Genomic DNA, 57,671 nt, shown 5'->3' with positions numbered 1-57,671 from the left:
TGTGTCGCGAAGCTTCGATGTTGCTCGAATAGCGGAACCATTTTTATGAAAAATTCCTTGTTATTCAGAGAAACCGCGTATTGGAGCGCGTAAATCAACTTCTCCAAACCTTCCTCAATCTCCTGTTTGCGCAGCAGATAAATCGCCAGCTGATAGTTAAGGTCCAAGAAGCGGTCTTTATTTATAGCGGAAACATAGTGATTGGGATAAAGGCTATATAAATCCGTATTCATCGGAAACTCTTTTAATACGTCGTCAATTAGAAAACCGTTGATGTTCGCGGCTTCGACAATGATCCTCAGGCTCGGCAGCACTTCATACGGATGCTCTCTGAGCATCTGGATATATTCCGGAAGAATCGCTTGGTTCCCATTTAAAATCTCCAGATTGTAGCGGTTCGCTCTGGCCCAGACTTTAAATTTCTCCACTTCTTTGAAGCCCGTTTCGTCCAAGCCCTCAAACCAGCTTAAATCCGCGTATTCAGCAACACACTGCAGCGCTTCCTCATACCTGCCCAGATGCTCCAATGCCGCGCCCTTCAGCAGATATCCTTGGCCATAGTAAACCACCAGGTGACGCTCACAACGCAGCTCCCGATCCCATTGAGCAGAGGAGGCCTTCCAGCTCGTTTCATAGATTCGGCGGGCCAGCGTTTGCAGCTCCTCGGCAAATCTCACGACATACATCCATTTTTGCAATGCGTAATAGGTGTTCCCTAATTGCAGCAGCCCATCGAGCTGAAGATCCTCAGGAAGTCGGTTGCGATAGGGCTCGAACCAGGTGGCAGTCCGCAGGTTGGATTCCGCGTCATCCCCCAGATTCATCCGGAACAGGCGGTATTGGCTGATTGCCAGTCGTTCTGAGTGCTGGTACTTCTCGTTTTCGCAGACGGAATGGTAGAAAAGCTTTGCAGCATCGCGGTATCCTTCTTCGTAAAGCTCCTCCCCCAGATCAAAAATCATCGGAAGATACGATAAGTCCTCGGTTAAGCGAGATAACACTTGATCAATGCAAGCCAATTCGCCGATCTCCGCGCAGCGATGCAGAAACGCTTTTAACCTTCGACGGTTGGGATGGTCTGAATCGATACATTCCTCCACATACAAGGGATAATACGACCCGATCGGCTGTTCCAGCGCTTGGGTGATCAGGTCCAACTGACCGATAGAGATCGGTTTAGGGGGATTTCCGTTCAAGATGGCGCTGAGCGTTCCCCGGTTAATTCCCGAACGGCGAGAGAAGCTGTGCAAGGAATAGCCCTTCCTTTCCAGCTGATCGCTGATCACGGAACGAATCGTGGGTTCTTTCATGGAATCTCCCTCCTTTGCGATCTCCTTATATTTTTACACATTATACGGAACTCCGAACAAGCGGTCAATTCAAAGAGAAGAGCCTCCCGTGATCGGGAAGCTCCCACTGTCGATGCTAGACTTCCAAGATGGAAGGCATAATATGCGGCGTCCGGCCCACTTCTTTGGCAAAATACCGCCGAAGTTGCTGCTGCGTCGCGCGCAGCCAGGCGTTATGATCGTAAGGCTCCTTCTCGCCAAGGCGGTTCAGGTTCCGCTTCAACAGCGCCTCCGCCCGCCGCAGCAACGGTCTGGCATCTTGCATATAAACGAAACCGCGCGAGACGATGTCTGGTCCAGCTAAAATTTGCCGTGTCTTACGGTCGACTGTCATGACGACGATGACAATCCCTTCCTGAGCCAGCTCCATCCGTTCGAGCAACAGGGTGTCTTCATGGGTAGGACGCATTTCCCCGTTACTGATGAGCACTTGTCCTGAAGGAATCGTGCGCCCGCGTTTGGCTCGGTTCCGGTACACCGACAACGTATCCCCGATGTTCATGATGAAGATGCGATCCTCAGGAATTCCCGTTTGCAGCGCCAAATCGCGATGGCTGAGCAGCATCCGGTACTCGCCGTGGATCGGAATGAAATATTTAGGCCGAATAAAGCTGAGCATCAGCTTCAGATCCTCTCGGCAGCCGTGCCCGGACGTATGGATATCGAAGATCGAGCCGTAAATGACGTTGGCACCTGCGCGAAGCAGCAGGTCGATGCTGCGGTTAATATTTTGCGCATTGCCAGGAATCGGCGAGGATGAGTAAATTACCGTGTCTCCCGGATAAACCTGGACATTCCGATGCGCACCCGAGGCAATTCGGCTGAGCGCCGCGTTAGGTTCACCTTGGCTGCCGGTGCAGACAATAAGGATCTGCTCCTCCGGGTAACGGTCGATGTGCTTCACATCGATCAGCATCCCTTCCGGAACGCGGATATAGCCCAAATCCTGACCGATGGCGAATACCTTTTCCATACTGCGGCCGATAACTGCAATTTTGCGGTTGACGATCGTGGCCGCTTCTACCACCTGTTGAAGCCGATGCACGTTCGAGGCGAAGGTGGCGAACAAGATCCGCCCCCGGCAGCCGCGGAATGACTCTAGGATAGCGTCACCAACCCGGCGCTCCGAAGGGGTAAAGCCTTCTTTCTCACTGTTGGTGCTGTCAGCAAGCAATGCCAACACGCCTTCTCCCCCGACGCTGGCCATCTTAAACAGATCCGCCGGACGGTCCTCCGGGGTGAAGTCGAATTTGAAATCACCGGTATGAACGATAGATCCGTAAGGAGTATCCACGACAATGCCAAAGGCATCGGGAATGCTGTGCGTCGTCCGGAAAAAATGCACGGCCAGATGCTTAAAAGCATACCGATCATTTTCGTGGAACACATGCAGCTCTGCTTGCCCAAGCAACCGATGCTCCTCCAATTTGGCTTTCACTAAGCCAATTGTTAACGGACCGCCGTAAATCGGCAGCTGCAGTTGGCGCAACACATACGGGATCGCTCCGATATGATCCTCATGACCGTGAGTCAGGAAAAGCCCTTTCATTTTATGCTTGTTCTCAATCAGATAACTGATGTCCGGAATAATGCAATCAATGCCCGTCAAACGGGAATCCGGGAACTTAAGCCCCGCGTCAATTAATATAATTTCGTCTCTGAACTCGATGCCATACATATTTTTTCCGATTTCCCCGATCCCGCCGAGGGAAAAGATCCGAACAGGTGGAGGTGACGGCTTCGAACGCCGGTTTGTCTTAACTGGTTTAGTTGCTGCTACATTCATTAGGTCGATAATCCTCTCTGAAGAGTTCGTTCAATGGGTTCATAAGAATTATACTGAATTATGAGCACAATAACTATTTAATTTTTACAATTCTCCATTTAACCAATGAATTTACTGCAAAACGTTAACAAAATAGAGAACATTGCATAAAAAATTCTAGATAACAAAAAAGAGACCGTGGATCAAACATGGCCTCTTCTGTCTTGGACTTCATCCATATGATTTATATGCTCTTCTTTAGCTTGCTGATTAAATCCTCATATGTATCGATAACTTGGGGCGATGCAAAGCTTCGGTACCGCTCGAATAACTCTACATATCGGACCATCACGGCGCGATGCGAATTGTTTAATTGATTAAACTGTTCCAAACTTTTGATTAAGCAGCTAAACCCCTCCGGGTACTTACCTCGGCAGAGATGATAGTCGGCTAACTCGAGATAAAGTTGAGATATCCGATCCAGAATAAGCTGCGGGCTATACATTCCCGTATTCAAGGGCGGATGATCTAAAGCCGCTAAATCTTCTTGAAACTGTTCAAGGATATGATCAATCGAGAAGTCATATTGGTTGGCGTTCCTCACCAGATTGAAGATCATGAGAATCTTGTCTTCTTCTCTGCTGTGGCAGTAGGTGACATACTCATCGAGTACCGTAATATCCCCGGAAGAAAGCCGGGTAAGAAGCGTGTTGGCATAGGCCCACTCACTAAATAACTTCTTCCAACGCAACGTCTCTGCATCATTCTCCTGCACCCAACTGAGATCTCGGTAGTGTTGGATATCCAACAATGCTTGGTCATATTCCCCACGTACGTTATGTACATTTCCAAGCAGCAAATAGGAATACGCCAAATAGTAAAATAAAGGTCGCGTCGTCTTCCGATGCAAGATTCTACGCTTATGCTCCGAGAAATAGTACACTTTGGCCTTTTGCTCCAATCGTTGCACAATGCTCTCCACCCGATCCCAGCGGTTTAGGGCACGATAGGTATTCGCCAGATCCCTTAACGCATCGAGTTGACTGGCTTCATCCAGACGCTCGACATACGGCTCGAATTGGATCGCCGCCTGGTAGTTTTGATCCTGATTCGTCCCTTGACCGATCAGGAAGAGGCGGTATTGACAAAGCGCTAACCGCTCGGAGTGCTGTTTCCGCTCAGTCATCGCTACATTTTCATATAAGATTCCAGCGGCTTCATATTGGCCCTTCTCGTACAGCTCTTCAGCTAAATCAAATAAAAGCTGAGCGTAAAGCGGGTTGTCCAACAATAATCCGACGATTTCCCGAATGCGATCCAGCTGGCCTAACTCCGCACAGTTATGGATTAATGGTTTGACTCTGCGCCAATCCGGGTCCTTTTCATGCAAATACTCGCTGATGTAAGTTTTATAGAAATAGCCTCTCGGATATCCCAGCACCATAGTAATCCGTTCTAATTGATCTACCGCCAGCGGACGGTTTCCGTTCAATATGGAGCTTAACGTCCCCGGGTTTAGTTCAAACTGCTTGGCCAATTGAGTGAGATTTAGATTCTGTCGCACCATATATTCTTCTATGGCAGCAACAATAGTGGCACGCGATTTCAATGGAATCCCCCTCTAATTTGCAAATAAAACTATTCATCCATGATTTTAGGGGATTATGTCTAATTCGAATAAAATGGAAATATCTGCAACCCCGATCCGTTCAACAAGACCACTCCTCACCACTCGAAATGAGATAAAATCAACCATCACAAAGGAATGGTTCAGATTTCTATCTTCAATCTAATATTCCCCTCGAAATTTGTCAATAATATGCAGTAAAGAACTTATAAATTCTTTTTGATAAAAATTTGAACTTAAGATGCTCTGCAGTTCGCCCCTCCGCTTGGACTAAACTTAATACGAGAGGTGGCCGCTATGGATGTAGCAAAGCAGGTCGGAAAAAACGTCAGATACTATCGCAAGCTCAAAGGGCTGACCCAGGAACAGCTGGCCGAGTCGACGGAAACGTACGGCTCCTATATCGGACGGTTGGAACGCGGGGAGCAGAACGTGCAGCTCGAAACGCTGCATAAAATTGCCGATGCCCTGCAGATCAGCGTATATGCTCTATTTCGCAATCCAGGGTACGACGAGCTCCAGGACCAAACTTGGATTTGGCAGATCGTGCAGCTGCTGCAGGAACAGCCAGCCGAGGAACAAGCGCGTGCGTACCGTGTGCTGAAGGAAATGTTTCGTCAAAAATAAAAGGGTTTAAAACGGAATCAATCCGCTTTAAACCCTTTATTTTTTGGTTTAGATTATTCCCACAATCCGCTTCGTTCTGCGACTTCCAACCATCGTTTGGCGATGAGATCGTGGCCCGCAGCCGTTGGATGGACGCCGTCCCAGATCCAGTACGCAGCCTCAGCTTGTTCCGTCGCCGCATCAAACGCGTCCTGCAACGGAACATGCACCGCACCAAACTCCTCAGCCAATTGGCGCACGATATCCTGGTACCTGCCTATCAGGTGCTTCCACTCGGTCCATTTTTCCGCGGTAGCTCCGGTATTCAAAATAAACGGCTCGCATAACACCAGTTTGGTGTTCGGCATTACTTCCTTCGTCTCCTCCAGCAAGTGACGATACACCCGCTCAAACCGATCCGTCGCCCCGCTAGGTTCGCCGTTCATTTGCCTCCAGGCATCATTCACGCCGATCAACAGGCTAATGACGTCCGGCTTCAGACTGATCGCATCCTCGTTCCATCTTGCGTAAACATCGGACACCCGATCTCCACTCACGCCCCGGTTTATGAACTTCGGTTGCAAATGGGCATATTCATGACCTAGCTTCGCCGCGATAATATAGGCATAACTGTGACCCAGAATATGGTTCAAATCCGTACCGCGATCCCGATTTCCGTCTGTAATGGAATCCCCCTGGAACAACAAGGTCAACTGCTTTTTCATGCGATTCCCCCTCTTCCCTTCGATGATTTCCGTTTCTCATTATAGCTTTGAGAGACAACGGGCCTCCATGAAGAAATTAGTGCAACAATACAGTTTTCTTCTCGAACTTTAGCCGATTTTTGATAAATCCCTGCAAAACTGCAGTTATTTTAGACGAAAAATGCCAAACCCGCGAATAGGGCGTATAATTCCTGTACTTTTGCAAGTATTGCACTTAGGACAACGATGGGCAGCCGCAGCTGAGCCGTCTACTTCACCGCCACAAAAAAGAGCCTAGCCGCATCTTCTACCGCCTCGACCCACTCAAAATCGGCATAGATGTGGACCTCGCGGAAGCCGCAGCGCAGCAGCTCGCTCTTCATCCATGCCGGGTCGTACGCCCGTTGGATATGCGTTTCTTCGAACCGACGGTACAGTCCCGGCCCCTGCTCCTCTTCCCGGGCGAAAATCGTCAAATGATGCTCAATTTCGTTCCGATACGCATCTCGCTCACAAGTCCAGATATACGACACACTCGGCTCATCCCAAACAAACGGCTGCTCCTCCTCATACCGGATCAACGTGTTGGGATGATGCACATCAAACAGGAATGTCCCTCCGGGCTTCAACCCTTCGTATGTACGGCGGAAGGTCCGAATGATGTCTTCCTCTTCCAATAAGTAGTTCAAGCAATCGCAAAAAGAAATGACGGCGTCGACCGGCTCCGGCACGGACCACTCCGTCATATCCTGTTGCACCCAGCGCACGCTGCCCTCGCGGAACAACCGAGCGCCTTGGGGCGTGGTTTCCATTTTACGGCGGGCTACCGCCAGCATGTCAGCAGACAAATCGATGCCGATCACCTCGAACCCGGCATTCACCAGCGGAATCGTAATGCTGCCGGTCCCGCAGCCGAGATCCACAACCGTCTTTGGCATACCGTACCGATCCCAAGCTGTACGGGCGAACCGGATCCAGTCCGGGTAAGGCATGTCCTCCATCAATTCGTCGTACACGTAAGCAAATTTCCGATATGATGCCATGGGCTCGTCACCGCCTTCTATCTAGTTGCTGCTGCTTTCTTAAGCTTCCGGCTGCCCGCGATCATTCGCACCGGCAGCTGGGGACTGCACCAAATACGTCCAGTTCTCTTTCTGGACTACCTTGCCTTCCTTCATCAGCTTGCCAAGCGCCCGCTTGAACGCAGACTTGCTGATCGCAAACCGCTGCTTGATCAGATCTGGGGGCGTTGCGTCGGAATACGGCATACCTCCGCCTGGCCGACTCTCCAGATAAGCGAGTATGCGCTCCGCATCCTGGCCCATGCCGATTTCCTTGCGCGGCGCCATCGACAGGTTCACGCGGCCGTCCTCACGGATATGGGCCACCCGTACCTGCACGCGTTCGCCCAGACGCAGCAAGCGGGTGCGTTCCGAGGCGTGGATCATGCCAATTGCTCCGAATCCCAGCACGCCGCCTTGGACAACGACAAACGTCCCCATCTGCAGCGGTTTGTAGACGATGGCATCAAGCCATTGGTTTTTCCACGAGGATGGCGCATGGAAAGCATGGGGAGCCAGATCCTGCTCACCAGCCAGCTTCGCTTTGAGCCGACCTTGTTTGTCGTGCTCCATGATGACGTACACGTGGTCGCCTACCTGCGGATGCAGCTCCTTCATCTCAGGCAGCTCACGGATCGGCAACAGCAGTTGACGGCCCAGCCCCATCTCCAGGAAGCAGCCGAGCCGTGGATGCACATCAGCCACCTCTAGCAGTGCCAGCTCGCCCAGCGTGAGATACGGCTTCTTCATCGTGGCCGCCAAGCGGTCCTCCGTATCGTAGAACAGGAATACCTCCACTGTTTCCCCCGGCTTCACCTGGCGGGTCAGCTCGGAGTAATGGAGCAGTACATCTTGCCCGCCTGCGCTTAGGAAATACCCGTACGGCGATACCTCGCGATCGATCGGTAAAGAGACGACGGTTCCCGCAACCAGACTCATACCGTCTCCACGACCTTGGCATCCGACCAAAGCCGCTCAATGTTGTAATACTCACGCTCATCGCGATGGAACACGTGCACAACAACATCGCCCAGATCCATCAGTACCCAGCGAGCAGAATCCAGGCCTTCAATGCCGCGAATTTGGGCCCCCACCTCATGCGCTCTTTTGCGAATCTCAGTGGCAATCGCCTGCACCTGCGTATCCGAGTTCCCGTGACAAATCACAAAATAGTCCGCGATTAAGGAAATCCCTTTCAAATCGAGCGCCACGATGTTCATTGCTTTTTTATCGTCTGCAGCTTGCACTGCCAAGTTCATCAATTCATTGGAACTAATCGCCATTCATTCAGCCTCCTTAGTTTTTCTTCGGTTTACGATCAAATCATTACGTGCCAATACCGTCAAAGGAAAGATCGGCTTCCCCTTCTCCAGCAAAAAAGATATCGTTGAGTCAAACCCTGCGATCAGCGCATCATCCAAACTCGTTTCCGCCAGCTCGCGAATCCGCTCCACACCCGGGAATTCGCGCCCCGGTTCGATGTAATCTGCCAGACAGACGATTTTGTCCAGCAGCGTCATGCCAACTCGGCCGGAGGTGTGATAACGAATCGCGTTCAGCACCTCTTCATCCTCGATCCCGTAATCCCGCCGGGAGATGAACGCCCCAACCTCGGCATGCAGCAGCTGTTTGTCGTGGTTTAGCAGCTCGGCATTTAGGCCGTTGTCGCGGATGATCGCTTCCTGCTCCTCGATTGGCCAAAACTTGGCCAAGTCATGCAGCAGCGCGGCTAAATCCGCCTTGACCGGGTCTGCTCCGTACCTCTTCGCCAGGATGACTGCACTCTCCATCACGCCCTCAACATGCTTCCAGCGCTTGGCGGGCATCCCTGCCGAGACGGAGGCGATCAGTTCTTCACGGCTGTAACCCATACAATCCGCTCCTTGTCATATATTCATACACGGCATCCGGAACCATATATCTGACCGAACGTCCGGCAGATAATCGGCTGCGAATCAGGCTTGAAGAAATATCAACAAGCGGCATCTCCGCGAGCTGTACCGCCTCCTGAATAAACGGAGGCAGCGCGTCCAGCTCCAGGAAGCTTCCGGGGCGCTGCAGCCCGATAAACGAGATCATCCCGGCCAAATCCTCAATCCCTTCCCACTTCGGAAGGTAATTCACCATATCGGCCCCGATAATAAAATAAAACTCCAGATCGGGGTGCAATGCGCGCAACTCCCGGATCGTATCTACCGTGTAGGACACACCGCCGCGGCGCAGCTCGATATCCAGCGGCTTAAAGGCAGGATTGCTGCCTATCGCCGCCTCGACCATCTCCAGCCGCTGCTGGCCGCTTACGCCGGCCTGATGTTTATGCGGAGGGATATGGGAGGGCATAAACCAGACCTCTTCCAGATGGTATTGTTCTCTGGCCGCCTCCGCCGCCAATAGATGGCCGAGGTGAATCGGGTCAAACGCCCCGCCCATAATTCCGACTTTCTTCATTATGCGTTGCCTCCAACAACCTTTACATGAAGCCTTTTCTAAAGGTTAGTTTTCTCATGTGCACAATCTGCTTCAGCCTCATCTTAGACTTAAGGCAGCTCGATTTGCTTATACTCCCGAGACTCCTTATATAAAACAATCGTCCGGCCGATCAGCTGCACCAGCTCAGCTCCCGCGCCTGCCGCCAGCTCCTCCGCGATTTCCTGCGGATCGTCCAAGTTATTGTTGAGCACGGAGATTTTGATGAGTTCCCGGCGCTCCAGTGCTTCCGAGATTTGTTTAATCATATGCTCGTTGGTGCCGCCTTTGCCCACTTGAAAAATCGGCTGCAGTCCGTGCGCTAAACTGCGCAAATAACGTTTTTGCTTTCCGGTTAACATGTCGTATTCAAGACCCCTTAACATTCAATTATGCGATAACTTGCGTTATTGATTCATGCTCTCCAAGACCGCTGCCCGCATCGCATCCACCGGCGCCGTCAAGCCAGTCCAATGCTCAAATGCGTAAGCCCCCTGGTAAATGAACATCCCCAGACCGCTGTGAATCGTGCAGCCTTTCGCCTCAGCTTGCACCAGCAGCTCGGTCTTTAGCGGATTGTAGATGAGATCGCTGACCACGATCCCTTCCGGGATGAGTCGCATATCCAACGGACAATCGCTCACGTGCGGATGCATGCCAACGGAGGTGGTGTTAATGATCAGGTCCACTCCCGGCAGCACCTTAGCCAGTTCCTCGATGCTGCAGCCGGTTAAGTTGCCAAGATGGGACCATTCCGCGGCCAGTTCCTGTGCTTTCGCCGCCGTGCGGTTGGCGATCGTCACCCGTCCCGGCGCCTCCTGAAGCAGCGCGTACACAATGCCTCGGGCGGCACCGCCGCAGCCCAACACCAGCACACGCTTGCCCTTTAGCTCAGGAGCGGCCTCCTCCTTCAGCGAGCGGATATACCCGATGCCGTCAGTGTTGTAACCAGTAAGTACGCCGCCGTCATTGACGATGGTGTTTACCGCCCCGATCAAGCGCGCGCCTTCGTCGATGCTGTCCAAGTAGTTCATCACTTCCACCTTATGCGGAACTGTGACATTGATACCTCGAAACCCCAATGCGCGGATGCCCCGGATGGCTTCCTCTAACCGGTTCCCTTTAACATGAAACGGCAGGTAAGCCCCTGTAAGCCCGCAGGCTTGCAAGGCGGCGGTATGCATCACCGGCGATTTGGAATGCTGGATCGGGTCACCGATGACGCCGAGCAGCAACGGTTGCTTCGCGCTTCCGTACTCACTTGCCTGTGCCTCTCCCCGTTTTTCGTGATTCGCCTGCTCTCGATCTCCCATCGGTTCTCCTCCTGCTCACCAAACTTTTCGAATCATAACAGTCCAAATGGGCCTTATGTCCTCTTAAGTCCGATTTGACTCAAAAATAGCGGTAAATTATGGCTTTATTCCACCTGAAATCACCACAATCGCCCCGACTTCAGGCCATGCATCAAAAATAACACCCATAATGTCCGCTATTTTGCTCCATCCTTACGTTTTCCATGAAATAGCGCCATTTATTACCCTTATTTGTGTTGCAAAGCAAAAAGCTAGCCCTGCCTGCCCGCAATGCCAGCGTCCGCTCTACCATGCAACCCTAAATCAACGACGGCCGAACGAGCACCTTCACGCCTTTCGGCACATGCATCGCGACGACCGCACCAGCATCGTTATTGATTTTGATCCAGCCTAGGCCGGAAATAAAGACATCGCTCCGGCTGCCCTTCGGAATCCGGAATTCATGGCGCGTCCATTCCGGCAGCGCTTCAATATGCTCCTTGCTCGGCGGTGACAACAACTCCCCGGCATGCTCTGTGAACAGCTCGTCTGCCCGCGCCAGCTTCGTGCGGTGAATGGGTACCCGGCCGCTGACGAAACAAGTGAACGATTGACGCTCCCCTTGAATGAAATCAAACCGGCCAAAGCCGCCAAAAAAGAGTGTCTGTCCCTCATTCAGCTGGTACACCGCCGGCTTCAACGGCTTGTCCGGCATGATCACCCCTAAATCAGATGGAGCCACCAACTCGCTGTAGCGAGACGGATACACAATCCCCGGGGTATCGATAATCGCCCGGCCATCATCCAACGGAATGTGCACCATATCCAGCGTCGTGCCTGGATAACGCGAAACGGTCAACTCCTGATCCAGATCGCTGTAGTCCCGAATCAACCGATTGATCAGCGTTGATTTGCCCACATTCGTTGCGCCAACGACATAGACGTCCCGATCGCCGCGGCGTGCCGCCACTGCATCTAGCAGCCGGTCGAACCCGCTGTTCTGCTTCGCGCTGCACAGCACGATATCTTCGACTTTCAGCCCCAAGTCCTTGGCTTCCTTCTGCACCCAGTTGCGAACTTTGTTCCAATTCGTTACTTTCGGCAGCAGATCGATTTTGTTTACCGCCAGCAGCACAGGATTGTTCCCCACAAACCGCTGCAATCCGGTAATCACACTGCCGTGAAAATCAAACAGATCCACGATATGGATCACCAGCGCTTCCTTGCTTCCGATCTGCGACAACAGCCGCAGGAACTCGTCCTGCTCCACCGTCACCGATGAAGATTCGTTATAGTTCTTGATCCGGAAACAGCGTTGGCAAATCACCGGTTCTTTCGATAAAGCTTGCTCCGGGACGTACCCCGGTTTACTTGAATCCTGCGTTTGCAGCACAGCGCCGCACCCGCTGCAACGAAGAGCGCCTTCTGCGCTCCGTACTTCCGTCATCTCCTCTTGTCCTCCTCGAGCCATAATCCAACCTTGCCCAGCCGCCGCTTCACGATGCGTTCCAACATGCGATTAATTTTCGTACCGAACCCTTCATCCTGGACGGCGATCGGGAGTACGAGCACGGTAAACAACCCTTGCCGGTTCCCGCCAAAGACGTCGGTCATCATTTGGTCGCCTACCACGATCGTCTCCTTCGGACCAAGCCCCATCATTTCCATCGCTCGGTGAAAAGCTGCGCCGGAAGGTTTTCGGGCTGCGTGTACAAACTCAATATTTAAGGGGTTGGCGAATACCGACACCCGATCCAAATTATTGTTTGACACAATCACGAGTTTAAACCCGCATTTCTTCACTTTCTCAAACCATTCGATCAGTTCGGGAGTGGCCAGCGGCGCTTTGGCTCCGACCAGAGTGTTGTCGAGGTCGGTGATGATGCCGCGGTAGCCTTGGGCATAGAGTCCTTCCAGATCGATATCGAATACGCTGTCCACGCGCATATTCGGTATAAACTTCTCAAACAAATACGTTCACCTCGGTTTCATACGACAAACTATACCATATTATTCCCCCGACATGCTTCTATTTTAAAAAAGAAAACGCCTCCCGCGCAAGCACGGGGGCGTTGACGTTAATCAGAGATCAATCGCTCTACGATTGGATTATTGGCCTAAGGTTCGTTTAGGACCGAGCGGCCAAGCCTGCTTCCAACCGTGCCCGCCAACCAATCGGGTTGCCTTTCGGGACAGCTCCCGCGCGGCGCGCCAATTCGCAGTAGCCGGGCTTGGACTCGAGCTGTACATCGCCTGCTCGTATAAGAGAAGCAGCGGGTCCAGCACTTCCGCCAGCTGCGGACGTTCAAGCTTCCAGCGCTCAAATGCTTCGCGCAGCGTCTCCTGGTCACCGCGGGTGAAGCCTCTCCGCCGCATCCGTCTTACGAGTCGCAGCGTTTCGTATACCGTCTTCTCCTCTGGCGCCAGCGGGCGGCCCAGCCGCAACCGGAGCCAGAGGAAATACAGTTCCGAGCGCAGTTGGTACAGGGTCCAGAGCAACAAGACGCTGACGGCCGAAACAAAAATCCGCTGCATCACCACCGGATCCAGCTTCGAGAAGAAGCTCTCTTCGGCAGCCGCAACCTCCGTATCGGTGTTCGTATCAACCGTAAGCGTATCTTCGCTCTCTTCCGGTGCCTCCATAATTGGGGAAACAAAGCCCGGCGTCGCCTCAAACGGAATCCAGCCGTAATCGCCGAAGTAGAGCTCCGCCCAAGAGTGGGCATCCGCATTGCTTACATTATATGCCCGCCCCAGCTCCGGATTGCGCATCATCATCTCGTCGCTTGGCTGACTGCCTGGAGCGTACCCTTTAACCCAACGTGCAGGGATACCCAGCGAGCGGGCCATCACAACCATCGCTGTGGAATAGTAGTCGCAGTACCCCTGCCGAATTTCAAACAGAAAGCTGTCAACGAAATCATCGCTGCGTCTGCGAGTCAAATCCGGCTTGTTTGTATATTCGTAATTTTGCCGAAGGTACTGCTGCAGCAAATCCATTTTCGCGTAGGGCGTCTCGCCTTCTGCGGTAATTTCCGCAGCCAGATCTTTGACCCGCTGCGGCAGATTGTTGGGAATCTGCAAATATTCCTCCGGCGCCCCTTCTGGATACAAGGTATCGTAACTGGCCTGCTCCAGCTCCTTAAGCGGGATCAGAGGGATATTGGCGACCACTTTATATTTCCTCGGGTAATTCGGCAAATCCCCGGGATCACGATAGCCGTTCCAGAATAGTTCCGCCTGTTTGGCAGACCAGCGCATATCTGCCTGCTGGCGTTCGTCCAGTAATTCCACGCTTTCGATAGCGTAACCGCCAAACAACACCGGGTACTCCTTGTCGGTATTCATTGTCACGATCTGTTCGACCCGCATCGTTTCCACCTTGCCAGGCTGCTCATGCTCGAGCGGCTCGGCGTCCGGTCCGCCGCGATAGCGTTCCGTATCCCGGCCTTCCTGCTCCAGGTCAGCCCATCCCTTCCCGGAGTAGATGCGCCGGGTCTCACCGCGCCAATAGGATCTCACCGGGGTTTCAATGGACATGACCGGGCTGTAACTGAATTCGAACCCGTCGCCTAGCGTTTTGTCATCGCGGCTGTAGCCGGAGACGATCTCTTCTTGAACAGCGGATGGGCTATTCCCTAACGCGCTGGTCAAGGTGGAAGGACCGCCTCCGCCCCCTCCGCTCCGCTTGATCCAAGCCGTATACGGATCGGTCAGCGTAGGTGACACCGACGGCATGCTAATCCCGATCAAAAGCACGCAGGCAAAGACGATAAAGACGTTCACCGCGATCTTGAATGGGCTTTGCCGCAATCGTTGCCAGCCCTGCGGATATTTCCGGCGATACTCGTAGAAATTGGCGCTAACCAGCCATCCGAGACCGGCGAACACAATCCAGGCTACGTTTTGCCATAAATAATAACGTGTAAAAGAGTCCAAAATCGTAAACGCAACCAGATGGGCAGCCAGAAACACCAAAATTCTCAGTCGAGTAACAACCAGCCGCAGCGCCGCTTCAAGCAGCACCCAAGCGACTAAGGAAAACCAGATATACGGCGTAAAGGTTAACGCCATACCGCGAATCTGATCGGGAAATAACGGGCCAAACGGAACATAAACCCCGTAAGTGGTGAGGATGAACCTCCAAATGAGCAGCAGCGCGATGATCTTAATCATCCATTTCCACGCTGCCTGTACCGGAAGCAGCCATTCAATCAGAGCCATCAAGATGATCGTGACCGTCACCAAAGTGGTCGTGACCGAGAACCACAGCGGTTCCGTAAAATCAATCCATTGCATCGCAATGATCACGATCCACAGCAGGGTTAAATTCTGATAAGACTTCGGAAGCTGAGTATTGGCCAATAGTTTCACAGCTTTGCACCCCCCATCGCTGCAGGAAGCTCGTGCAGAGAGGTGACGTATATCCCGCGAAGTCCCCGCTCCTGCAGGGTTGCCTGCCATGCGGAACGTTTCACGGTTTGATAGCTGTTAGACGCACCTGCGGCCACAGTCTCTTCCCCGATTTGGATATGATACGGGATCATCTGACGGGATTTGGCTAACCTAAGCATAGCCAGCACTTTATCGTCCGCCAGCGGACTTATGAGGATAAAGAATGCGCCCGGCTGAAATAAATCCGGCTTCGCTTCTAAGCGATCCTTATAGTTGCCGAACCCGTCTGCATCGATATCTACGAGATGGTGCAGCATCTGCTGTCGCTCCAGATAACTTTCCGCCGGCGGAAAGTAACGAAGGGACTTGCCCAGAGTGCACAACCCCATGCTGATCCGTTCCCTGGACCCAAATTCCAACAGCGATGCAGCCGTTGATACGGCCAATTCGAACTGCGAAGCACGGTAATATCCGCTGGTATGGGCGTCTAGCACCAGCACCATCTTAGGCAGCGATTCATGCTCGAACTCCTTGGACTTCCAGGTTCCCGTCTTCGCAGTGGCGCTCCAGTGAATCCGCGAAATCCGATCCCCGTACACATAGTCACGCACCCCGTTGATTTGAGTAGATTCCCGGCGCGACAACGCAATCGCCGTCTCCGGACCCGCTAGACGCGAATTGCGGCTGTACAGCTCCCAGTAGGGAATAAACACCGTCCGGGGAAGGATGCGAAACTCCCCGCCGGTCTGAAAGACGCTGGTATGCTCCATGAGGCCAAAAATATCCTCAGCACTGCAATTCGTACCGGCAAATGCATATTTTCCACGCTCGAGCGGCGGCGTTTTATACACCAACTCGGATCGGGATCTGAAGTAGGGCACGATGCTATCCTCAAACATCCAGCTGTCTCCGTTGTGTCGACGCAGCGTTTCCTTGACGACGATGTAAGGCAGGGGAAGGAATGCGGGAAGCTGCAGCTGCAGCTTCACCACCACCTGATCCCCGGCTTGAAGCAACACGCCCCGCTCTCCAGAGAGCGAGAGCGTCCGTGAGCCTGTGATGCGTTTGACGCCGCCAAACCCTCCAATCACCCAGTAGAAGCACAGTACCGAAACCATCATAAATAGCATCAGCGAGGTTTTCCCGCCTTGAAACAAGACATACAACAGGCAGATCAGCCAAACGGACGCCACTCTCCAGAATTTTCGGGAGGTGAGGCCCGCTTTAAAGCCTTCGACCAGCGCGCGCATCGGTTACCGTCCTATGGCGACCGGTACGTGGACCTGCCGGAGAATTTGCTGCAATACCTCACTGACGTTCCGATGCCCCAGACGGGACTCGGGACGCAGCAGAATCCGGTGCTCCAGCACGAATGGCGCCAGCGTCTTAATATCATCGGGCAGCACATAATCCCGTTCCTCTAGGTAAGCATAAGCCTTGGCTGCAGCCATAAAAGCGAGCGAAGCACGCGGCGAAGCCCCCAGCAGGACATCTTCATGCTCCCGTGTCCGACGGACGATCTCCAGCAAGTAATCGGCAAGCGGTTCGCTGATATGCACGCGCTGAACCTCGCGTTGAATCTCGGCGATCTCTTCCATCGTTGTAACCGATTTCAACTGTTCTGCCGGCTGGCCTTGACTATGAGAGCGCAGCATCGCTTTCTCTGTGTCAGCGTCGGGATACCCGATCCCAATTTTCATCATAAAACGGTCCAACTGGGCTTCCGGCAGCAAATAAGTGCCTTCAAAATCAATCGGGTTTTGCGTAGCGCAGAGCATAAAGGGGTGAGGAAGCGGGTAGGTCACGCCATCAGCGGTGACGCTTCGCTCCTCCATGACTTCCAGCAAAGCGGATTGCGTCTTCGTCGTTGCCCGGTTGATTTCATCCGCCAGCAAAATATGCGTCATAACCGGCCCCGGCCGGAATACAAAACGTTCTTCATGAGGATGGAAAACCGATACCCCCGTTATGTCGCTGGGCAATATGTCCGGATTGCATTGAATCCGCCGGTAATCTCCGCTCATCGACTTCGCCAGCGCCTTCACGAGCTGAGTCTTGCCTGTACCGGGTACGTCCTCGATTAACACATGGCCGCCGGCCAGCAGCGCCGAAAGCAGCAGCTTAATTTCAAAAGACTTTCCTAAAATACATGACTCCAGGTTGTTCTTTACGGCGTTCAAAGTTTGAATCGATTGCTCATGTACGGGCACGCATTTTCCCTCCCAAATAAGACCTGTATATATCTACCTATTTTACATGAAGATAGATAGGGAGTACACTGTTCCCGTAAAAAGCAACGCGATTCCCAAAAAATTTAGCCTTTGGGCCGAACAACCAGTGCCGCAAGGAAAGAGAAAATGATCGCCGCCGAAATCCCGGCACTTGTCACGTCGAAGATCCCGGTAATTACACCGATCCATCCGTCCCGTTGCAGCTCGGTTAATGCCCCATGTACCAACGAGTTCCCAAAGCTGGTGATCGGTACCGAGGCCCCCGCTCCGGCGAACTTCACCAGCGGATCATACCAGCCTATCGCATCCATCACTGCACCGGCGACCACCAGCGTACTCATCGTGTGCGCCGGGGTGAGTTTTAGCACGTCAAACATCAGTTGGCCGATCACACAGATCAATCCGCCAACAACAAATGCCCAGAAAAATATCATTCTTCACTAACCTCCTGTTCCAGGGCGACCGCGTGCGCGATGCAAGGAATGCTCTCGCCTTGCTGATAGGACAGCGGAGACAAGAGGGCACCCGTAGCAACGACCAGCACCCGGCCTAGTTCCCGGTTCTTTAATTTTCGTAAAATGTGGCCGTAGGTGACGACGGCGGAACAGCCGCAGCCGCTGCCTCCGGCGTTCACATACGTTTGTTTGTTGCGGTCATAAATCATCAGTCCGCAATCGTTAAATTCCGTTTTATCCATCAAGACGCCGTCTTTTTCAAGCAGATCCTTGGCGATAGCATGTCCGACCGAAGCTAAGTCTCCGGTGACGATCAAATCATAATCCTCGGGTCCCCGGCCCGTATCACGGAAGTGGGAAACCAGCGTATCCACGGCAGCCGGCGCCATGGCCGCTCCCATGTTAAACGGATCCTTGACGCCAAGATCCTGGATCCGGCCGATCGTAGCGTGGGTAATGCGCGGCCCCTTCCCTTCCTTCGATACAACCGCACAGCCCGCGCCTGTAATCGTATATTGGGCGGTGGCCGGTTTTTGTGAACCGTACTCGGTGGGATAGCGGAATTGCTTCTCCACGGTGCAGTTATGGCTGGCCGTACCGGCCATCGCATATTTTGCTCCGCCGGCGTCTGCCAGAAAAGCGGCTAAAGCGAGACTCTCCATTGAGGTGGAGCAGGCGCCGAACACCCCGAGATACGGAGCTGCAATCGACCGAGCTGCAAACGTCGCAGTGATAATTTGGTTCATCAGATCGCCGCCGATGAAGAAGGACAGGTCCTCGCGGTTGATGCCGGCATGGACCAAGGCCAGGGCAGAAGCGTGCTCCAACAGTTTGCGCTCCGCTCGTTCCCACGTCTTCTCGTCAATCTCCAAATTGTCATAAACAAAGTCAAAGGTGTGGGACAACGGCCCTTCCCCTTCTTCCGGTCCAACAACGGTCGCCGCCCCGATAATGGCCGGCTTGGAGCGAAACTCCCAGGTTTGCGCGCCGATCAGCATCGGTTAATGCACTCCTCCCAAGCCGAAGATCACATGAATCACGCCTACAATAAAAGCGGCTACAACGCCAAACACGATCACCGAACCCGCCAGCTTAAACATATTGGCCCCTACGCCGAGAACAAGCCCCTCCGCTCGGGATTCAATGGCTGAGGAGCACATGGAGTTGGCAAACCCTGTCACAGGTACAGCCGTGCCGGCTCCAGCCCATTGGGCGATTTTGTCGTACACGCCAAACGAGGTCAGTACAACGGAGATGAAAATCAGGACCGCGACCGTAGGACTCGCTGCTTCCCGCGCGGACATGTCGGCAAAAGTCATAAACAGCTGTTGGATACATTGGCCAATAAAGCAGATGAACCCGCCGACCAGAAACGCCCTTACGCAGTTGCGCAAAACGTTGGTTTTCGGCTTATGCTGGTCGGCAACCTGCTGGTACTCTTCCTCCGTCAGCAGCAGGTTGTTCAGCTTCACCCGAGCTCCCGGCTTGTTTTTCGCTTTTGCAGGCAAACGACATTCCTCCTTATTTTCCTAACTTGCACGGTATACTCATTATTTGTCATCCGGCGGCTTGTTATGTTTGGAAAATGATCCATGGATTTCGGCTCCAAACTGCTCAATTACAACACAAAGAAGCCCGCAGGAATCAAGTTCCGGCGGACTTGCATCAGGTGGGGCAAGGGAATTGCATCCTGTTATTATAAATATAGAAGGACGATCACTAACAGGATAAAGAGCAGACAGATCACCAGCCAATCCTTGGCATACCGTTCCATTCAGCCTAGCCTCCTCATTCGCCCATCGAACTGCTGCTTCTGCAGTATATGCTTTGCTTGGGAGCCGGGTGCTCATCAACGTTACAGCAATGCTGGAAATTTCGAACACAATCGCTGCATGGACAATCGAAAAAAGGTAGTTCATACTAGGAGAGGAAGATTCAACTTCGAGTGATTCTAAAATATCAAGTGCTGTAAATCGGGCCTTTGGAACCCGTATCTTTAGAAAAAGGAGAAGCGAGCAATGAATGAAAAAACGCGCGAGCTATTTAAAGAACTGACGGAATTTCCAGCGGCTCCTGGATTTGAACGAGAACTGCGGGCCCTCGTCAAACAGAAAATGTCGGCCTACACGCAGGAATTCGTGCAGGATAACCTTGGCGGGCTGTTCGGGGTCTTGCGCGGAGATGAGCAAGGACCTCGGGTGATGGTGGCCGGGCATTTCGACGAAGTGGGCTTCATGACCACCGGGATCAGCGACAACGGAATGGTGTCGTTCCAACCGCTTGGGGGCTGGTGGAGCCAGGCCGTGTTGGCCCAACGCCTGCAGATCATTACGCCGAACGGCCCCATCGTCGGCGTCGTCGGATCGATTCCGACCCACCTGCTGGATGAGTCGCAGCGCAACAAGCCGGTAGATCTCAAATCGATGTATTTGGATATCGGCGCGGACAGCCGGGAGGAAGCCGAAGCCGCAGGGGTGCAGATCGGCCAGCAAATCGTACCGATTTGCGAATTCACCCCCCTCGTAAATCCGAAGAAAATTATGGCGAAAGCCTGGGATAACCGCTATGGCGTTGGTTTGGCCATTGAGCTGCTTGAAGCGCTGCACGGAGAGAAGCTGCCGAATGTACTGTATGCCGGGGCGAATGTGCAAGAAGAAGTTGGCCTTAGAGGGGCTCGGACAGCGGCGAACCTCATTAAGCCGGACATCTTCTTCGCTTTGGATGCCAGCGCCGCCAACGATATGACCGGCGACAAAAAAGCGTTTGGCCGGCTGGGTGAAGGCACCCTGCTGCGTATCCTCGACCCGACGATGATCACCCATCGCGGCTTGGTCGAATATATCCGTGATACGGCAGATACGCACAAGATTAAGTACCAATATTTCGTGTCGCCGGGCGGCACGGATGCCGGTCAAGTGCATCTCAGCGGCACCGGCGTCCCGTCGAGCGTGATCGGCATTTGCTCCCGCTACATCCACACGTCCTCCTCGATCATCCACACGGATGATTACGCTGCAGCGAAGGAGCTGTTGATCCGCCTCGTGCGCGGACTGGATCGGACTACGCTGAACACAATTTTGGAGAACAGCTGAACCTCTCCGATTTGCAAAAACCGCAAGGCCTGACTTAAACGGCCTTGCGGTTTTTTATGGTCTTTATTTTTTCCCTTCCAAAATGACAACGCCTCGGCCAGGAACTTGAACCGTCCCCGATACTTCCGTTTGCGCCAACAGGTCCTTATAAGCTTCGGACCCAATCTCCACCTCGGCGGCCCCTTCGTTATGGTTCAGCAGGAACAAGAAAGCTTTCCCATCCTTCACGCGGCGTGCTACTTCAACGCCTTCTGGCGCATCCAGCAGCGGCTGGATCCCTTTCTCCTCGCAGAGGTTCTTCAGGAATCCTTGCAAGAAGGCGGCGTCCGGGCTGCTTGCCACATAATACGCGCGACCTTTGCCGAACGAGTTGACCGTCACAACCGGCATCCCCTGATAGAAATCGGAGCCATATTCCGCCAGCACTTCCGCGCCTTCGGCGTGAATCAAATCGCACAAGAGGCCGCATTCGTATTGCCCGGACAATGCACCCCAAGCTTCTTTCATCACGATTTGGTTCGTGCGGCCTGGCAGCAAGGCATCGATTTCCTCTGCCCAAATGCCTAGTACAGAGCGCAGCTCGCCTGGATAACCGCCAAGCGTCACCAGATCGTTCTCGTTCACGATGCCGCTGAAGAAGGTGGTGACAAACGTACCTCCGCCGGCTACGAACTCCTCCACTTTCTTCGCAAAGCCCGGCTTCACCATATACATCACCGGGGCAATCAGGATTTCGTATTTGCTGAAATCCTCCTCCACTGACACCATGTCGCTCTCTACATGCATTTGGAACAACGTATCGTAATATTTGTGCACTTCATTGACGTAATTTAAGGCTACGGATGGGCCGCTGGAAAGCTCGATCGCCCAACGGTTCTCCCAGTCATAGACGATGCCGATCTTGGCTTCCGTCCGCGCATCCAACAGCGTATCGCCCAGTTGATCCAGCTCTCGGCCCAGCTCCGCTACTTCACGGAAGACCCGGGTGTGCTCGTGGCCCACGTGCTCAATAACCGCCCCATGGTATTTCTCGCACGCCCCAATTGAGCGGCGCAGCTGGAAGAACATGACCGTGTCGGCGCCGCGAGCTACGGCCTGATAGCTCCAAAGGCGCATCACGCCAGGGCGCTTCAGCGAGTTGTACGGCTGCCAGTTTTGCTGGCTTGGCGTCTGTTCCATCAGCATAAACGGAGCGCCGCTCTTCAACCCGCGCATCAAGTCATGAGCCATGGCCGTGAAGCTAACCGGCGTATCCAAGGACGGGTAGTTATCCCAAGAAACAATGTCCATAGATTTCGCCCATTTAAAGTAATCCAGTTCCGGATAAAAGCCCATCAAGTTAGTGGTTACCGGAACGTTAGGTGTATGCTTCTTGATTTCGTCGTATTCCAGCTTGTAACACTCCAGCAGCGAATCGGACTGGAAGCGCCGGTAATCCAACGAAATCCCTTGGAAATTCGTACGGTTTCCGCCCCATTCTTCACTGAGTTCGTTAGGCACCACAATCTCTTCCCAATCATAAAACGTGTGGCCCCAGAATCGCGTATTCCATACCCGGTTGAGCTCATCCAGCGTCTTGTAACGTTCCCGCAGCCAGACGCGGAAGGCCGCTGCACAGTTGTCGCAATAGCAGTAGCCGCCGTATTCATTGGACACGTGCCAGATTAACAGCCCCGGATGATCCTTGTATCGTTCTACCAGCTTGCCGGCCAGACGGGCAGCGTATTTGCGATAGGTCGGCGAATTGGGGCAAGAGTTATGACGTCCGCCAAACCGGCGTTTCCGTCCCTGCACGTCTACGCGCAGCACGTCCGGATATTTGCGAGCCATCCATGCCGGGTGAGCCCCAGTGCTGGTCGCCAGGCAGACATACACGCCGCTTTTGTACAAGCGGTCGATCGTTTCGTCCAATTGTGCAAAGTCATACGTTTCCTCGCTCGGTTGAATCATCGCCCAGGAAAAAACGTTGACCGTCGCCACATCAATCCCAGCCAGTTTGAACATCCGCTCGTCCTCTTTCCAGACGTCTGGTCCCCACTGCTCTGGATTGTAGTCGCCGCCGTACCAAATCTTCGGCAGTTTCTCGTTGATCACCATATCCACATCCTTTTACAATATATAACTTCTAAGTCCATTGTAAGGTTGAAATTTCCCGCTTTATATATAATAATTTCGAATTGTAATATAATAATATGGATCATACCTAGGAGGCATTTCGTACGATGAGTTCACGGGCCTTTACCCGTTTTGTTTTTTCTCCGGCTGCCACGCCGGATCTTCCCTTACTCCTCGAAAGCGTCGGCTATAATCCAAATCAAGAGAAAATTGTCCGCCCGGACGGCTACCCTTATTACCATTGGCTGCATACCGCCGAGGGCGAGGGAGAGCTAACGTTGGGAAGCGGTTCGTTCCTGCTTCAGCCAGGCAGCGGGATGCTGTTGCCGCCAGGTATGCCTCACGCTTATCAGGCCAAGCGGAGCTCGACATGGGAGACCTATTACCTCACCTTTGGCGGAGCGGCTGCCGGATCGATATTGGCTGCGTTTGGCATCCGGGAGGCCGTCCTGTTCCGCTGGGAACCGGAGGCCCCCATCTCCCCGTTGCTCGGCCACTTGCTGAACCGGCTGGACAGCATTCAGGACCCGTTTGGCCTGGAGACCTCAACTGAGGTATACCGGTTCCTCGCTGTCCTGAGCCAATTCGGCCAAGTAAGCAGCAGCGCTGTCCCGCGAATCATGGAGAAGCTGGGGCCGTTGCTCGCCTGGATGGAGCGGGAATACGGCAATCCAGACGTGGGGCTGGATACGTTGGCGGAAGTAGCCGGAATGTCCGGGCGACATCTCAGCAAGCTGTTCCAGCAATCGTTTGGCATCGCCCCATACAGTTACCTCACGCAAATGCGCATCCATAAGGCGAAGGAGCATTTGGCCAGCGAACCCGGCATCACCGTCGCTGCGATCGCCGGCAAAACGGGCTTTCGCGATGCCAGCCACTTCGTCGCCACGTTCCGCAAGCACACAGGCATGACGCCCCAGCAGTTCCGCAGGCTGCATTAGGGAACGTTCAAGTCCGGGGCGGTACGGCGCATTCGTCTAACAAAGCCTAACCCAAAAGGGGAGGGCTTTTTTTCGTGGAAAACTGCACTTTTGCATTCATTTGACGCCGAGCGCCCCCCGCGAGAAATTCGGGGCTTTTCCTTCTAGCCTACGAGGTACGTCGCCCCCGGCTCCGTCAGGAAGCGTTCGCCTTCCTGCACGGTGCGGCCGTCCGGCAAGCGGATGGTCAGGCCCTGCAGCCCGCGCAGCGTACAGTGGCTGCTTGACGTTGACGTGATGCGGGCCGACGTTAAGCGGCCGTTCTCCCACGTCATGTCGACGGTGAACCCGCCGCGGGCCCTTAGGCCGCTGACCTGCCCGCTCGTCCAGGCCGCAGGCAGGGCCGGCAGCAGATCGATGCCGCCCATATGGCTTTGCAGCAGCATCTCGGCGATGCCGGCTGCCCCGCCAAAGTTACCGTCGATCTGGAACGGCGGATGATCGTCGAACAGGTTCGGATACGTGGAACGTGACAGCAGCGTGTTCACGAACCGATGAGCGGTTCCCCCGTCGCCCAGCCGGGCATACAGGTTGATCAGCCATGCGCAGCTCCAACCAGTATGGCCTCCGCCATTCTGGATGCGCGCCTCCAGCGTGCGGCGGACGGCTTCTGCCAGCTCCGGCGTCTGCCGCACCGTGATCGCATTGCCCGGGTAGAAGCCAACCAAGTGGGACACGTGCCGATGTCCTGGCTCGGCTTCTGCAAACGGCTCGCTCCACTCCTGCAGCCGGCCGTCCGGGCCGATCTGCGGTTCAGCTATACGCGCCAGCATATGGGATAGCTCTTGTCGCCACGCCTCGTCAACGCCAAGAATTTCAGCCGCCTGAATCGTATGTTCCAGCAGCTCACGGATCAAGAACAGATCCATCGTACTGCCCGCAGACACGCTGCAAGGCTCACCGCCATCCGGCGTCAGAAACTTGTTCTCCGGTGAAGTTGATGGGGCTGTAACCAGCTGTCCGTCTGGTCCGGGCACCAGCCAATCCTGGCAGAACTCGGCGGCTCCCTTCATCAGCGGATACGCCGTCTCCCGCAGAAACTGCTCGTCCAGCCCAAATTCGTAATGCTCCCATAAATGGCGGCACAGCCACACGCCGCCCATCGGCCAGAACGCCCAGCTGGCCTCGCCGTCCGACGGTGTGGATTGGCGCCATACATCCACATTGTGATGAGCGACCCAGCCCCGGGCGCCGTAATGAATCCGCGCCGTTCGCGCACCGGTAACGCTAAGATCGCGAATTAACTCAAACAACGGCTCATGGCAATCAGCCAGCCCCGCCACTTCGGCATGCCAATAATTCATCTGCGTATTGATATTGGTCGTATACCCGCAGTTCCACGGCGGCTGCACATGCGGATTCCAGATGCCCTGCAAATGAGCCGCCTCTGTCCCCGGGCGGGAGCTGGCCATCAGCAAGTATCGGCCGTAGTGAAAATACAGCGACTCCAGCCCGAGGTCCGCCTCGCCGCGGCGATAAGCCTCAAGCCGCTCGTCGGTCGGGCGAGCGGCTCGTTCTACGGCTTCCTCTGCACGGCCCAGCCGCAGCTCCACGCGGCCGAACAACCGACGGTGATCGGCCTCATGGCGTTGACGCAGCTGCTCATAGCCGAGCGCTGCCGCCGCATCCAGCGCCGCCCGGCAGCGCTCCGCCGGGTCGATGCCGCCGCTGCCCGGCGTCTGATCGAAGCCGGCGTAATCCGTGGCGGCTGCCAGCAGCAGCGTCACCGCCTTCGCGCCGCTCACCGTCAGCCGGCCTGAGGCATCCGCCTGGGCTGTGCCGCCGCCCTCCGGCAGCACCAAGAGCTGGGCCACAAAAGTAAGGCCCAGGCCATCCTCGTATAAGACTGACTGCGGATGGTCTCCGCGATAGTTATCGGCAACATGGCTGGGAGCCTGGCCGCTCATGCCGATCCGTGCCATTCCGGCCGGCCCGCCGAAGGCTTGATGCCGAAGCGGTGAGTCCAGCGAAGCGGTTATCTGTACCGGTTCATTCCCCAGCGCAGTTATGCGGACAACCATCACCTGATCTACCGCACTAATGAATATCTCACGCTGATACTCCGCCTCACCGATTCGATAAACGGTCGTTGCAACCCCGGTCGCCAGATCCAACTCCCGTCGGAATCCTCGCACCTCGGCCCCCTTGGTCTCAGCCGCCGGATTTCCCTGCTCCAGCCATAAATCCCCCAGCGGCTGGTAGGATTCCGTGCGTCGGCCCAGCATTTTTGCATCTATCAGTTTCTCGGCTTCTTTGTATTTGCCGGCGAAGATCAGCTCCCTAGCCGGTTCGAGATGACGCAGTGCATCGTAGTTTTGCGGGTCCCGGGGAAAGCCCGACCACAACGTATCTTCATTCAAGGCAATTCGTTCCCGATGAATACCGCCGAACACCATCCCGCCGATTCGTCCATTGCCAATGGGGAGAGCTTCCTCCCAGCGGGAAGCAGGGCGCTTGTACCATAGCTTCCACTCCGTTTGCTCCAAATAGTTCATTTTCCTCGCCCTCCTACCGCCTGACTGATGTATATAATGGCATACTGGCGCAAAAAGGCCCGCACTACACGGGCCCTTTTGCAATCTTATTTAGATCTTTCACGCTAACCTACTATTGCAATTTCTTACCAGTAAACAATTCGACTCTCTTCTTCACCAATTCCGTATACTCGGCTTCCATCTTCTCAGCGCCGGCTTTATCGAGCTCTGCAAGGAAAGCGTCATAAATCTTGTCGAAATCGGCTTCTTTCGCCAGAATCGCTTCCGGAATCCGTTTACGGACGATATCTTGCGTTTTTTGGTAAATCACTTGATAATCGCCGTCCGTTGGAACTGGCATGTTGTACAGAGCGCCCCAATCCTTCGCTGGGAATGCATCTTCACCTGGGAACAGGTCTTTCCAAGTTGTTGCATTGTAAGCTTTCAACGTTTCTTTTTCAGCTTCCGTGTAGCCAGCCACGATTTGTTCAGGGAAGTTCGTGGTGTAATAGTTGCCCGAAGGATCTTTCACGCCGTCACCATAGTTCGCACCGAGAATACGGTACAAGCTGATGCCGGATTCCTTGGTGAAGTTCGTGCTGTCATTTACTTTCCGTTCTTGAATGTCAGCTGGGATGACGCGTTGGCCATTTTCATCCACGGTGTAGTGTTTACCTTCTACGCCCCAGTTTCTCAGGACCTGACCTTCGTCAGAAGACAACCAGTCGATAAACTTGATCGCGCGAACCGGATCTTTACATGCTGTGGTGATACTGATCCCGTAACCGTCGACACCTGCTTGTTGGAAAGAATGATCTTCATATTCCTCCGTCAACGTGACCGGGAAGTGGGCGTACGTGTACTCGTCTTTGCCTGCGGTTTTCAATGCGTTTTCTGCATCCTGATATCCCCACTCTTGGTCGATCAGGCCAAGCACGCGGCCGCTGGCGATTTTCGCTTTGTATTGGTCTTCTTTTTGCACGAACGTATCTTTATCCAGGAGGCCTTCGTTATACATGTGATTCAGCCAGCGGAAGTATTCCTTCTCTTCCGGACGTTTGTAGTGCAGCATCGCTTCATACGTTTCCGGATTAACATAATATTCGCCGTCGTCCGGTGCCCCGGTTGTCAGGAACGCCGGGTTCGTTACGGTGATCATGATTCTCCAGTCGTCAGCGCTCAGCGTCAACGGAATCGTTGGTTGACCGTCGGTAGTTGGGTGTTTCTCCACATACTGCTTCAGTACGTTTTCAAAATCCTTCACCGTGCGAATCTTCGGATAGCCCAGCTCTTTCAAGACACGTTGCTGGATTTCGAAGCCGCCGCCAGCGTCAAAGTATTGCTGATCCACGCCGCCGTTCGTGAAGATTGAGTAAATGGCAGGATCATCGTTGCTGTATTTCAGACGGTTCATATTTTCACTGAAAATTTTCTTCAGGTTTGGTGCATGTTCTTCAATCAGCGGAGCCAAGTCGATAATGAGTCCGGCATCCACCAGCTTGCTCAATTCCCCTTTGGCAAAAATCAGATCCGGAACATCGCCGCTTGCCGCCATCAGCGCAATTTTGTTTTCGCCGCCGCCGGCCCCTACGTCAAACTCAGCTTCAAGTGTTACCCCGGTTTTCTCTGTAATCACTTTACCTACGTCGTCTTGCATGTTGTTCCAGTTCGGGCTGGCATCCGCACCAAAGAAAGTAAAGGTGATCGGGCTGTTATCCGCGGACGCTTCCGCATTGCTTCCCGCGCTGCCGGTATTGCTGCTGTTGGCCGCATTGTTACCGTTACTTCCGCAACCTGCTACCAACACCGTACTCGCAAGCAAGATCGCCGCGAATGCTTTAGGGCTTTTCCACTTCATTTCTACGTTCCCCCTCGTCATCTTGATCAAACTTGTATTGTATGAACAGGCCTTCGCCTGCTGATACCTCAGCTGCTTCCCTCATTCCCGGCACTCACCGAGAAAAGTAAGGGCTTTCATCTTTGCTTTAAGAAAGAAGCACTTTCCATCCGCCGAGTGCCGCACCGCCGCGAATTCAGCTTTGCGGCGGCGGAGCGGAGTTAGCGGCGTTACTCTATCGCGGGCTTGCTGCCGTCAGGATCTAGGGTTAAGCCTTGACGGCACCCAGCGTCATCCCGTCGACGAAGTAACGTTGCAAGAACGGATAAACGATCAAGATCGGTACTGTAACGACGATCGTAATCGCCATTTTGATCGATTCCGGTGAGACCTGAGCCATCTGATTCGCCATATCGTTGGCGTTGATCATTCTTGCGCCTTGGTTGGTGCTTTGCAAAATTTTCATCAACTCATATTGAAGCGTCGTCAAATGCGCTTTGTTCCCGTTGTACAGATAAGTGTCGAACCAAGAGTTCCATTGGCCTACCGCCAGGAACAAGGCGATCGTTGCCAGAACCGGCTTACAGAGCGGCAAAATCACTTTGTAATAAATCGTGAAATCGTTGGCTCCGTCCAGCTTGGCTGATTCCTGCAACGCATACGGCAGTCCGTCGATAAAGGAACGGATCACGAACACGTTAAACGCGCTGACCACTCCAGGCAGGATGTAAATCCAGAACGTGCCGATCAAATCGAGATGGCGCATCAGCATATAGGTTGGAACCAACCCGCCGGAGAAGTACATCGTCAACGCCAGGAAGGTGGATACGAACTTCCGGGATTTGAAATCCGGCCGGCTAAGCGTATAGGCCAGCATCGATGCGCTGATCAAGCCAAGCACGGTCCCAAGCACGGTCCGGTAAATCGTAATTTTAAAGCCGGTAATCAGGCTGGAATAATTAAAGATCGTTTTATAGTTCTCCAAAGTGAATTCCCGAGGCCAAATGTAGATGCCGCCTCGAACCGTATCGGTGGAATCATTGAAGGAGATCGCCAACACGTTCAGGAAAGGATACAACGTGATGACCAAAATAACGCTCATCAGGATGATGTTGCAAATGTTGAAAATTTTATCGCCCCGCGTATCATTAAAGCCTCTGCTTGAACTTGCCATCGCCCTTCTCCCTCCCTTACATGATGCTCTCTTTTGTCGTTTTCTTCATGATTCCGTTGGCCGTAAGCAGCAGGATGATGCTGACTACGGAAGTGAACATACTGATGGCTGTACCGTAGGAGAAACGGCTAATATTGATACCGTAGTTCAGTGCATACAAGTCCAGCACTTCGGAATAGTCCGTTACGAGCGAGTTACTTAGCTGGAACTGCTTCTCGAACCCGATGCCGATCAAATGGCCGATCGACATGATCAGCAGTACCGAAATCGTCGTCCGGATCCCCGGAAGCGTAATGTTCCAAATTTGCCGGAAGCGTCCGGCTCCATCAACCCGTGCCGCTTCATACAATTCTTTATCGATGCCGGTGATTGCCGCCAAGTAAATGATGGCGTTCCAACCGGTTTCTTTCCACACATCGGAAGCGGTTACAATTCCCCAAAACCATTTCCCTTGGGCCATGAATTGGATTGGTTCGTCAATGATATGCAAGGAAACCAAGATTTCGTTGACGATCCCGCCGTCGATCGAGAGCATTTTCGTCACGATCCCCGCAACGACAACCCAGGATACAAAGTGTGGCAGATAGGAAACTGTCTGAACCGTTCGTTTAAAATACTTGCCGCGCAGCTCGTTCAACAACACCGCAAAAGTAATCGGAATGACGAATCCCGCGACCAGCCCCATTAAACTCATCGCCAGCGTATTTCGGAGGACCAGGTAAAACCGCTCGTCCTGGAACAAGTCCACGAAGTTTTTAAATCCTACCCATTTTTGCTCCGAGAAGGATTTCGCCGGCTTATAGTTTTGGAAAGCCATCGTCCATCCCCACACCGGAAGGTAGTTAAATACAAACAACCAGATCACGAATGGCATGGACATTAAGTACAAGTACTTTTGCTGCAAAATGCTCCGCCAGATACCGTTCTTTCGCTTCTTCTGCGGCGCAGGGGTTGCGCTTACATTTCTGGTTTCAGGCTGAGTTGACAGCGTTTCCATCTCAATTTCTCCCCCCTTGTCTGCTATAGCTTAATGATAAGGGAGGAGCGGCTGACGAAATACCCGAGAGATTTCAAACAAAACCATATAAAAATTAGAGATTGCCTCCCGCTGGGATCGTAAAGCTGATCTTCGTCCCTGCGCCATATTCGCTGACGATCCGCAATCCGTGCGCTTCCCCATAGGAGAGGACAAGCCTTTGATGCACGTTACGCAGCCCGATGCGTCCCTGTTCCGGCTCCGTCGAACCGGAGATGAAGCGCATGACCTCTTCAAGCCGCTCCGGAGTCATTCCCATTCCGTTATCCTGTACCGAGACGCGAACCAATCCCTTGTCTCTCTGAATATTCACCTCAACATGGACGCCTTCTTCCTTGTCCTCCACCCCGTGCACGACCGCGTTCTCAACGAGCGGCTGAATGATCAGCGGCGGTACCCGAATGGCGCTGGCTACAGGATCAATAGTTAAGGAATAAGTTAAGCGGTCCTCATAACGAAACTTCTGAATTTCCAGATAGGAGCTGACCATTTCCAGCTCTTCCTTCAACGGTGTGCTTTCCCGCCCGACTTCCAAATTTTTGCGCATCATCTTGCCTAGCAGCCGGACCACGTTGGCGATTTCTTTGTCCCCCTTGAGATGAGCGTTCATCCGGATGGATTCCAATGCGTTAAACAAAAAATGCGGATTAATCTGACTGGCCATCATCTTTAGCTTGATCTCGCGTTGAGCCAGCTCCAGAGCGTTATTTTGTTCTGTTTTCTCAACGACCTGGTTCATGAGCCGGCGGATACTATCCACCATGTAGTTGAACTGCCGAGACAGCTGGCCAATCTCATCGTTCCCATCGATCCGCGATACGACGTTGAGGTCCCCTAAAGCCAGACGATTTAAGTGCCGGCTTAGCCGCAGCATCCGGTTGGTAGTCAAGAAAGAGACGGTGTATACGAATACCAGCGCAATCAGCAATACGAGTAGAATGATCAGCAATCCGACAAGGCTTACGGTATTGGCGTCCTTCACAATCGGCTCCGTCGCAAATACGGAAATAAACTTTAGCCCGTTCATGCTGGCTTCCGGATTCAAGGTGTCGATAACGAGATAGGATGGAACCCCCTGGATATCCACCTGAAACGTCCCCTTTTGCTGGGTTCGCAAGTCGATGCCGTAATCTAGATCTTCCAGTGTCTTGCCGACGATCGCCGGATTATTGGCGGCCACCACATAACCTAAATCATCGGTGATCAGCGTCTCAAAAGGTTCTTGCTGCAGCATCCGGTTGAGTTCCTCCTGATTCATAATGACCATAAGAACTCCGCTTTTCTTCGTTCCTTTAAAAGAGATCTGCCGAACGAGACTGAGCCGCTTCACTGGAACCTCCTGCTTGTCGTCAATGTAAAACCACCCGATGTCTTTGTTCTTCATCGCTTGTTGGTACCAATACATCCCCTTGATCTCCTCATTCACCGGGATTAATTCCAGGTTGTTGATCAAGGTCGGATTATCGTAATAGAAACGAATCCCCGACACTTCCCGATAGGTTCTGTCGTAAGCGCGAAAATCATTGTAATTGAGGTACGCTTTGGTCAGCTCCAGCACATTGGGATACGGAGTGCTGACGATTTTCTCCAGCCCTTCATCGAGCATAAAAATATCGGAGATGTCCATCGGCACCCGAAGCAACGCGGCGGTCCGGGTTTTCACCTTCTCGACGTTATTGGTAGTTTGGGCGATCGCCCGATCCATGGCTTGATTGCGAAAGTAAGCGGTTACGGCAACGCCGACAATCAGGACCGGAATCATGACCACGACGATATAGGAAATGAGCAGCTTATGCTTCAACCGCAAATTATTGGTGATGCGAATCAGTTTGCTTATCAAATCGGATCACCTCTCATCTAAATGGAAATATCCCCTTCATCCAAGGGAAAGGGGATATTTCAGTTACCCCGGGCACGTACCGTGCGCCGGGGATGTCTGTCACATATTAAATTAAGATGCGATCGAGGTCTAGGACCAATTATTTCAAGGTGATTTGCAGTTCGGTTTTGCCTGTGAAAGCCTCCACTTTTACAGCGCCATTACTGGACAACGTAGCCCCTTGCACCGATTCCGCTTCGCCCATGCCGTGCAATGTTACGTAGAACGGTTTGCCCGCGCCTTCCGCAGTCACCTTCACAAGCTTGCCTTCGCGAACGACTGTAACTTGAAGCTCAGCTTCGCCTTTAATGTTGCGTACCGTACGGGATACGGTTGCCCCGTCTTCGATCGCATACAAGCCAAGTTGGACTTCATTGGCATAGTCGTAATCTGGACGAACATCGTTAGCTCCTGTCGCCAGAATCGAGTTCGGGCGAACGAACAGCGGCAAGCTGAAGAAGTCGTATTTCTCTTTGCGCCATTTGCCGCCTTCTACCGTTTGGCCCGACAGCAGATGGGTCCACTGGCCGTCCGGCAGATAGTACGTCACGTCGCCTTGTTCGCTGAACACCGGCGCTACAAGCAGCGAGTCACCCAGCATATATTGACGGTCCAAGGTTTCGGCCGCTGGATCGTCCGGGAATTCCAGGAACATCGCCCGCATTGTTGGTACACCTTGTTGCGTCGCTTGGAACGCAATGTCGAACATATACGGCATCAAACGGCATTTTAGCTTGGTGAAGAACCGGGTTACGTCCACTGCCTCGTCATCATAAGCCCAAGGCACGCGGTAGGAGCTGCTGCCGTGCAGACGGCTGTGGCTGGACAGCAAGCCGAAGGCCAGCCAACGCTTGAACACATGCGCCGGAGCGGTGTTCTCAAAGCCGCCGATATCGTGGCTCCAGAAGCCGAAGCCGGCTAAGCCCAACGACAAGCCGCCGCGAAGGCTTTCTGCCATCGACTCATAATCCGCGTAGCAGTCGCCGCCCCAGTGGATCGGGAACTTCTGGCCGCCGACGGTTGCTGAACGTGCGAACAAAGCTGCTTCATTTTTACCCAGCTTCTCTTCCAGTACTTCAAAAACAACTTTGTTGTACAGGTACGTATAGTAGTTATGCATTTTCACTGGATCGGAGCCATCGTGATACACGACATCCGTTGGAATCCGTTCGCCGAAGTCGGTTTTGAAGCAGTCGACGCCCATGTCGATCAGCTCCCGCAAATATCCGGCAAACCATTCGCAAGCCGCCGGATTTGTGAAGTCTACCAGCGCCATACCCGGCTGCCACAGGTTCCATTGCCATACGTCACCGTTTGCTTTTTTCACGAGGTAACCGTTCTTCTTCCCTTCCTCAAACAGACGGGAGCGCTGACCGATGTACGGGTTGATCCAAACGCAAATTTTCAAGCCTTTCTCCTTCAGGCGCTTCAGCATGCCCACTGGATCCGGGAATACGCGCTCATCCCATTTGAAGTCCGTCCAATGGAATTCACGCATCCAGAAGCAGTCGAAGTGGAAGACGTGCAGCGGCAAATCACGCTCTGCCATGCCGTCCACAAAGGAGTTAACGGTCGCCTCGTCATAGTCGGTTGTAAACGAGGTCGTCAGCCACAAGCCAAAGCTCCACGCCGGAGGAAGGGACGGTTTGCCGGTCAGATCGGTGTACTTGTTCAGCACATCCTTTGGCTCCGGACCGTCGATGACGAAATATTCCAGCGATTCGCCGGGAACACTAAATTGTACTTTTTTGACTTTTTCCGATGCGACTTCAAACGAAACCGCACCCGGATCGTTTACAAACACGCCATATCCTTTATTTGTCACGTAAAAAGGAATGTTCTTATAGGACTGCTCAGAGCTTGTCCCGCCGTCCTTGTTCCAGATGTCAACCACTTGACCGTTCTTGAGGAACGAGGTGAAGCGTTCGCCCAAACCATACACCCATTCGCCGACGCGCAGGTCAAGCTCTTCGCGCATATAGGTGTTGCCGCCTCTTTCGGTGATATGCGCCATCGATTTGTAGCCGCTGCCGGTAATCCGCTCGTCGCCGCGGAAGAAGTCCACGGACCATTGCGGGCCTTTGTTAATGCGGACGCTAAGGTTGCCGCTCTTGAGCTCGGCATAATGCTCGGTTTCGGTTATCTCGGCATGGTCGCCGCCCTTTGCCAATTCAAAATGAGGACCATGGTCCACTGTCCCCGCAAAATGGATCAGCTTAACACCAATGACCCCCGGCAACGGAGAGTGGAACTGCATCGTCAGCAATGTCGTATTAATCATATCGCCCCGGCCGCGAAGCGGAGTTGTGGAGGCGGAGGCAATTAAAGTATGGTCTTTGACTTGAAAATCATAGGCCTGCACCGCGGTGGAGAGCGTAAACTCCTCGCGAATCAGCCAGTTGCCATCGGTAAACTTCATGGGTGGAATACCGCCTTTCGTCACATTGTTTTTCTTATGAAAACGCTCTATACTTGCATTATACTGATATCACTCAAATAAAACTAACATTATCAAGCCAAAATATAACACTATTTTGATGGGGTGACCGTATATGGATCAGGCGCTTCGCCGCTCTCTGAAAGAGAGCAAGAGTCACGGCAACGAGCGGCAGCCGTTTGGAACCTATTGGTACCGCTATGGCCCTGGTGAACATGTCATCGACTGCCATTGGCATGATGAAGCCGAGTTCTTCTATTGCCTGGAAGGCGAGACGCTGTTTCAGGTCGATACCGATTACTTCCCGGTTCGTGCCGGGGAAGCGGTGTTTATCGACGGCGGCGACATTCACGCCGCCCATGCGCATGGTGAGCAGGGCTGCGCATTCTTCTCTCTCGTATTCGATACGCAGCTGCTAGCCAGCGCACATTATGATGCGGTCCAGGAGAACCTGGTGCTGCCCTTGCAGGAACGGAAGGCGACGTTTCCTCGCCATATCCGGCGCGAGACCGCGGCAGACTTATCACTTCTGGAGCATATCGTGACGTTGATGCGCAGCTGCAGCACCGAGGCGCCCGGCTATGAAGGCGCCGTCAAAGGGCATCTCTACTTGATGCTGTCGGAGATCGCGGCTACCGGCCGGGCCGTCAACCGCTCCTATAGCAGCACCCGCAGCGAATCGTCCAAAATCGACCGGCTCAAAACGGTCATTCAGCATATTCAGCAGAACTACAGCCATCCCATCCGGCTGGCGGAGCTGGCGGCGCTGATTCCGATGAGCGAAGGACAGTTTTGCCGCTTCTTTAAGTCGATGACCCGACAGACGCCGATGGATTATATCAATTCGTACCGGATCCGCCAGGCCGCCGAGCTGCTGCGCGATCCGGAACGAAAAATCTCCGATATCGCGCTGGAGGTCGGCTTCGACAACATCAGCTACTTCATCCGCGTGTTCCGTAAAGCGATGAATTGCTCGCCTTCGGAATTCCGCAAACGGCTGCATGCTTCGGTTGAGGTCTAAATTCCCTGGAGGGGGCTGTTTCCCCATTGCATCCCCCATGTAGCAAAATTAGCTGGAGTATTCCAGCTAATTTTGGTTTCGTCCTTGTTTTAGCTCAGCTTGAACCAGCTGATTTGCACTTCCCCTTGCAGATGCAGATACACATCATGTCGGCCCGACAAACTTGCCGGTGCTTCTGCGGTGACTGTTGTCCAAGCTTGGCGACCGCCGGTAGGCAAGATCTTGCAGGTAATCACCGACTCGCCTTCTAGTGAATCCAGCGTGACGGCGATTTCGCCGCCCTTCAAATCCCCCGATACACGGGCTTCAAGTTGGGTTGTTCCTTCATCTAGCTCGACATCACGGAAGGCAATCCACCCGCGTTCACCTTTCAGCCGGATGCTGTCGCCGCCTTCACGGCATTCGTCCAGGTAGACTTCCTCGTAGTCGTCATAGTTGACCGCGCGGACCGGTTCACGCAGCGAACGCGGAGGTACGGTTTCGCCATCAACCTGAAGTGTCGTTGTCAATGCGATCTGCCCCGAGGAAGAGCCGACCATCACCGTATATTCGCCCGACTCCACGCAATAGCGATCTCGGGTTACGTCCCAGAACGCCAGCTCTTCTGCCTTCAGCGCAAAGGTCACCCGCTGCGTTTCACCCGACTGTAAATGCAAGCGAGTAAAGCCTTTCAACGTTTTCAACGGCCGCGGCACGCGCGATTGCCCGATTCGCACGTACAGTTGCGGTACTTCGTCCCCGGCGATATTCCCCGTATTTCGCACATCAAACGAAATCTGAACCTCGCCCTCCTGATCAACCTGAGTCCGATCAAGGGCAAGATTGCTATATTCAAACGTCGTATAGCTAAGTCCATGACCAAACGGATATAAGACCTCGCCGTCAAAATATTGATAAGTCCGTTTGCCCTTAATAATGTCGTAATCCATAATGTCCGGCAGTTGGTCCACCGATTGGTACCAGGTCATATTCAACCGCCCCGCCGGATTATAGTCGCCGAACAGCACGTCAGTCACGGCATGGCCCAGCTCTTGGGCGGAATGAGAGGTAAACAGGATCGACGGTACATGCGCGTTCTCCCAGTTCACTGCAAACGGATAGCTGCCGACGATGACGACCACCGTATTAGGATTCACCGCTCTTACGGCTTGAATTAATGCTTGCTGCGCCGGCGGAAGCACGATGTCCACCCGGTCGATCGTTTCCTTCGCATTGATGAACGGGTTGTTGCCCACGAAGACAACCGCCGTCTCCGCCGATTTGGCAGCCTGTACGGCTTGCTCGATCCCGCTCTCCACAATTTCCACGATCCATTGTTCTCCTGGAAGGCGACTCTCCACCTTCACGGCATTATCAAAAACATTCTCACCCACAGCAATCAACCCGCCGCGTTCGTTCAAGACGATCGGCCGTCCGTTCCACGCCTTCAACTCGACCTTGCCGCTCAAAGCCGGGCGGAAGTCGAACACTTCCTTGACAAACCAGCCGCTTGCTTCGTTCGCCGTCGCCGTCAGCAATCCCGATTCGGTCTCCGTCACGAACTTGCCGTTCTCCACCGACCGCAGCGTGATGGAGCCCCAGCCCCAATCGTTACGCTCAAAAACGGACGCATCGGCCGCATTCTCGCCGGTCGCCTCCAGAACGGCTTCCGCTCCTTCGCCAGACGTGATCCGGACATATTTACCGGTCAAGGCCGAGCGCAGGCGAATCCGATCCAGGCCAGTTCCGAACAGGACGGGGCGATCGCCCATTTTCTTCTTAATGCCCTGAAGCGGGGTGATGCGGTACGGCGGCGTGCCGCTGTACCAGTCGGTATAGGCTTCATTGGCCAGCGGCCCGACAACCGCGACAGAACCTAACGTTTGCGGTAAAGGCAGTAAGCCTTCGTTCTTCAGCAGTACGATCGCTTCGCGGGAAGCCTTTAGCGCCAAGGCCGCATGCTCCGGTGCGCACAGCTTCTCTTCCGGCACGCGGCTGTACGGGTTCCGCTCCTCCGGATCAAATTCACCCAACCGGAAGCGAACGCGGAAGGCATTCCGTAGCGCACGGTCCAAGTCCGATTCAGCCAGCAATCCTTGCTCCAGCGCATTCCGCAGCGCCTGGAACATAATCGGCTGCTCATCCGTCATGCTGTCGATGCCTGCCTTGATGCTCCCTGCAACCGCTTCGGCATAAGACTCCACATATTTGTGATCCAGCACCGTGCCCATGACGTCGCCGGCGTCGCCGACAACAAACCCGTCCATCTCCCATTCGCCTTTGACGATCTCGTTGACTTCCGAATTCAGGTTGCAAGGCGTACCGTTGATCCCGTTGTAAGCCGTCATCATCGAACCTGCGCGACCTTCCCGGAACGCCCGCTCAAACGCTTTCAAATAATACTCCCGTTTGTTGCGCGGATCGATGCTCACCGATTCACTGCCACGACCGATTTCATTGTTATTTGCGTAAAAATGCTTCAGCGTGGCTACCGCCTTGTAATAAAACGGATGATCGCCTTGCAGCCCCTTCACCAGTTCGGTCGTTAACGCTCCCGTGAGATGCGGATCTTCGCCGTAGGCTTCCTCTGTCCGGCCCCAACGCGGATCGCGCTCCATATCTACGGTTGGCGCCCAGATCGTCAAGCCGTTCACTTCCGGATTCCGCTGAAAATACACGCGGGCCTCATCCCCAATCACCGAGCCGATTTGGCGCATCAACTCGGGATTCCAGGTGCAGGCTAGTCCGGTGTTTTGCGGGAAGGACGTGGCTTCCCCCAACCAAGCTACGCCGTGCGCGCCTTCCGTACCATGCTTGTATTTTTTGACGCCAAGCCGCGGCACTTCCGTTTGGAATTGGCACATCAGCTCAATTTTCTCATCCAATGTAAATCGGCTAACCAAGTCGTCCACCCGCTCCGCCAGCGGCAGATCAGGGTTCTGAAAAGGATATTGGTACGTGTTGTCCGTCATACAATTACCTCGCTCTCCTACTCTATCATTTCATTGTAAGCGCTTAAGAATTTGTCACTGCTTATACCATCAGGTCTACCACCCTATCATAGTCCGCGTCTTCTTTCAGCGATACACGGAATATTAGATCATTTTTCATATAAAAATATCGCATGGCCGGCACGTCCTATCGCCAGCATGGCCCCATCGTCATCCACCCTTCTCCAGCACTGCCCCATCACCAACACAGCCCCGTTTTCGGCATGGCTCCAGCAGCCCCATAGGCTATTTCGCGCCCTTCTTTCTGCGATTATCCCTTTCGTTCAGAACAGGGGGGGGGGATCGAGGAAGGGAATCTTCCAGCTGCACCTCTTTTCACGAATATCCCTTTTATTCAGAATGGGGAGATCGAGGAAGAGATCTTCTAGCAGCCTTTTTGCACGATTATCCCTTTGGTTCAGAACTGGGAAATCCATAGGAGGGATGAGGTGGCTCATAGAGCTGATCATTCCGTTTTTTACGAAGATAAGATGGTTTATTTGGGATATTTTTCTTGATTTAAGAACAGGTGTTTGGTATAATGATAACAAAGAGAACATATGTACGCATTTGTTGAGTTAGAGGGATTTAAATTGGAGGGATCGGGCATGGGTTTTTATACGAATGCAGAGCTTCATTCTATCAGCAGCCGTTTTCGAAGTGAGTCCGACTGTATCGAGGCGATCATCGCTATGAAGTGGCCAAACGGATTTGTTTGCCCGCGTTGTGCTTATACGGAGTGCACCCGCCTTTCCACCCGCCGTCTTCCGTTGTTTGAGTGCGGACGATGCGGCTATCAGGCATCGCCTTTGATCGGCACCATTTTTGAAAGAACCCATCTGCCTTTGGTGAAGTGGTTCCAAGCCATGGAGCTGTTTCTGCTTCCCGACGGTATCTCGGCGCTGCGGTTGAGTCAGGTGATCCAAGTGACCTACAAGACCGCTTGGCTCATGCTGCACAAAATCCGCCATACCCTCGGTGAATGTGATGCCCGGAATCTGCTCTCTGGAGACGTGAAGGTAAACTGCGATCAGTATGCGTATGATTCGTCGCGTTATCATCCGGCTGCTCAGCCATATGCCACCGCGGTTGTAGCCGGCTGCACGGTCACGGAATATGGCGAGCCGGAGCGGGTGAAGATCCAGCTGATATCGCATAAAAGAGGACAACGTGCCGACCGGCATGATCTCGCCGCGTTCATCCATGATCATATTGAAGTCCATACCTCCACCGTTCAGTCGTTCCATTTGGCTTATCGGCTGTATTTGCCTTTGCGGAAAGAAGTAAGAGCCGCATGGAACTCGCTTAAGCGCACATATATTGCCTTGGGGCTAACACATTTGCAGGCGTATTTGAATGAGTACACCGTCCGCCGTTACCTGCGCATGACCTTTTCCGAGGAAGAGATGCGCCAGAACATGCTGCAAATGTGCCTGTCCATTCCAGCGATCCCATACCGTCAGTTAATCGCCCGACAACAAAAATACCCGTCCATTGCAGCAGCGGCTTAATCCACTGCTGAACGAACGGGCTGCTAGGCGTACAGACGTACGAGAATGGTCATTTTCGGGACAGGCTGGCTTATGGATCAGTTGGTGTAGGACTCTTATTTTTTCATCCGAGCGTTTCAGTTTCAGTTTTAAATTCTCTCTTTTCTATTTTCTCTTTCTCCACTCCCTGATTCAACGGGATAATCGTCAGAAGAGCGCCGCCGATGGACTATATGCCCCGATAGCAAAGGGCCAATACACACATCAGTGCCCCTTCAAAAAGGAGCCGTATGGAGTAGCATCAGGCATGGTTCATCTGCTTGCGATATGCGGAAGGTGAGGTACCGACATATTTGCGGAATTTGCTGTGAAAATAATCGACATTGGTGTATCCGACCTTTTCGGCCACCTGATAGACCTTCAGGCCTTCCTCTAAATAGTGTTTAGCTTTCTCGATCCGCACCTTGTCGAGGTACGTGTTAAAGTATTCTCCGGTCGTGTTCTTGAACAATTTGCCTAAATATGCGCTGTTATAGTTGAAGATGCCGGAGAGCGTCTCCAATTTGAGGTTTTCGTTATAGTTCCGGTGAATCAGATCCAACATAATTTTGACTTCGCGGTGTTTCCCGTCTTCGCCGAGCTGGTTCATGATCTGCTGCAGCAGATGCTCTGCCTGCCCGTTTAGCTCCAGAATGGAGTAGGCTTTTTGGATTTTCGAGTACCCGTCGGAAAACTCTTTGCTGCGATTTTGCAGCTCCGGCGACTGCTTCAGCGCCTTACTGAAAATCGTGGTCAGCAGCTCCACATAACGGTTCTTTATTTCGTTCTCCATCGCACCTTCAGCCTTATACGCTTCGCCCAGCTGATGCAGCAGAGATTTTACGGCATCGCGATTACCGATATCTACCGCATAAAAGAGCTGCTCGCCCAGCTCTTCGGTCGTAAGCTCCGGTCCCGCACTCGCACCAGCCCCCGCATCCGTTCTGGCAGACAGGCTGTCCGGCGTTAAGATCGTTCCCTGATCAAGGAAGAAATGGCGGCGGACCAAATCACATGCCGTCCGGTACGATTCCCGAATCTCCGCCATGCATCCCACCTTCTCGCCAAGCGCCACGGAATAGCGGATGCCTAAATCGGACAGCTCGGCAGCAAGCTCGCGATAGATCCCCGCAAGCTCCACGGAGAGAAGCGGCTCCTTGAGCAGGACGCCAAACTTCGAGTGGATCGCAAACACCCAGCCGCGGCCAGGCTCCTCGAACTGCCGGACCAATGCTTTGCGGATCAGAGCGTTAATTTGGGCATCAGCGTCCCCTTCCATTTGCGGGGCAAGCAGCAAAATTTGAAACACCTTGCCGCTGATACCTACTTCATGAGCCCGCTCGCATAGCGGAGTAGGGTCCTCTTCGTCTTCGCCGGTCAGCACGGACTGGATCAACGCTTCCCGGTTCCACTCCGTTGTGACGTGCTTCCACTGCTCGGATGCTTTCTCTTCGTCGATCGTCAGCTTGATTTTCCAAAGATAATCCTTGAGTTCATCTTCATCTACCGGCTTCAGCAAATAACCATCCGCCCGGTATGTCATCGCCTTCTTGGCATAACTAAAATCCGCGTAACCGCTAAGAATCAAAATATGCAAATTCGGATCTTGCGTGCGGAGCTTCTCGATCAATTGCAACCCGTCCATCCCCGGCATGCGGATATCGGCCACGACCAGATCGGGATGATATTGCTGATACTTTTCCAGCGCTTCATTCCCGTTGGCCGCCGTATCCACAACTTCGTAGTCATAGGCTCCCCATTCGATAAAGGTCCGCAGACCCTCCCTAAGTTTCGGTTCGTCGTCAACAATCAGCACTTTAATCATTTTGCATTCCTCCGGCCGGAAAAAATTTTGTTTTCCCAGCATTAGATAAGGCGTTTTCAATGTAATTATAGGTTAATTTTCGAACAGCTCACAAACATTATTCTGTTCATTTATTGCACTATTTTGATGCCTCGCCAAAAAAAGCTGCCCTACCTCATCCCTAGATGAGTGGTAGAGCAGCCATTCTGCTTCGTCGTGCCGCTAGGAACTCGCGCCGGAGTAATGCACGCTGGAGTAACGCGCACCGGGGTAACGCGCGCCGGGAGTAGTCCAAACCTATGGATTCGTGCGGACCGAGTCGGGTAGCGGCACTCCGAAGTTTGGCGTGCCATCCTCGTTCCATTCCAGAATTTGGGCCCGGGTATGCCGGTTCGGATCGTACAGCGGGTCACCGTCGATCTCCTTGTAATTCCGGGCATGATAGACCAATACGTCCCGCCCGTCCTCCGAGACGGTAAAACTATTATGACCTGGTCCATACTGTCCCGCCGCTTCATTGGTCGCAAACACCGGAAGCGGCGATTTTGACCAGGAGCTAGGGTTCAGCAAATCTGCCGATTCGTCCGCGGTGAGCAGGCCCATACAATAATGATGGTCGGTGGCGCTGGCCGAATAGCTGATGAATATACGCCCGTTCCGCTTCAGTACGGCCGGTCCCTCGTTTACTTTGAAGCCGATCGTTTCCCAATCGTATTCCGGCGTGGAGATCATGACCTGCTCCCCGGTCAACGTCCAAGGGTTGCTCATCCGGGAGATGTAGAGGTTGGAGTTGCCTTCGATACCTGGGTCCTTCTGCGCCCAAACGTAATACCGTTCCCCCCGGTGCTCGAACGTCGTCGCATCCAATGCAAACGACTCCCACCGCGTACGGACTTGCCCTTTCTCCTCCCATACGCCTTCAAGCGGATTGGCGGAGGTGTTCTCCAGCACGTACATTCGGTGATCAAACAATCCTTCGTTCGTCTCGGTCGTTCGCGCGGCGGCAAAATAGATATACCATTTTCCGTCGATAAAATGGATTTCCGGAGCCCAAATATTGGCGCTCAGCGGGCCGGTATCATATTTGCGCCAGGCCACCACCGGCTTGGCATCCCCCAATCCTTGCAGCGTCTTGGACCGGCGAATTTCGATCCGGTCATACTCAGGTACCGAAGCCGTAAAGTAATAATACCTGTCCTGATGCTTATAAACCCATGGATCCGCCCGTTGCTCCACGATTGGATTTCGATATTCCTGCGTGTTCTTCATCTTGGTTTCTCCTTCTCTTTCTGTCATCTCGTTACGCTCTGGCCTTCCTCATACAGCTTGCGGACCACCGCTTCTGGAATCGGCACGTCGTAAACCCGGAGTTCATCCATCTTCCCTTGGAAAGGGGGATCCCACCAATTCACCCCTAGGCTGAACATACCTTGATTATCCGTGAAGATATCCGGGAATCCCGTTCCCGTAAACTTCAGTTCCCCGTCAACGTACACCTTCACGTTCCCGGCATCGACGGTAAAGGCTACGTGATGCCACGCTCCCGCCGAGATCCGCGAACCCGTTGTCCCGTCATACCAGGCTTCACCGGACCACAGCATCGTGTTATGATCCCAGGAATCCGGCACGAGGCTGATCCAGCTTGTATTGGATTTCGCCCCAAAGAAACTGGTCGTAAATTGGGTAAATTGCTGCGGATGCAACCAGAGGGAAACCGAATAACGGTTCCCTTGAATCAGACTGTCATCCAGCCGAATGCCGGATGTACCATCAAACTCGGCGGCTAACCCCTGCACTCCATCCGTAAAAGTGATCGCTCCGCCTTCGGTATCAAGCTTTGCCCCGGTCACCGCTCCATCGCCAAACCGTCCTTCGACCTCCGATAAATTCCCCTCAAAGCGATAGTGGGCTCGCAGTCCATAGTTAAGATCAATCGGAGCAACGACGATCTCAAACGTCTTGACGGCTTTCGCTTTCCCCTTCGTGATCGTTGCGGTTAACGTAGCGGGAGCATCGGCTTCTCCCGCATCGGGCGGGTGGATGACCCCGCTCTCTGAAATGACGCCTGGATCGGAGGTGGACCAGACGATTTGAGCCCCATGCGTCCCTTCCAATGGCAATGTCAGGTTGTTCATGACTTTGCTGGTATCGCCGAGCGTTAAGGCTTCCTGCACCGCCTTAACGACCTGGCGGTCGTTCATCTCCGGCTGCTGAATGCCCCAAATGGCGGTGCCTTCGCGAGAGATGGCCGTAAAGGTCATCGTCTCCCGCCCTTGGTTCTCGTCCCAGCCTTTGACGAATACGCCGTGGTAAGTTACTCCCTCAAGGGTCAGCTCCGCTCCATAGGAGCCGTTTAGCTTCCAGGTTCCGGTTATCGAACCCGAAATCGTATGGTCTTTGTTCAAAGTAAGGTGGACCGAAGTAGGGACCTCACCGGAATAGCCAAGCCCATGATTCACGAACTGATAGTCGCCGACCACCTTGGAGGCCGTCACTTTCTGCAGGGATTCCCCGGCGTAACGCGTCGGTGCCATGACCAGCCACCCGTTTTGGTTCATAAACAGCTGGTGCACCCTGACTTCGTGAACCTCTCCCCGTTGCGGGAAGCGAGTATGGAACACCGAGAAATATCGCTTCGTCTTCTCGTCATAAAATAGCGAGTTATGCCCTGGCGAAGCATAACCGTAACCGATTCCCGTGCCGGGATCGCCTATTTTGCGGTCGAACAGGAAATTGCCGACCATTTTGATGCCGTACGGCGCGTTATCCGTATCGCTGGGCAGCACGGCATTTTGTCCGGCCGCATCGAGATAAGGGCCGTCTGGACGTTTCGCCCGGAACTGCCGCAGGTTGTAGCCGCCGTTCGCCCCCAGCCAACCATAGGAAACGTTCAAATAGTAGTATCCCGAAGTTTTATCGTATAAAATGTAGGGCCCTTCGCCGGACTTCGTATAGCCTCCGGCAATTTTGGTGCCGAAATAGCGGTCTACAAGGCGTCCGTCAGCCGTTGTGCCGTCTTTGCCAGGATATTTCACCTGACCGGTGACCGGATCCAACTCGACGATAAAGATTCCGCCGGACCAGGAGCCGTACGTCATCCACAGCTTGCCGTCCTTATCGAAGAACAAAGCGGCGTCAATTGCGTTCGGATACATGGCATTATTATAGGAACCGTCGCTGTTAAACCAATTCGGATTGGCCTCCTTCAGCCTTCCCTGGTCCACCAGCTGCTTGAGGTTCGTATTCGTCCACTTCTTATCGACCCGGCTGTTCTCGTCATACGCCGTCTCCTTCGTAAACCCGGAGTAAATAACCGTGTCCACGTAGGTGTAGGGGCCTTCGATATTTTTGGATACCGCATAACCAATCGCGGAGCGGATATAGGTGGACGAAGCGCTGTAATACATCATATAAGCGCCCCTCGTTCCGTCCGCATTCCGGTATTTCTCATTCCAGATCACGCCCGGCGCCCAGACCGCATACCCGCCTTTACTGTCGGCATCGTCCTCTCCCGCCCAAGCGAACGAACCGGCCAGATTTTGAGACAGATCGCCGTAGATCACGTTCCCCGGGGTTTGATAGCCGTTGGTAAACGTCGTCCAATTCATCAAATCGGTTGATTTGGCGGCTTCGATATGCGACCCAAAGACATAATAGGTCGAGCCGGCCTTGACGATGTTCGGATCGTGGACCGAGACATTGGTAAACGCGGGCGGTCGCTTTTTCCCCGAGGCCCCTCCCGCACTCTCGCTTTCCGTTGCCCCGCGTTTCCCGGCATCCGTATCGCCGCTGCTCGCCCACCCTTCGGCAGGGATGAGCATCGTGAAGATCAAGAGTAAACCCAGGCACTTAACCATACTTTTCAACGGACTTCCCTCCTTCATAAGGTTTAGGTTATGATTTGATGATCAAGGTTACCAGTGACATGGCCGGCATTTTCACGTGCAGCGTGTCACCGGCTACGTGAACGTCCCGGAGCGGAACCGGCGTAACCACATCCGGTTGCTCAAACGTATTGTGCGCATTCATCGTTGCAGCCGTTAACAAAGTTCCCGAAACCGAAGCCCATTCCGCGTGATTTCCTCGCAACTCGAGACTGACCTCCGCAGCCTGTCTCGGATCGATATGAACCAAGCTGATCTGAATGTCGCCTTGGGCGTTCTTCGAGGCGGACACCGACAGGGCCGGAAGTGTGTCGTCGCCATTCGCCGAATCAACCAGCGATGACTCGGTCGACAACAGCTCTGCTCCTTGATGGACCTTGAACATATCAAACGCATGATACGTCGGCGTTAGGATCATCCGCTCACCTTCTGTTAAAATCATCGCTTGCAGGACGTTGACGGTCTGGGCGATGTTCGTCATCTGCACCCGGTCGGCGTGATGATGAAAGATGTTGAAGTGAAGCCCGGCCACCAGTGCGTCACGGATCGTGTTTTGCTGATACAGAAATCCCGGATTCGTGCCCGGCTCAACGTCGTACCAAGTACCCCACTCGTCGATAATCAAGCCGATACGCTTCTCGGGATCGTACCGATCCATGATCGTACTGTGCTTCGCAATTAATTCGTCCATGTGCAGCGCTTTTTTCATGGTCACGAACCACTCGTCCTCTGAAAAATCCAGCGCCGAACCCTTCCCCAGCCAGAAATCACCGGGAATAGTGTAATAATGCAGGCTTAACCCGTCCATGAGCCCGCCGGCCTGTTGCATCAGCACTTCGGTCCAGCGATAATCGTCCACATTGGCCCCGCCGGCGATTTTATATATCCGGTTATCCCCATAATTGCGGACGTAGGTTTGATAGCGGCGATACAGATCGGCGTAATATTCCGGACGCATGTGGCCGCCGCATCCCCAATTCTCATTTCCGATGCCAAAATAGGTCAGCTTCCACGGCGCGCTTCTGCCATTCTCCTTACGCCAGTTCGCCATCGGGGATTCGCCGTCAAATGTCATATACTCGACCCATTCGGACATTTCTTGAACCGTGCCGCTCCCCACATTCCCGCAAATATACGGCTCGCATTCCAGCAGCTCGCATAGCAGCATAAATTCATGCGTCCCGAAGTGATTGTTCTCGATAACGCCACCCCAATGGGTGTTGACCATCCGCTTGCGGGCTTCCCTCGGGCCTACGCCGTCCTTCCAGTGATACTCATCCGCAAAACATCCGCCGGGCCAACGAAGCACCGGAACCTTGATCCGCTTCAACGCCTCCAGCACATCGTTACGTATCCCTTGCGTGTTGGGAATCGGGGAATCTTCTCCGACCCAAATCCCCTCATAGATGCATCTGCCCAAATGCTCGGCAAAATGACCGTAAATATTTTTGTTGATGACCGCTTTCGTCACGTCCGTTTGAATGATCACTTTGTTGTTCACGGTTTTTCCTCCACCCTAAATTCATTTATCCTTTAATGCCTGAATTCAGATTGATCGATTGAATAAAGTATTTTTGCGCAAAAACAAACAGCAGCAGCGTTGGAATGATGGCCAACATGGCCGAACCCATAAGCTGTCCGATCATGCGATAGTTGCCGTAGATATCCTGAAGCAGCAGCAGTCCCGCAGTCACCGGCATTTTGTCCACGTCGGTATAGACGATGACCGGCCAGAGGAAGTCGTTCCAGGAGCCGACAAACGAGAACAGGCCGCAAACGATGAGGATCGGCTTGATAAGCGGCAGGATGATGTACGAGTAGATCCGAAAATCTCCGGCCCCGTCAACCCGAGCGGATTCATCCAGGTCGGTCGGAATCCCTTTCAGAAACTGCCTGACCAGAAAGATGTTGCCCATACCCGCCAAACCCGGAATAATCATCGCCCATGCGGTATTCACCCAGCCGAAAATATCGATGATTTTGTAAGAGGGGATAATGTTGACGACTCCCGGAAAGAAGGAAATGCCCAGCAATGTAAAAAACAGCGTGTCTCTGCCTTTAAAGTTCATTCGAGCATACCCGTAACCCGTGATGGAGATGATCACGATCACGAGGAACGTATGTGTCACCGCAATGAATACGGAGTTCGTCAGCCAGCGCAGGATCGGAGCCGTGGACGTATTCTCCAGAATCGTCACGTAATTGTCCAGGATCCATTCCACGGGAAGCAAACGGAAGCCCGTTGACACCACTTCAGATTGGGAGCGGAAGGAAGTCGAAATTCCAAATAACACGGGAATGACCCAAATGACGCACAGGAGGATCAAATACAGGTATGCGATATACTTCGATATGCTGATTTTCTTCGACATCTTGATTTACACCTTACCTCTCGTTTCCATAATCCATCACAGGATGCGTCAATTGGCGTTTCGGTTCATGACGTAATACTGCAGCGCCGAAATGACCAAAATGACCATGCCTAGCAGCACCGCCATCGCGGATGCCATGCCGGCAATCGATTCGCCATGACCAAACGCTAATTGACGGATGTACATCATGAGAACATGCGTCGATTGCCGCGGTCCGCCATCCGTCATCATTAAAGGTTGGCCAAAGACGTTAAAGGCCCCGGCAGTGGTCATGACAAAGGTATAAATGAGCGGAAAACGGATCGACGGCAAGGTGATGCTGAAGAATCGCCGGGTCGCGCCGGCTCCGTCGATCTCGGCGGCTTCGTACAAGTCTTTGGATACCCCGGCAATCGAGGCGCGGTAAATAATCATGTTCCCGCCAACCCCTCCCCATACGGTGATCACAAAAATAATGATCCAAGCATAAGGCTGCGTCGCCGCCCAAGCGACCTGCGAATGGAAGATGTTCCCCGTAATCCCCAGCTGTTTGTTAAAGATAAGCAGCCAGATCAAAGCGGCAGCGGAAATGGAAATCAAGCCCGGAATGTAAATAATGGACTGGATGATGCCCTTCAATTTGACCTTCTTATGCTCCAAGGCGACGGCCACCGACAATGGGATGACGATCAACAGCGGAACGCTGATCACGACAAAAATGAGGGTATTCCGAAGCCCGTTTACGAATTGGGTGTGGAAGGTCGAGGTTTCATCAAATAGGATCGTTTTGTAGTTAGCCCATCCGACCCAGGTCGGATCGTTCATCAAGTTCCACTGAGTAAACGAAGCATATATCCCGTATACGGTCGGAATCAGAATGAAGATCAGGAACAAAACCAGGTGCGGACCCACAAAGAAAAACGGCGCAAAGGATTTCTTGTTCATCGCCTTTCCATATCTCCTTTTGGAAAAATCATGTGCCAGACGCATCGTTCCGGCACATGATTTCTTTCTGTTTATCTAGAACGCAGGCTCAGCTTGCACTGCCCGTAGTGCTCTCGGCAATCTTGTCCTCGACGAACTTCTGCATCGTCTGCAGCGTATCATCCAGATCGACGTTGCCGCGAACGATATCCGCGCAATAGGTATCAACCGCTTCGGCGATGTAAGGGTAATATTCGTAGGTATAAATATAAAGGGACTGGGTCTCCTTCTCATTGGAGGTGAAGAAGGATTGCATATATTGCTGATATTCCGGACTTTCGATCACTTGTTTACTCGCCACGATTTGACCTGCTTTCGCCCATTCCAAGGAGTTCGCGCGGATGAATTCCAGGAAAGCGCCGATGCCGGCTTCTTTCTCATCCGATCGATCGTCATTTTTCAGCATCGCAAACAGGTGGGACGAAGCGCGGTTCGTGAACTTGTCCGGCGTCGGAGAATAGATGTTCGTCACCCCGAAGTTTAGACCCTCAACCGCAGCATGGGCCGTAGAACTCCATGTACCGTCCGTCGAGAACAAGACGTTGCCGGATTGGAACATTAAGTAGCCGTCTTCGCCAAATGGGGTCATCAACCCGGCATCGGCAATTTTCTTCACCTCTTCGAAGGCTTGTCTCATCACCGGCGTATTCACAGCCGGCTTGCCGTTTTCTTGGATGTCTCCTCCCAGGTTTTGCACTTGAGCTAAAATCACCCAGCCGAGCAGCGCATCATTGACAACGTAATCACCATCCTCCAGCTTGCCTTGAAGCGACAGCATTTCGTCGATGGTAACCACGTCGTCGTCCAAGAAGGATTCCGCGTTGTACTTCTTGAGCAGATCCTTGTTGTAATACATCGTGTTGCTATGAATGTCGAGCGGAACGGTATACTGCGTGCCATCGATGTTCCCCGTCGCCCAAGCCTGCGGAAGGTAGTTCTCCTCCTTAATTTCCGGCTGCGCGGCAATCGCACCGCCGATAGGTTCCAGCACGCCTTGCTTCACAAAGCCGGGAACACGGTCCGCGTGGATGATCGCCAAATCAGGAACCCCTTTGCCAGAGTTGAGCACCGTGGAAATTTTAGTATACATGTCTGCGGTAATCACATGCTTCACTTTGAACTCGGGATTGGTAGCGTTGTAATTCTTGACCAATTGATCCATGTAAGCTCCGTCATCGCCGGTTAACGGCGTCCAGAAAGTAATCGTCTTCTTGTCCGAGCCGCTGCTGCATCCAGATAGTACTGTCACGCTTAAAAGAACTAAAACCAAAGATAAATACAACCACTTCGTTTTCATGTTTCTTCCCCCGTTTTGAATAATTAATATGATATGAAATCGGTCGGCGCTGAAGCCGTCCGCAAACGTCCGCAGCGCAGGGCCGTTCTATCCTTTCACCGCTCCTGCCGTCATCCCGTCGATAAAGTATTTTTGGAAGGCCACAAACAAGATAAAAATCGGAATGATGGAGAAGAAGGAACCTACAATCAGCAAATCATAGTTGTTCCCGTAAGGGGTTAGCAGCGTCTTAAGCCCAATCGGTAACGTGTATTTATTGGCGTCGCTGAGCACCATAAACGGCCAAAGGAAGTTGTTCCAGCTGTTCATCCCGTTCAGGATGGCCATCGCCGCAAAAGAAGGCTTCATCACCGGTAAGATGATCCGCACGTAGATTCCATACTCGCTCGCTCCGTCAACGCGTCCCGCAGCGATAATTTCCCGGGGAATTCCCCGCAAATACTGCCGGAAGAAGAAGATCGTCGCCGCGCTGGCAATCCCAGGCAGAATAATGGCCGAATAGGAGTTCATCAGCCCGATATCGTAGGTTAGCGTATACAGCGGCAGGAGCAGAATTTCGAATGGAACCATCATGATCAGCAGGACACAGATGAACAGGGTATTTTTCCCTTTAAATTCATAAGCCGAAAACCCGTACGCCACCGTAGCGCTAACCAGCAACGTCACTGTCACTTGGACGACCGTCAGCACTAACGAATTAAAAAACCATAGGAAATAGGAATGATTGCCCGTAAATAAGTATACAAAGTTATCCAAGCTCATGACCGATAGATCGAACTTCAGATTCAGTCCGTATCGGATCAAATCCTCCCCGGGCTTAAAGGAAGCCAGTGTTACAGCATAAAACGGCAGAAGCACCAGCACGCACAGGAAGGCGAAAAACACGAACAAAACGATCTTAATTAGCAAGCCGCGCTTCGATTTCGTCATGCTTCCTCCTCCTTCTTAAACATGCCGGTAAAGGCCAGCTGTGTCAGATTGATCACCATCGTAATGACAAGAAGCACGATGCCAACGGCGGCCGCATACCCCAGATTGTTCTTCTCAATCCCTTGACGGTATAAGTAGCCCACGATGGTTAAGCCGATGTTTTTCGGAGAGTTGTTGCCGTTCCAGAGCATCATGCTTTCGATAAACATCGCCAGACCGGCGTAGATGCTGATCGTTAAAACATAGATGGTCGTTGGCTTCAACAGCGGCATCGTGATTTTCGTAAATCGCTGGATAGGAGAAGCACCGTCGATGGAAGCGGCTTCATAGTATTCTTCGGGAATATTTTTGAGTCCAGATAGGAAGTAAAGCATGTTTACCCCGGTCCATCTCCAGGTCGCCAGGGCCAATAAGGCAATAAAGCCGGTCGTTTGTCCTTTCAAAAATTTAATCGGCTCCACGCCAAACAAGCCCAAAAAGCTGTTGATGAGCGACCCTTCCATTTCACCGAACATCAGTCGGAAGATCGTCCCGGCTACCACCACTGACGTCAACGCCGGGAAGAAAAACGAGGATTTGAAAAATTCCCTCGCCCACATGAACTTGTTGTTAATCAATACGGCAAACAACATCGGGAACGGGATCAAGATCACCAAGGTTAAGACCATATAGATGGCACTGTTGGTCACGGCCTTGAGGAAAACCCCGTCGCCCATTAATTTCTCATAGTTGTCTATGCCAATCCACGCTGCTTCCTGTCCCAGGGTCACTTTCTGGAAGCTCATCCCGAAGGAGCTGATCAGCGGATACACCCAAAAGATGAGGAATACGAGCACGAACGGCAACACAAATACGTAAGGAGCAACCTTTTGTGAGTAAAGGAATTTTTTAAACATCGCCCTACCCCTTTTTTTAAACAGAGCTACTCCCGGAGGAGTAGCTCGCTGCTTATTTCAATTACTTCAGCTCCTGCTCGATTTGCGCTTGCGCATCATCCAGAGCCTGCTTAATATCCTTCCCGTCTTCAAAAACTTCATTTAACGTTACCGTGCAAAGCACGTTATTAATCGTTGGCGAAGCGGAGGTAGATTTAATCAAGCGGATTTCGTCCTTGATGTCGTTCAGCACGTCAAATGGGTTGTTAGTGAAGTATTGCACAAACTGGTTGTCCGGGTTATGTGTTACATCCTTCATTTCCCAAACGTCCATGTTGACCGGGTCAAAGCCCAACGTGTTCCAAATTTCAATGTTGGCATCCTCCGACAATTTGGCAAAAGCGAGGAAATCCTTGGCCAGCTCAATGTCTTTGGCTGTTTTGGTTACGACCGTCCCGGTTCCGCCGCCGCCAACCGAACGCGGCATCCCTTCTTCGATAACCGGAATCGGGGCGATGGCGATTTTGCCGGAGAGATCCTTCATATAGTTCGTGTATCTCGACATTTGCCACAACGGCATGAAAGCGGTCGCATAGTTGCCCGCATTAAACTCCCCGTAAGCTTCCTCCGTATCGGGCTGCCCTCCTGCGATGGTGGCGATCACATTGTTGTCTTGCAGGTCTTTCAGCAGGGTAAGTGCCTTCACCAAGGGTTCCGAGTTGATGGTTGGGTTCCCGGCGTCATCCGTGAAATCCGCACCTTGCTGTGCCAGCAGCTGGGAAAGCTCCCACGTTGCACTCGTATCGGCGGTGCCCATATACTTGCCTGTTTTCTCATACACTTGGATTCCGGCTTGTTTAAAATCTTCCCAGGTGACGATCGTCTTGTAATCCACTCCGGCCTCTTCTAAAATTTCCGTGTTGTAAAAAGCAACCGAGGCGCCAACGTGAGTTGGGATCCCGTAATTCACGCCGTCCTTGCTGTAGAGATCGATTCTGGATTTGACGATCGTGTCCCGGTACGGGTCGATGACGTCATTTAATTCGACCAGCTGCGGCGTGCCGGCCAGAAAATCCGGGAACTTGCCCAGCTCAATATCCGCGATGTCCGGCGCCCCAACCCCCGTCTGTACGGCGATGGATAATTTGTTATGCATGTCATCGTAAGGCATCACCGTAACGTTCAGCTTAATTTGCCGATCCGGATTGGCGGTATTCCATTTCTCCAGCATTTTCTCAAAATGCTGTCCATGCAGTTCCACAAACGTCCAATAGGAAAGCTCGACCGCATCTTCCCCCGCACCGCCGTCCAACACGGAGGTTTCACCCCCCGCCGTGGTTGACGTCTTGCCGCAACCCCACAGCCATGTGACCATTGATAACACTAACAGCACAATCCAAACCTTTTTCTTCATCCTTGACCCTCCCTGACAAAATAAAATCTACACACTTCATTTACAGTCGGTTATCTCCCACTTCTCTAGTAAAACCGATGGTCAATCGATGACCTAAAAAAGCGCATGCCTGTTGTGTATAGCTAGGTGTTGTCATCGTCTCAAGGGTGAATGAAGCCGTTGCTTCTCAGAAGCGTTTAGTTCTTTAAGATCTCGCTTGACCCAAGCGAATCACGTTCCAGGAGGCTTTAGCTAAACGAGCTTTTACATAACCGTCCTCGCAGACCGCATTACCTCCGGTGTGAGGTTTAACATTTTCCTGGTCCGCTGTATTTACAGCTTTGAGGTCGTCATGTTCCAGCACCAGATGCTCGATCACACAGTAGCCTTCGAACCCGCGAATATCGCAATCCAGCTCAAGTGCTTCCTCCAAATGACGGTTGACCGCAAAAATCGTCAACGTCTCGTCCGCTTCGTTATATACAATCGCACTGTCCAAATAAGGAACATCGGTATAATCCTTCGCGTCGTACACCGGGGAGTCGACTACCGGCTGCAGCGATACGCCCCGTCCAAAAATCGAAGCATGCATGTAAGGATAATAAATCGTTTGCTTCCAGGAACGTCCACCATTCTCCGTCATGATCGGAGCAATTACGTTCACCAACTGGGCCATGCAAGCCATCTTCACCCGGTCGGCGTGGCGCAGGAACGTAATCAGCATGCTTCCGACCAGCAAAGCGTCCTCGAAGTTATAAACGTCTTCCAGTTGCGGCGGCGCAATTCCCCAGGGCTCCAGCTTGGCATCGGCATCGTTGGAATGGTACCAAACGTTCCATTCGTCGAAGCTGAGGTACATCGTTTTTTTGCTGCGTTTCTTCGCCTTCACATAATCGCAGGTGGAAATCACCGTACGAATGAAGTGGTCCATATCCATCGAACGGGCGAGGAAATTCGCCGTATCGTTGTCCCGGTTGCCATAGTATTGATGCAGGGAAATATAATCGGCCACCTCGTAGGTATGCTCTAACGTCACCGCCTCCCATTCCGGGAACGTTGGCATCGACGAGCTGGAGCTGCCGCACGATACCAGTTCGATATCAGGATCAACCTGTCGCATCGCCTTCGCGGTCTCATAGGCGAGCCGTCCGTATTCCTGCGGTGTCTTTTGTCCGATTTGCCATGGACCGTCCATTTCATTACCCAGGCACCAGGTTCGGAACTTATGGGGCTGCTCATAACCGTGGCTTCGGCGCAAATCGCTCCAATAGCTGCCCCCCGGATGGTTGCAGTATTCCAGCAGGTTACGAGCCGCATCAACGCCTCGGGTCCCCAAATTCACCGCCATCATGACTTCGGCACCAACCTCTTTGGCCCATCCAGCAAACTCGTTTGTGCCTACCCAATTCGGTTCAATCGTCCTCCAGGCCAGTTCCAAGCGTTTGGGCCTCGATTCAACCGGACCAACCCCATCCTCCCAGTTATACCCGGAAACAAAGTTCCCGCCGGGATATCGGATGATCGGGACGTTCAGCTGCTTCACCAGCTCCTTGACGTCGTTACGGAATCCATGTGAATCCGCCTCCGGATGCGAAGGCTCATAGATCCCCCCGTAGACAGCTCGGCCCAAATGTTCAATAAAGGAGCCGTAAATGCGCCGATCTACTTCCGCAATTTTAAAGGCTTTGTCGATGACCATCGTTGCTCGCAGTGCTGTTGATGACATGTTGACCACCTTCCATTTTAGTAAATATTAAATTATTTCGAATATCCTTGAATGAATCCGTTTACAGGTATAAAATAACATATGAGATCAGGGTTGTAAATATATTTACCTAAAACATTTTATATTTATCTAAAATTAATTAGATGAAAGATCCTAATCTCCGTGAAAACGCTGAAAAACCGCCTGAAAATTCAATGGAATAATGAAATTTAGTTTAAAATATTTTAAAATTAAGCGTGCATTTACTACAAATTTAATCTATTTTCTGAACCTGATTTACATTTTGATTTGATGCTTTATTAAACGACTGAGTTAGTTTATAATTATCTAAAATAAAACTACCCACTATTTATTGGAAGAAGGTTCGAATATCCGATGATCTATATTAAGGATTTGATGAGCGGGATCGACATTTTCAAAGCATTAAGCTCGGAGATCAGAATTCAAATCCTCGAACTGCTGGCCAAAAATCAGGCTTTAAACCTCAATGACCTCGCCACCAAGCTGGGCTTAAGCAACGGAGCGATAACGATGCACATCAAGAAGCTGGAGGAAAGCGGCCTGATTGAGATCAATACTTCCGTTGGCAAGCATGGCATCCAGAAGATATGTTATTTGAACAAAGACAAGTTGATGGTCGACCTGCGGAGCAAGGATGTCGACAATTTATACGAAGTGGAAATTCAGGTGGGCCATTATAGCAATTATCATGCGGTCCCTACCTGCGGTTTGGCTACGAAGCACAGCATTATCGGTGATTTTGACGATCCGCGTTACTTTGCCGATCCACAGCGAATCGACTCGGAGATTATTTGGTTGTCCGAGGGTTTCCTGGAATACCGCATCCCGAATTACTTGAAGCCCAATCAAACGTTCCGGGAAATTCAATTTTCGATGGAGCTGGGTTCCGAGGCGCCCGGGTATTGCGATAACTACCCGTCTGACATTTATTTTTACTTGAACGGCGTCGAAATCGGTTTCTGGACGAGTCCGGGGGACTTCGGTGATGCACGCGGCACGTTTAATCCGGATTGGTGGCCGCCGCACTTGAACCAATATGGAATGCTGAAGCTGATCCGCATTAACAATGAGGGCAGCTTTATCGACGGTTGCCGCATTTCCGACGTTACGTTGGAACAGATTCAACTGGATTACAAAAGCGAGCTGACGTTCCGCATCGCTGTCACCGACAAGCCGATCAACAAGCGCGGCCTGACCATCTACGGCAAGAACTTCGGCAATTACAGCCAGGACCTGCTGGCTCGGGTCCTGTATGATGTGAAAGAGCAATAACAACAATCAAAAAAATCAGCCTCCTGGTTACCGTTAGGTCCTGAAGGCTGATTTTTTTTAGCATAAGGAATAGGTTCTTACATCGTTTGCCCGTTGTCGATGGTAAGGATTTGTCCCGTCATCGAAGGTTGTTCCAGAATCGACGCGATAAGTGCGGCAATCTCCTCCGGCGAAGCAATCCGGTCCAATGGCAGTTGGGAAGTCAGCGACCGCATCTGCTCCTCCCGTCCAGCCCACCAACGTGTGCTGACCGCTCCAGGAGCTACACCGGTCACCCGCACATCCGGCGCCAATGCGTGAGCCAGCGATTTGGTCAAACCGTGCACCGCTGCTTTGGATACCGCATAGGGGACCGAGGAGCCTTTGCCCGTAATCCCTGCAATACTGCCCACGTTGACGATTGCCCCTTTACCCTGCTTTAAATACGGAGCTGCCGCTCGCGCACAATAAAACATCCCTTTTACATTTACCGCAAACAGATCGTCCCAGGCATCCTCCGTAATTGCATCCAGATCGCCCATTGCAATATACCGGGTGATGCTGGCGTTATTGACCAGATAATCGATCGTCCCAAATTGCTGGACGATTTGGTCAACCATAGAGATGACCTCCTCGTTGTTTGAAACGTCGGCGCGAATCG

45 protein-coding genes (2 of these 45 cut by a window edge) are annotated in these 57,671 nt (G+C 52.8%); 6 read left to right on the top strand and 39 right to left on the bottom strand.

Translation table 11 applies throughout. From position 1 onward, the window contains the following. The 3 genes from M891_RS0100690 to M891_RS0100680 form a co-directional block, all read right to left on the bottom strand. Positions 1-1,310, bottom strand: partial view of a helix-turn-helix domain-containing protein gene (locus M891_RS0100690; protein WP_036699032.1) — the 5' portion only. Its footprint begins 85 nt before the window's first position; only the first 1,310 of its 1,395 coding nucleotides appear in the window; the start codon lies at positions 1,308-1,310; the stop codon falls past the left edge of the window. A gap of 115 nt (positions 1,311-1,425) precedes the next feature. After that, a complete protein-coding gene (gene rnjA, locus M891_RS0100685) occupies positions 1,426-3,135 on the bottom strand; it encodes a ribonuclease J1 (protein WP_016311383.1) in 1,710 nt (569 codons plus the stop codon). A 223-nt stretch (positions 3,136-3,358) separates the two neighbouring features. Continuing rightward, positions 3,359-4,723, bottom strand: coding sequence for a helix-turn-helix domain-containing protein (locus M891_RS0100680; RefSeq protein WP_028537440.1), 1,365 nt, complete (start codon positions 4,721-4,723; stop codon positions 3,359-3,361). 315 nt (positions 4,724-5,038) lie between these two features. Between M891_RS0100680 and M891_RS0100675 the strand changes: the two genes are divergently transcribed. Beyond that, entirely contained in the window at positions 5,039-5,368 is a 330-nt protein-coding gene (locus M891_RS0100675; protein ID WP_028537439.1) for a helix-turn-helix domain-containing protein, read from the top strand. Positions 5,369-5,421: 53 nt separating this feature from the next. On the opposite strand, the gene M891_RS0100670 is transcribed toward M891_RS0100675, so the two are convergent. The 16 genes from M891_RS0100670 to spoVAC form a co-directional block, all read right to left on the bottom strand. Continuing rightward, positions 5,422-6,072: an SGNH/GDSL hydrolase family protein gene (locus M891_RS0100670; protein ID WP_028537438.1), complete on the bottom strand. Its 651-nt coding sequence runs from the start codon at positions 6,070-6,072 to the stop codon at positions 5,422-5,424. Between the two features lie 248 nt (positions 6,073-6,320). Next, positions 6,321-7,094 (bottom strand): class I SAM-dependent DNA methyltransferase, encoded by a 774-nt coding sequence (locus M891_RS0100665; protein WP_028537437.1) that lies wholly within the window; start codon positions 7,092-7,094, stop codon positions 6,321-6,323. 39 nt (positions 7,095-7,133) lie between these two features. Then, a complete protein-coding gene (locus tag M891_RS22995; protein ID WP_036699030.1) occupies positions 7,134-8,051 on the bottom strand; it encodes a CvfB family protein in 918 nt (305 codons plus the stop codon). Next, positions 8,048-8,395, bottom strand: a complete 348-nt coding sequence (gene rsfS, locus M891_RS0100655; RefSeq protein ID WP_016311377.1) for a ribosome silencing factor — start codon at positions 8,393-8,395, stop codon at positions 8,048-8,050. Before rsfS ends, M891_RS22995 begins: the two co-directional genes overlap by 4 nt. Continuing rightward, complete coding sequence (gene yqeK, locus M891_RS0100650; RefSeq protein ID WP_028537436.1) at positions 8,396-8,983, bottom strand: bis(5'-nucleosyl)-tetraphosphatase (symmetrical) YqeK; 588 nt, start codon at positions 8,981-8,983, stop codon at positions 8,396-8,398. It lies immediately after the preceding gene. Continuing rightward, entirely contained in the window at positions 8,967-9,560 is a 594-nt protein-coding gene (locus M891_RS0100645) for a nicotinate-nucleotide adenylyltransferase (protein ID WP_016311375.1), read from the bottom strand. Before M891_RS0100645 ends, yqeK begins: the two co-directional genes overlap by 17 nt. Before the next feature lie 89 nt (positions 9,561-9,649). Then, complete coding sequence (gene yhbY / locus M891_RS0100640) at positions 9,650-9,940, bottom strand: ribosome assembly RNA-binding protein YhbY (RefSeq protein WP_016311374.1); 291 nt, start codon at positions 9,938-9,940, stop codon at positions 9,650-9,652. A 45-nt stretch (positions 9,941-9,985) separates the two neighbouring features. Then, positions 9,986-10,891, bottom strand: coding sequence for a shikimate dehydrogenase (gene aroE, locus M891_RS0100635; RefSeq protein ID WP_028537435.1), 906 nt, complete (start codon positions 10,889-10,891; stop codon positions 9,986-9,988). 298 nt (positions 10,892-11,189) lie between these two features. Continuing rightward, a complete protein-coding gene (yqeH, locus tag M891_RS0100630) occupies positions 11,190-12,317 on the bottom strand; it encodes a ribosome biogenesis GTPase YqeH (RefSeq protein ID WP_028537434.1) in 1,128 nt (375 codons plus the stop codon). Beyond that, positions 12,314-12,841, bottom strand: a complete 528-nt coding sequence (locus M891_RS0100625; protein WP_028537433.1) for a YqeG family HAD IIIA-type phosphatase — start codon at positions 12,839-12,841, stop codon at positions 12,314-12,316. The genes yqeH and M891_RS0100625 overlap by 4 nt, the downstream gene beginning before the upstream one ends. Positions 12,842-12,979: 138 nt before the next feature. Next, positions 12,980-15,244: a DUF4129 domain-containing transglutaminase family protein gene (locus M891_RS0100620; RefSeq protein ID WP_028537432.1), complete on the bottom strand. Its 2,265-nt coding sequence runs from the start codon at positions 15,242-15,244 to the stop codon at positions 12,980-12,982. Next, positions 15,241-16,515, bottom strand: a complete 1,275-nt coding sequence (locus tag M891_RS0100615) for a DUF58 domain-containing protein (RefSeq protein ID WP_028537431.1) — start codon at positions 16,513-16,515, stop codon at positions 15,241-15,243. The genes M891_RS0100620 and M891_RS0100615 overlap by 4 nt, the downstream gene beginning before the upstream one ends. Positions 16,516-16,518: 3 nt before the next feature. Next, complete coding sequence (locus M891_RS0100610; protein ID WP_028537430.1) at positions 16,519-17,475, bottom strand: AAA family ATPase; 957 nt, start codon at positions 17,473-17,475, stop codon at positions 16,519-16,521. 104 nt (positions 17,476-17,579) lie between these two features. Continuing rightward, complete coding sequence (gene spoVAE / locus M891_RS0100605) at positions 17,580-17,930, bottom strand: stage V sporulation protein AE (protein WP_028537429.1); 351 nt, start codon at positions 17,928-17,930, stop codon at positions 17,580-17,582. Continuing rightward, the gene (gene spoVAD / locus M891_RS0100600; RefSeq protein ID WP_016311366.1) at positions 17,927-18,949 is read right to left on the bottom strand and encodes a stage V sporulation protein AD; all 1,023 of its coding nucleotides are present in this window, start codon (positions 18,947-18,949) and stop codon (positions 17,927-17,929) included. Before spoVAD ends, spoVAE begins: the two co-directional genes overlap by 4 nt. A gap of 3 nt (positions 18,950-18,952) precedes the next feature. Next, on the bottom strand, positions 18,953-19,459 hold the full coding sequence (spoVAC, locus tag M891_RS0100595; protein WP_016311365.1) for a stage V sporulation protein AC: 507 nt from the start codon (positions 19,457-19,459) through the stop codon (positions 18,953-18,955). Positions 19,460-19,969: 510 nt separating this feature from the next. On the opposite strand from spoVAC, the gene M891_RS0100590 reads away from it, so the two are divergent. Then, positions 19,970-21,043, top strand: a complete 1,074-nt coding sequence (locus M891_RS0100590) for a M42 family metallopeptidase (RefSeq protein ID WP_028537428.1) — start codon at positions 19,970-19,972, stop codon at positions 21,041-21,043. A 63-nt stretch (positions 21,044-21,106) separates the two neighbouring features. Here the strand turns inward: M891_RS0100590 and M891_RS0100585 are convergent, their stop codons facing one another. Continuing rightward, positions 21,107-23,137, bottom strand: coding sequence for a beta-galactosidase (locus tag M891_RS0100585; RefSeq protein WP_028537427.1), 2,031 nt, complete (start codon positions 23,135-23,137; stop codon positions 21,107-21,109). Positions 23,138-23,265: 128 nt separating this feature from the next. Here M891_RS0100585 and M891_RS0100580 point away from each other — a divergent pair, with 128 nt between their 5' ends. Further along, on the top strand, positions 23,266-24,099 hold the full coding sequence (locus tag M891_RS0100580) for an AraC family transcriptional regulator (RefSeq protein WP_028537426.1): 834 nt from the start codon (positions 23,266-23,268) through the stop codon (positions 24,097-24,099). Positions 24,100-24,242: 143 nt separating this feature from the next. Here M891_RS0100580 and M891_RS0100575 read toward each other — a convergent pair whose 3' ends face one another. From M891_RS0100575 to yicI, 6 genes are all read right to left on the bottom strand, one after another. Beyond that, positions 24,243-26,633, bottom strand: coding sequence for a glycoside hydrolase family 95 protein (locus M891_RS0100575; RefSeq protein WP_028537425.1), 2,391 nt, complete (start codon positions 26,631-26,633; stop codon positions 24,243-24,245). A 112-nt stretch (positions 26,634-26,745) separates the two neighbouring features. After that, complete coding sequence (locus M891_RS0100570) at positions 26,746-28,470, bottom strand: ABC transporter substrate-binding protein (RefSeq protein WP_028537424.1); 1,725 nt, start codon at positions 28,468-28,470, stop codon at positions 26,746-26,748. Positions 28,471-28,717: 247 nt separating this feature from the next. Then, positions 28,718-29,623, bottom strand: coding sequence for a carbohydrate ABC transporter permease (locus tag M891_RS0100565; RefSeq protein ID WP_009224200.1), 906 nt, complete (start codon positions 29,621-29,623; stop codon positions 28,718-28,720). A gap of 16 nt (positions 29,624-29,639) precedes the next feature. Next, positions 29,640-30,620 (bottom strand): ABC transporter permease, encoded by a 981-nt coding sequence (locus M891_RS0100560; RefSeq protein ID WP_028537423.1) that lies wholly within the window; start codon positions 30,618-30,620, stop codon positions 29,640-29,642. 94 nt (positions 30,621-30,714) lie between these two features. After that, positions 30,715-32,499 carry a sensor histidine kinase gene (locus tag M891_RS0100555; RefSeq protein WP_028537422.1) on the bottom strand — a complete coding sequence of 595 codons (1,785 nt, stop codon included), beginning with the start codon at positions 32,497-32,499 and terminating at the stop codon, positions 30,715-30,717. Positions 32,500-32,638: 139 nt separating this feature from the next. Then, positions 32,639-34,957, bottom strand: a complete 2,319-nt coding sequence (gene yicI / locus M891_RS0100550) for an alpha-xylosidase (protein WP_028537421.1) — start codon at positions 34,955-34,957, stop codon at positions 32,639-32,641. 133 nt (positions 34,958-35,090) lie between these two features. Here yicI and M891_RS0100545 point away from each other — a divergent pair, with 133 nt between their 5' ends. Beyond that, entirely contained in the window at positions 35,091-35,996 is a 906-nt protein-coding gene (locus M891_RS0100545) for an AraC family transcriptional regulator (RefSeq protein ID WP_016311356.1), read from the top strand. A gap of 89 nt (positions 35,997-36,085) precedes the next feature. On the opposite strand, the gene M891_RS0100540 is transcribed toward M891_RS0100545, so the two are convergent. After that, positions 36,086-38,947, bottom strand: coding sequence for a glycoside hydrolase family 3 C-terminal domain-containing protein (locus M891_RS0100540; RefSeq protein ID WP_028537420.1), 2,862 nt, complete (start codon positions 38,945-38,947; stop codon positions 36,086-36,088). Between the two features lie 626 nt (positions 38,948-39,573). Here M891_RS0100540 and M891_RS24505 point away from each other — a divergent pair. After that, on the top strand, positions 39,574-40,476 hold the full coding sequence (locus M891_RS24505; protein WP_051416779.1) for a transposase: 903 nt from the start codon (positions 39,574-39,576) through the stop codon (positions 40,474-40,476). Between the two features lie 280 nt (positions 40,477-40,756). Here M891_RS24505 and M891_RS0100525 read toward each other — a convergent pair whose 3' ends face one another. From M891_RS0100525 to arfA, 11 genes are all read right to left on the bottom strand, one after another. Beyond that, on the bottom strand, positions 40,757-42,319 hold the full coding sequence (locus M891_RS0100525) for a response regulator transcription factor (RefSeq protein ID WP_028537419.1): 1,563 nt from the start codon (positions 42,317-42,319) through the stop codon (positions 40,757-40,759). A 276-nt stretch (positions 42,320-42,595) separates the two neighbouring features. Next, positions 42,596-43,567, bottom strand: coding sequence for a glycoside hydrolase family 43 protein (locus M891_RS0100520; RefSeq protein ID WP_009224208.1), 972 nt, complete (start codon positions 43,565-43,567; stop codon positions 42,596-42,598). Between the two features lie 23 nt (positions 43,568-43,590). Beyond that, entirely contained in the window at positions 43,591-46,155 is a 2,565-nt protein-coding gene (locus M891_RS22985) for a lipocalin-like domain-containing protein (RefSeq protein ID WP_036699066.1), read from the bottom strand. Between the two features lie 37 nt (positions 46,156-46,192). After that, positions 46,193-47,683, bottom strand: coding sequence for an alpha-N-arabinofuranosidase (locus tag M891_RS0100510; protein WP_028537418.1), 1,491 nt, complete (start codon positions 47,681-47,683; stop codon positions 46,193-46,195). A gap of 25 nt (positions 47,684-47,708) precedes the next feature. Further along, on the bottom strand, positions 47,709-48,554 hold the full coding sequence (locus tag M891_RS0100505) for a carbohydrate ABC transporter permease (protein ID WP_009224211.1): 846 nt from the start codon (positions 48,552-48,554) through the stop codon (positions 47,709-47,711). Positions 48,555-48,602: 48 nt separating this feature from the next. Then, on the bottom strand, positions 48,603-49,478 hold the full coding sequence (locus tag M891_RS0100500; protein ID WP_009224212.1) for a carbohydrate ABC transporter permease: 876 nt from the start codon (positions 49,476-49,478) through the stop codon (positions 48,603-48,605). Between the two features lie 88 nt (positions 49,479-49,566). Next, positions 49,567-50,814, bottom strand: coding sequence for an extracellular solute-binding protein (locus M891_RS0100495; protein WP_028537417.1), 1,248 nt, complete (start codon positions 50,812-50,814; stop codon positions 49,567-49,569). 87 nt (positions 50,815-50,901) lie between these two features. Then, the gene (locus M891_RS0100490) at positions 50,902-51,744 is read right to left on the bottom strand and encodes a carbohydrate ABC transporter permease (protein WP_028537416.1); all 843 of its coding nucleotides are present in this window, start codon (positions 51,742-51,744) and stop codon (positions 50,902-50,904) included. Then, positions 51,741-52,640, bottom strand: a complete 900-nt coding sequence (locus tag M891_RS0100485) for a carbohydrate ABC transporter permease (protein ID WP_028537415.1) — start codon at positions 52,638-52,640, stop codon at positions 51,741-51,743. The genes M891_RS0100490 and M891_RS0100485 overlap by 4 nt, the downstream gene beginning before the upstream one ends. Positions 52,641-52,701: 61 nt before the next feature. Continuing rightward, a complete protein-coding gene (locus tag M891_RS0100480) occupies positions 52,702-54,033 on the bottom strand; it encodes an ABC transporter substrate-binding protein (protein WP_028537414.1) in 1,332 nt (443 codons plus the stop codon). 184 nt (positions 54,034-54,217) lie between these two features. After that, positions 54,218-55,738 carry an arabinosylfuranosidase ArfA gene (arfA, locus tag M891_RS0100475; RefSeq protein ID WP_028537413.1) on the bottom strand — a complete coding sequence of 507 codons (1,521 nt, stop codon included), beginning with the start codon at positions 55,736-55,738 and terminating at the stop codon, positions 54,218-54,220. Between the two features lie 375 nt (positions 55,739-56,113). On the opposite strand from arfA, the gene M891_RS0100470 reads away from it, so the two are divergent. After that, positions 56,114-57,031 carry an ArsR/SmtB family transcription factor gene (locus M891_RS0100470; RefSeq protein WP_016311348.1) on the top strand — a complete coding sequence of 306 codons (918 nt, stop codon included), beginning with the start codon at positions 56,114-56,116 and terminating at the stop codon, positions 57,029-57,031. Between the two features lie 77 nt (positions 57,032-57,108). Here M891_RS0100470 and M891_RS0100465 read toward each other — a convergent pair whose 3' ends face one another. Continuing rightward, on the bottom strand, positions 57,109-57,671 hold the 3' portion of the coding sequence (locus tag M891_RS0100465; protein WP_028537412.1) for an SDR family NAD(P)-dependent oxidoreductase. The gene runs 175 nt beyond the window's last position; 563 of the gene's 738 nt are visible here — the last part of the coding sequence; its start codon lies beyond the right edge, outside the window; its stop codon occupies positions 57,109-57,111.

This window comes from Paenibacillus sp. J14, assembly GCF_000518465.1.
GTDB classification, from domain to species: domain Bacteria; phylum Bacillota; class Bacilli; order Paenibacillales; family Paenibacillaceae; genus Fontibacillus; species Fontibacillus barengoltzii.
The sequence above is the reverse complement of the archived record's forward strand: the minus strand, read 5'-3'. Positions and strand labels throughout refer to the sequence as shown.

Excerpts from the sequence above, each read along its gene's own strand:
- M891_RS0100670 (WP_028537438.1), bottom strand. The coding sequence starts at position 6,072 with ATGAAAAAGCAGTTGACCTTGTTGTTCCAGGGGGATTCCATTACAGAC.
- M891_RS22985 (WP_036699066.1), bottom strand. The coding sequence starts at position 46,155 with ATGGTTAAGTGCCTGGGTTTACTCTTGATCTTCACGATGCTCATCCCT.
- spoVAD (WP_016311366.1), bottom strand. The coding sequence starts at position 18,949 with ATGCTGATCGGCGCGCAAACCTGGGAGTTTCGCTCCAAGCCGGCCATT.
- M891_RS0100560 (WP_028537423.1), bottom strand. The coding sequence starts at position 30,620 with ATGGAAACGCTGTCAACTCAGCCTGAAACCAGAAATGTAAGCGCAACC.
- M891_RS0100590 (WP_028537428.1), top strand. The coding sequence starts at position 19,970 with ATGAATGAAAAAACGCGCGAGCTATTTAAAGAACTGACGGAATTTCCA.
- M891_RS0100525 (WP_028537419.1), bottom strand. The coding sequence starts at position 42,319 with ATGATTAAAGTGCTGATTGTTGACGACGAACCGAAACTTAGGGAGGGT.
- M891_RS0100665 (WP_028537437.1), bottom strand. The coding sequence starts at position 7,094 with ATGGCATCATATCGGAAATTTGCTTACGTGTACGACGAATTGATGGAG.
- rsfS (WP_016311377.1), bottom strand. The coding sequence starts at position 8,395 with ATGGCGATTAGTTCCAATGAATTGATGAACTTGGCAGTGCAAGCTGCA.
- arfA (WP_028537413.1), bottom strand. The coding sequence starts at position 55,738 with ATGTCATCAACAGCACTGCGAGCAACGATGGTCATCGACAAAGCCTTT.
- M891_RS22995 (WP_036699030.1), bottom strand. The coding sequence starts at position 8,051 with ATGAGTCTGGTTGCGGGAACCGTCGTCTCTTTACCGATCGATCGCGAG.
- M891_RS0100470 (WP_016311348.1), top strand. The coding sequence starts at position 56,114 with ATGATCTATATTAAGGATTTGATGAGCGGGATCGACATTTTCAAAGCA.
- M891_RS0100500 (WP_009224212.1), bottom strand. The coding sequence starts at position 49,478 with ATGAACAAGAAATCCTTTGCGCCGTTTTTCTTTGTGGGTCCGCACCTG.
- M891_RS0100485 (WP_028537415.1), bottom strand. The coding sequence starts at position 52,640 with ATGTTTAAAAAATTCCTTTACTCACAAAAGGTTGCTCCTTACGTATTT.
- yicI (WP_028537421.1), bottom strand. The coding sequence starts at position 34,957 with ATGAAGTTTACCGATGGCAACTGGCTGATTCGCGAGGAGTTTACGCTC.
- yqeK (WP_028537436.1), bottom strand. The coding sequence starts at position 8,983 with ATGGGTTACAGCCGTGAAGAACTGATCGCCTCCGTCTCGGCAGGGATG.
- M891_RS0100505 (WP_009224211.1), bottom strand. The coding sequence starts at position 48,554 with ATGTCGAAGAAAATCAGCATATCGAAGTATATCGCATACCTGTATTTG.
- M891_RS0100495 (WP_028537417.1), bottom strand. The coding sequence starts at position 50,814 with ATGAAAACGAAGTGGTTGTATTTATCTTTGGTTTTAGTTCTTTTAAGC.
- M891_RS0100675 (WP_028537439.1), top strand. The coding sequence starts at position 5,039 with ATGGATGTAGCAAAGCAGGTCGGAAAAAACGTCAGATACTATCGCAAG.
- aroE (WP_028537435.1), bottom strand. The coding sequence starts at position 10,891 with ATGGGAGATCGAGAGCAGGCGAATCACGAAAAACGGGGAGAGGCACAG.
- M891_RS0100490 (WP_028537416.1), bottom strand. The coding sequence starts at position 51,744 with ATGACGAAATCGAAGCGCGGCTTGCTAATTAAGATCGTTTTGTTCGTG.
- spoVAE (WP_028537429.1), bottom strand. The coding sequence starts at position 17,930 with ATGATATTTTTCTGGGCATTTGTTGTTGGCGGATTGATCTGTGTGATC.
- yhbY (WP_016311374.1), bottom strand. The coding sequence starts at position 9,940 with ATGTTAACCGGAAAGCAAAAACGTTATTTGCGCAGTTTAGCGCACGGA.
- M891_RS0100575 (WP_028537425.1), bottom strand. The coding sequence starts at position 26,633 with ATGAACTATTTGGAGCAAACGGAGTGGAAGCTATGGTACAAGCGCCCT.
- M891_RS0100540 (WP_028537420.1), bottom strand. The coding sequence starts at position 38,947 with ATGACGGACAACACGTACCAATATCCTTTTCAGAACCCTGATCTGCCG.
- rnjA (WP_016311383.1), bottom strand. The coding sequence starts at position 3,135 with ATGAATGTAGCAGCAACTAAACCAGTTAAGACAAACCGGCGTTCGAAG.
- M891_RS24505 (WP_051416779.1), top strand. The coding sequence starts at position 39,574 with ATGGGTTTTTATACGAATGCAGAGCTTCATTCTATCAGCAGCCGTTTT.
- M891_RS0100580 (WP_028537426.1), top strand. The coding sequence starts at position 23,266 with ATGAGTTCACGGGCCTTTACCCGTTTTGTTTTTTCTCCGGCTGCCACG.
- M891_RS0100570 (WP_028537424.1), bottom strand. The coding sequence starts at position 28,470 with ATGAAGTGGAAAAGCCCTAAAGCATTCGCGGCGATCTTGCTTGCGAGT.
- M891_RS0100480 (WP_028537414.1), bottom strand. The coding sequence starts at position 54,033 with ATGAAGAAAAAGGTTTGGATTGTGCTGTTAGTGTTATCAATGGTCACA.
- M891_RS0100645 (WP_016311375.1), bottom strand. The coding sequence starts at position 9,560 with ATGAAGAAAGTCGGAATTATGGGCGGGGCGTTTGACCCGATTCACCTC.
- M891_RS0100520 (WP_009224208.1), bottom strand. The coding sequence starts at position 43,567 with ATGAAGAACACGCAGGAATATCGAAATCCAATCGTGGAGCAACGGGCG.
- M891_RS0100615 (WP_028537431.1), bottom strand. The coding sequence starts at position 16,515 with ATGCGCGCGCTGGTCGAAGGCTTTAAAGCGGGCCTCACCTCCCGAAAA.
- M891_RS0100545 (WP_016311356.1), top strand. The coding sequence starts at position 35,091 with ATGGATCAGGCGCTTCGCCGCTCTCTGAAAGAGAGCAAGAGTCACGGC.
- yqeH (WP_028537434.1), bottom strand. The coding sequence starts at position 12,317 with ATGACGGAAGTACGGAGCGCAGAAGGCGCTCTTCGTTGCAGCGGGTGC.
- M891_RS0100565 (WP_009224200.1), bottom strand. The coding sequence starts at position 29,623 with ATGGCAAGTTCAAGCAGAGGCTTTAATGATACGCGGGGCGATAAAATT.